This window comes from Pseudomonas sp. MDV22-iso1 (assembly GCF_058145095.1).
Map to the genome: position 1 here is coordinate 1 of NZ_JBYVMF010000037.1, position 43,159 is coordinate 43,159.

Here is a 43,159-nt window from a genome sequence, read left to right on the forward strand (position 1 = left end):
CTTCGGCCGTGGAGCGTGGGAATTCGGCAATGGGTTGGCCATTCACTGGCGAAGTATTGGTGAAGTACTGACCTTTGACAGGCGCGACGAACTCGCCGCCGATGTAGTTACCGTAACGGGACTTGAAGGAAGCGATGGCACCGGGAGTGCCTGGGTGGGCGTATTTCATGGTGGTGTTCTCTTGTTGTTTTGGGTTGTGGCCGCCTGCGGGGCGGCCACTGTCAGTTGTACAAGCCTTGCAGGATCAGGCTCCCTGAGGAGTTTCCCCACGGGCCAGACGGGCATTGATGTCTTCAATGACGTCAGGCAAATCGACGATGGTGTCAATCAGGTAGTGCGGGCGAGAGTTTTCAAACATCTTGATGATGCGCGCCCGCTCTTCGGCCAACCTGTCCGAAGGCAGGTCCCGGAACTCTGCATAGGTCAGGCCCAGTGCGTTACCGGAGCAGGTCAATGCCACCGTCCACATGCCGGCGCTGCGGCCTTCAAGAATGCCCGGCCAGGTGTCGTCGACCTTGACGCAAGCGGCGACATCGCTGATGCCCAAGGCGATCACGTTGGCCAGGGCCTGCGCCGGGTGCGGACGTCCATTAGGTACTTCGTCAGTTGCTACAACGTGGTCGGCGACGTAGCCGTTTTTCCGCGCCAGCTCGATGACTTTCTCCATGACCACCGCCGGATAGCCGGAGCACGAACCGATTTTCAGACCCTTGTCGCGCAAGGCATTGATCGTATTCAGTGCACCCGGAATCAGCGCTGAGTGCAGGGCAATCTTTTCGATCTGCAAGGGCATGAAACGCTCATAAAGGGCGGTGACATCGTCATCAGTCGGCAGGCGCCCAAAGGCGGCCTGATAACGCGTGGCGATTTGTGGCTCATTGCACAGCGTGCGGATGTGGTCCCACTTGCCCATGCCCATCGGACCGCGGGCTTCTGCCAGGGAGACCGCAACGCCGAACTCGGCGAAGGCTTCGACAAAGATCTGCGTCGGGGCGAAGGAACCGAAATCAACAACGGTGCCCGCCCAGTCCAGAACCACGGCTTGCAGTTGATCGGGTTGTTTGTAATTCATGATGATCGCTCCAGCAAAGTGTATGAGGTGACGACAGGTTCAGGGGTTTGTGCCGACGATGACCGGCTGTACGGGCGTAGAGACTGACTGTTGCTTTTCCACAGTTTTCGGACGGCTGTTCCAAAACGGAACCAACATCAGGCTGGCCAAAAGTGCGGCGCCGGTGAAGACCAGAAACACGGTGATGGTGTCGAAGTAACCTGGCAGCAGGCCTCCGAGGATTGCGCCTATCGAACCGCAGCCGTTGACGAATCCTGCGGATGAGGCCGCTCCGTCCTTGCTACCGAAATCAATGGCTGCCGAGCCGCTGATCATTGAGTCCGGCCCATAGAGTGTCAGACCCATCATGAACAGCAGGCCGACCACCATGTAGAGACTGCCGCTCTGCATCGCCGGTACAAACAACCCCAAGCAGAGGGTGAGCACCACCAGGCTAAGGACACAGGCCGGCATACGACGAGCGCCGAAGTACTTGTCTGAAGCGATACCGATAAGGATGGGGCCTAACAGGCCCGCCAGTTCGAACGCGGTAGGTACGATCGCGGAAGCCACTTTGCCGATTGCAGGCATGCGTTCGTAGATGATGACCGGGCCCCACAAGAGAATTGCGTAGCGCGCGGGCTTAAGCATGAAATAGGCAAGGCCCAGAACCAGCACGGTTCGATTTTTCATGACGTTACGCAGGCCCGCCCACATGCTTTCGCGTGGAACAATGACGTCGTTTGCAGGCTCGAGCTCGATTTCGACGGGAGGCAGACCGACGTCCTCCGGCCGGTTGCGTTGCAGGAAGAAGAACAACACCGCTACTACCAGCACCACGACAGCGCTGCTGATAAACGCCAGGCGCCAGTCGTGGTACGAGTCATAGGCCCACCAACCGGCAAATGGCGTTGCTATCAGACCGCCGAAGGCGTAGCAGGTGCACCAGTAACCCATTACGCGACCACGTTCGCCCGTGCTGAAGAAACTGCCAAGGTTCTTACACAGGCCCGACCAACCGGTGGACTGAGCAAGGCCTTGCACCAGCATGCAGGAAACGAAAATCGGTAAGGTGGCGTAAGTGCCCATCAGCAGGGCCGCCACAGCCGATACGACCAGGCCACTAAGGACCACGATCCGCGGTCCAAAGCGGTCAGCGAAATTGCCCCACATAAACTGGCCTACGGCATAGGCAGCCAGGTATAGGGCGTCGAGGTTGGCCATCATGGCCTTTTCGAGCATAAAGTTTGGGTCCTCGCCAATACCGAGTTTGGCGACGGAGAACGCTTTACGGGTGAAGTAGAAGGCGGCATAGGCCAACCAGGTAATGAGGAAAACCTGCACGCGCCAACGGTGGAGTGATTTCCAGCCACTTGCGAGCGGGCCTGTGGTGTTTTTGTTCATGGTGTTCTGATCCCGTATGAGGTGCCAGACAGCGCAATTAATTGGTTTTTGTTTTTGTTTTTGTTTTTGGTGCCCAAGCCCGCGCACGCGCACACCATCGATGAGATGGCCATGAGGATGGCGTCAGGCTTCAAGTCCTAAATTGCAGCGATCGCTGACTCGGGCCCGGCGTTGCCGAGCGATGAGTCACCGAATCCATGGTTGAAAAAGACCCCTGCCCAAAGGTGCTACCCATTGCACCGATGCTCGAATCGACAGGGATCTTGAAAGGGGTCGATCAGCTTGCAGGTTTTGGCATGTCGACGCCCATTGCCAGGAGGCTGTCGGCAATGGCGCGTAGCAGTTGGTTGACGATGTATTCGTCGATCTGACCGATGCAACCGATGCGGAAGCTTTCAGCCTGAGTCAACTTGCCCGGATAGATGATGAATTGACGGGTCTTGAGCTCTTCATAGAAGCGCATGAACTGGAAGTTCGGGTGCTCGGGACAGAAGAATGTCGTGATGATCGGCGACAGCCAGCAGTCCTCCAGCAGGGTGCGGAATCCGAGTTCGCGCATGCCGCTCACGAGTACATCACGGTTGCGTGTATAGCGCGCCAGACGTCCATGCACACCGCCTTCGAGCGCATGCTGTTCAAGGGCTTTATGGAAGGCCACCACACTATGAGTTGGCGGAGTGAAGCGCCACTGACCGGTGCGCTCCATGTAGACCCACTGCTCGTAGAGGTCCAGGGACAGCGAGTTGGCTCGACCCTTGGCAGACTCCAATACCGAGCGACGGATAATGACGAAGCCAAAACCAGGAATACCTTCGATGCACTTGTTGGCGGAGGACACCAGCACATCAAAGGCAATGTCTTTGGCGGTAACCGGCACAGCGCCGAAGGTGCTCATGGCGTCGATAATCAGGCTTTTGCCGTGCTTCTTTACTACATCGGCAATTTCACGCAGCGGATTGAGGATGCCGGAACTGGTTTCGCAGTGGACCAGAAAAACGTGGGTCACATCCGGGTTTTCGTTGAGCAGAGCGTCCACTTCATCGGGCTGCGGCGGCAGGTAGTCACCCTTATCTAAAGTGATGTATGCCCTGCCAAGGTAGTCCAGCGTTTTGGTAGCGCGCTGGCCATAAGCACCATTCATCAGCACCAACGCTTTGCCATCACGCGGGATGGCGGTGGCCAGTGACGCCTCTACCGAGTAGCTGCCGCTGCCCTGCAGCGGCACGCAAGCAAAACTGTCGCCCTGCACCCCTGCCATATCAAGCAGGTTCTGGCGAACTTCTGCGGTGACCTGGTTAAAAGCACCGTCCCATGAACCCCAATCGCGAAGCATGGCTTCTTTGGTTGCTTTGGAGGTGGTCAGCGGGCCTGGTGTCAGCAAGTAAGGCTCACCCAGGGCAGGTGTTGCGAGTGGCTGGGCAACTGGAAATTCGGCTTTGGTCATGATCTTCTCCGGCGGTTTTGTTGTTGTTAGGAGTGATGCATGGGGCTATCAAAGCAGTGCCCGATAAATAATAAAAATCGATTTATCGTATTTCACTAACAAGCTGAACTTATATACAAACGTTATTGGTTTTACCGATGCTGACAGAAGATTTACCGATTTGTACGGCTCGCCCGAAGATGTCATCGTCGACGTCGAACCACGCATGGCCCCAGAGATTTGTCATAGGCACAATTCGAATTCAGGCCTTAAGATACCCGCCGACTTCCTGGCTTGAATGACCGGGTCGACTTAAGGCCAGAGCGCGAATAATGCTTGAATCGGAACTGAAAGCTTTCTACATGGTGGCCCAATTGGGCAGCGTCACGCTCGCCGCAAAGAAGCTGGGCCTGAGCCAACCCACGGTGACCAACCAGATTCGTCAACTGGAAAATCAGTTTGCGGTGGAGCTGTTTTATCGGGGCGGCAGGCGTCTGACGCTAAGCGAAACCGGTATCCGGTTATTGCCACTGGTCAAGCCGATGATCTCCCACGGCTTGAACATCGAATTCTTTTTGAACAACGCCAGCAGCAAAGCCGGAAAACTTCGCATTGGTGCCACCGCGCCCTACTACATCCTGGATTTGGTAAAAGCGTTTCGCGAAGAGCATGAAGTGCAAGTCAGTCTGGAGTTGGGTAACTCGCAGCAGATGATTAATGCGCTGGATGAATACCGGGTCGATCTGGTGACGTCCTCTCAGCAATTGACTGACCCTCGACTGTTTTGTCTGCCATTGGGACAAGATCCGCTGGTACTGGTCGCTCATCGAAGCCACCCGTTGGCGAACCACAGCCGCATCGCCTTGAGCGCGATCGAACACCATTGTGTGCTTGTGCGGGAACAGGGCTCGCACACCAGGCAACTCACTGAAGACATGCTTGCACAAGCACAGCTCAAGCTTGAGAACGTCATTGAGATTGGCAGTCGGGAGGCTATCCGGGAGGCGGTGTTGCGTAACATCGGGGTGAGTATTATTGCTCGCCACGAGGTGCCTGACAGTCAGGAATTACGGATCGTGACGATTCATCAAGCCGCCCTGCTCGACGAGTTCCTCTACTGCCTGAAAGAGCGACGCGCTGCTCGGCTGATTGACGATTTCCTGAAAGTGGCGCAAAAACGCTTCGGTTAAGCGGCGAACTTGATCAGCACAATGCCCAATGTCACGGCGACGGCAGCAATCAAACGACGGCGACCGAATGGCTCTTTGAACAGGAGCGTGGCAATCACCGCGCCGATGATGACACTGCTCTCACGCAGCGCGGCGATTTTCGCCACGTTTTCCAGCGTCATTGCCCACAGCACCAGCGCATACGCTGCACAGTAAGTCAGCCCACCAAACACCGATATTCGCCAATGTTGCTGCAGATGCTCGAACAGCACTCGGCGCCGACGCCGCACCGCAAAAAACGGGATCGGCACGCTCAGCACCAAGGTGAAATACACCAGGTACGAGAGCACTCCCTGGCCACTTCGCACACCTTGCGCATCGATTACGGTATACAACGCCACGCACACGCCGGCCGCCAAGGCATTGCGCGGCGCCTGCCATTGTTCGGTTACGCGTAGCAGGCTAAGGACGCCAAGGGACAAAATGACCACGCCCAGCAGGCCCATCGGTGACAGCGTCTCCCCTAGCCAGACAGTCGCGAACACCACAACCAGCAAAGGTGGCAGGCCACGAACCAACGGGTACACCTGGCCGAAATCCCCAAAATGGTAGGCCCTGATCAGGAAGTATCGATAGAACAGATTAACGGCAACCGACATCCCGATCAGCCCCCATACCGGCAGCTCAGGCACCTCGACAAAAGGCACGGCGATCAACGCGACTACAAAAGCGACACCGTCGACCATTGCCATCGATGAGAGTCGATCGCTACTGGACTTTACGACGGCGTTCCAACTGGCGTGCATGAAGGCAGAAATCAGTACCAGCAGTGTGGCCAGATTAGCGTCGGACATGGGGTCGCTCACTCTGAGGAAGCCGCCAGCATGCCAACCACAAACCCATCAATCCAATCGGTTATAGGGTGTCATGGTATCAGTGGAACTTATGCATCCAGTTCAACGCGCTCCATTTTAAATCGAGCTGCCCGGTCCGGTTCCGGGTCATTTGGGCGCAAAAGCCCTATGGACTCATAGGCTTTTTTGCGCAGTGAAATTCAACGTTTCCAACCCTCATAAATGCTTCTTATCTCATTGTTTTTAAACGCCATTAAAGAAAATCTCGTTCTAACGGGTGAGCGCTGAATTCACTATATGGCTGTATTTTTCAGTTTTATATTTGCGGGTCATTTTTGGGCGTGTTACATCAAATCCAAGCGAGCTATCACCCGTACGGCAACACCAGATTGCCGGCATTCGCCAACTTCCTATCTGCCAGTCATTCGCTCATTACCGTTGTTTTTCATCGGTACCACCATTGGTTTTGGTGGCTGGCATTGCATAGGGATTCACCATGGCTTCTACCATCGCCCAACTGTCTACCGTGCCGCTTTCGGTTCAAGGCATCGGTAAATCATTCGGCAAACTCAGCGTGCTCGATGATGTCTCGCTCGAGGTCAAGGCAGGCGAGCTTGTGTGCTTGCTCGGGCCTTCAGGATGTGGAAAAACCACGCTGCTACGGATCATTGCCGGCCTGGAAAAACAAGACATCGGCCGTTTGATGATTGGCCCAAAAGACATCTCTCGCGCTCATCCTCAGGAGCGTGACTACGGGATTTTATTCCAGTCTTACGCGCTGTTTCCCAACCTCACCATTGCGCAGAACATTGGCTACGGCCTTAGCACTCGAAGGCTCCTGCACTCCCAAGTACGCGAACGCGTTCAGGAAATGCTTGAGCTGGTCGGCCTGAGCGCAATGGCCAGCAAGTACCCAGGACAATTGTCAGGGGGACAACAGCAACGCGTCGGCCTGGCACGTGCTTTGGCGCCCTCTCCATCGCTGTTGCTACTTGATGAACCGATGTCCGCACTGGATGCAAAAGTTCGCGAACATCTGCGTTATGAACTGCGCTCCCTACAACGCAAGCTCGGCATCACGACCATTATGGTCACACATGACCAGGACGAAGCGATGGTCATGGCGGACCGTATCGCGGTGATGAATCAGGGCCGCATCGAGCAATTCGATACCCCGGAAAACATATACCGATCGCCCACCACACCCTTTGTCGCCAACTTCATTGGCCATGCCAACTGGCTCGACTATCAGAGCCTGAGTAATGGCCAGGCCCACCTGGGTGCTGTCTCTCTGAACCTTGATAAAGTCACTATGGGTGGACCGGGCCGGCTTTTTTGCAGACCGGAAGCGTTGCGCATCGACAACCACCCACAAGGCTCCAACAGCATGGCCGCACAGGTCGTCGAAAAACTGTTTCTGGGCAATCGCTACCGACTAACGGTTGAGCTGGATCAGCTCCGCGGGCAGCCACTTGTTGCGGAGATCAGTGCTGACCTGAACGTCGCACCTATCGATGCCGAACGGGTATGGCTGACGTTTCCGTCCCATTGCTTGCGGGCCTTTCCAGGAGTGGTGCGATGACCAGTTTGCATTTCCCTCAACCAGCGCCTTCGCCGCCAGAACCTTTGACGCGGTCGCCTGAGGCGGCCCTGAGCGACCTTGTATTTACCCGCGGCGCAAAGCTGTTGATGGTGTTGTTTCTAATCGTGGGGCTCGCCCTGCCGTTGATGACGATGCTGGGTAAAGTCGTCGATGTGCAAAACGGTCTTGCCGGTGTCTGGCAACTGCTCTCGAGCTCACGCTTTTTGTGGTTGCTGGGCAACAGCGTCAAGGTCTCCCTCAGCACCGTTGCGTTGGTAGTGCCCGCTGCGTACGTATTCGCCTATGCCCTGCAACGCAGTCGTATACCCGGCAAAGCGTTGCTTCGAAGCCTGTCGCTGCTGCCGCTGATGGCGCCGTCAATGCTGTCGGCAATCGCACTGATCTACTTGTTCGGCAACCAGGGGCTACTGAAATCCTGGTTCCCGGACGGCATTTACGGTTATTCCGGCATCGTGCTGGGGCAAGCGTTCTACAACTTCCCGATGGCCTTGATGATCCTCATCTCTGCTTTGGGCCTGGCCGATGCACGCCTGTACGACGCGTCGATCAGCATGGGCGCGAACCATTGGAAAACCTTCCTCAATGTTACGTGGCCCGGCACCCGCTACGCAGTGTTTACCGCCAGTTGCCTGGTGTTCACGCAAACTATCACCAACTTTGGCATTCCGGTTGTAATCGGCGGCGACTACCAAGTGCTGGCAATGGAGGCGTACAAGTCGGTGGTGGGCCAGCAAAAATTTTCTGAAGGCGCGCTGATTGGAAGCATCTTGTTGGTTCCCGCCCTTATCAGCTTTGCCGTTGATGCATGGATGCGCAGATTGCGCGGCAGCCAGGTAAGCAGCCAGGCCGCCGCTTATGTAACGCCGACCAATCGGTCCCGTGACACCGTTCTGTTGTTGGTCGCTGGCGTGATAGGCCTGGCGCTCTTGAGTCTGGTGGTAGTTGCGGTCGGGGCCTCCCTGATCAACTTCTGGCCGTACGACTTGACGGTCTCACTGCGTCATTACGACTTCGAATCCAACGGAGATGTCGGCTGGCTGGCCTACCGTAACAGCCTGTTGTTGGCGAGCCTGACCGCCGCGATTGGCACCCCGATAATTTTCACCTGTGCTTACCTGATGGAAAAAACCCGCAGCGGCTGGCTTGATAACCTTCTGCGATTGCTGTGCATGTTGCCAATGGCGGTGCCTGGTCTGGTCATGGGCCTGGGGTATGTATTTTTCTTCAACCATCCTGCCAACCCGCTAAACGGCCTGTACGGTGGCATCGCGTTGATGGTTGTGTGCTGCGTGATGCGATTCCTGACGCCGGCGCAAATGACCGCCACGACCGCCTTGCGACAGCTGAACGAAGAAATTGAATCCGCTTCGCTGTCTCTGAAAGTGCCACTGCTCACCACCTATTGGCGAGTGACGCTGCCCATCTGTTTGCCCGCATTGCTTGAGGTGTTTCGCTACCTTTTCGTCTCTTCGATGACATCGGTATCGGCGCTGATTTTCCTCTACAGCCCCGACACTATTCTGGCGGCAGTTGCCGTACTCAATCTGGACGACGCGGGCAACATCGGCGGCGCTGCTGCCTTGTCAACGCTGATCCTCCTGACCTCGGCCCTTGCGTCACTGGTGCTTTACATGCTCTCGCGCGGTCTGCTCAGGCACACCCAGCACTGGCGAACCGGGCACGCTTGAACCCGAATTCCTGCAGTCACCTTCCCCCTGAAAGAGACCTACCATGATCAAATCCTGGAATACCCTCGCAGCCGTCATTCTTGGTGTCGGCATTGCCAACACGGCTTTCTCTACCACGGAGCTGACCGTGTACACGGCCATGGAAAACGAACAGCTCGCTGGATACAAAAAAGCCTTTGAAGCCGAGAATCCTGATATCCAGATCAAATGGGTAAGGGATTCGACGGGGATCATCACTGCCAAGTTGCTCGCTGAAAAAGCCAACCCACGAGCAGATGCCATTTGGGGGTTGTACGCATCAAGTGTGGCGTTGCTGGGCAAGGAAGGCATGCTCCAAGCGTATGCACCCAAGGATGTGGAGAAAGTAGATCCACGCTTTCGTGACAAGCAAAACCCACCGCAGTGGGTCGGCAATGGCGTGGAGGCGACCGCCGTCTGCGTGAACTCGGTCGAGGCCAAAAAACAGAACCTGCCGATTCCCACCCGTTGGGAAGACCTGACCAAGCCGATCTACAAAGGCAAAATCGTCATGCCCAACCCTGCCTCATCAGGCACGGGCTATTCAGCCGTCAACGCCTGGGTACAAATCATGGGCGAAGACCAGGCCTGGGCCTTCATGGACAAGCTCCACGCCAATATCGGGCAATACACCCACTCCGGCTCCAAGCCCTGCACTCAGGCAGCGATGGGCGAATACCCGATTGGCATTTCCCTTGACTACCGGGCTGTCACGCTCAAACGCCAGGGCGCGCCTCTGGACATCGTGCTACCGACCGAAGGCCTGGGGCTGGACATCAACGCGGTGGCGCTGATGAAGGGCAGTAAAAAACTTGAAGCGGCAAAAAAACTGGAGGATTTTGCGGTCAGCGAACAAGCGTTCCTGCTGTACCAACCCAATGCAGCCGCATTGGCCCGTCCGGAATTCAATAGCAAATTAGCGGAAATGCCGGACGCCTATTACGACCGATTGATCACCGTCGACTTTGACCAGGCTGGTAGCCAGCGGGCCGCCGTGCTGGAGAAATGGCGAGCACGTTACGACGGTAAAACCGAAGTAAAAAACTGACATCAAACAGGCACTGCACGGGCTGCTGCGAGCTGCGCCGATCTCCTGGAAGCTGGCAGCTCGAGCCCGCTTCCAGAAGAGAACCGTGGCAAGCCTATGCGCACTGCTGGAGTTAGCTTCGGATTGACGGAGAGGCTCAGGGCAATGATGGGGCAGGAAGATCGAGAGCAGATCAAAAGATCGCGGCCTCGTTTCACTCGACAGCTCCTACGGGTTCTATCCAGCGGCTACAACAGCGACAGCGTGTAATTCACGATAAAGCGATTCTGTTCCACGTCACGGCCGGCGTCGGTGTTCGATTTGCCGTTTCGCACCGAGAATCCAACCCCTTTCAGCGCACCGGATTGAAGTACGTAATCCAGCGTCATATCCCGCTCCCACTCAGACTGATCACTCGCGTTGCGGGCTTTGATGTCGGTGCCCTTCAAGTACGCGATCGATGCTTTCAAACCCGGTACGCCCAACGGCGCGAAGTCATAGGTGTACTGGCCGAAATCGGTCTTCTCACCCGCACGGGCAAAGTTCTGGATCATCCGGTCAGTGGGCAGGTAGACGCTGCCGCCGCCCGCCCCTTTGTCCGTCAGGCTTCCCTGGTTGAGCTGGACAAAATTACTGCCGTCACTCACTTGTTGATGCCCCACCGTCACCGCGTGGCCGCCGTTCGTGTAGGTGACCATTGCAGCCCAGGTGCTGTTATCGATTTCGCCGTTGTCATTGTCGGTGTAACCCGATGCGCGATAGCCCTGCGCGCGGCCCGTCGCCGAACTGTTCGCACCGCTTGAGGTGGTGCGGAAATAGCGCAGGTCGGTGGTCAGTGCGCTTTGGCTGTCGATGGGCAGAACGTGAGTCAGGCCCAGGAAATGCTGGTCATAGAAGTCCTCCAGCTGCGCAAAGTAATACTGCGCCTTGAGGTCTCGGGTGACGTTGTAGTCGCCTCCGGCGTAGTAGAACGTGTTGCTGTCCCGCGTGCTGCCGGCAACCGACAGGCCCGTGCGATCTGTCGAGGCGCGGCCGACTGCGTGTTCAAGCACTCCGCTGGTCAGGGTCAACCCGTCGATGTCGTTGGAGGTGATCTGCGCACCGGTGAACGACTGCGGCAACACCCTGGCATCGTTGGACAGCAGGATCGGCAATTTGGGTAGCAACGTGCCGTAGCGAAATTCTGTTTTCGCCACACGCATTTTCGCCGTCGGCCCGAAACTGCTCCACGAGGCGGCCGCACCCTCGCCGTCGCTCGGAATCATTCCGCTACCGACGTGGCGTCCGCCGCCACTGTCCAGCGTAATCCCGAGCAACGCCTGTGCATCGAGCCCGAACCCTACTGCCCCTTGGGTAAACCCTGACTCATAGCGCAGTACAAAACCCTGTGCCGCTTCTTCGGTTTTCGACGGGTCTGCGCTGCCATCGCGATTGTCGCTGTTGAAGTACAGGGTACGCATCGACAGTGTGGCTTTGCTGTCTTCCAGAAAACCGTGCGTGGCGGTGTCGGCTGCCTGAGCGCACATCGAACTGGTTGCCAGTAAGAGAACGGCGGGGACGGCTCGGTTGAACATACGGTGCTCCTGAGTATTGTTTTTATTGAGGCCCACGGCACAGCAGCCCGCACTTTCACGCGCCCGATGAATGAGGATGAATATCGGGATACCGAGAGGGCTGATGGGTCATGCCGAGCAGGTTGCGAAACTCATAAAACATTTCGAGGAGCGATATTCAAATGAGGTGAAACTAATTTTCGTAGAGGGATAAGGCTTGTCGCACAGAGGCATGGAGCGGGAGTGTTTTTGAAAAACTGCCGGGCAGATTTTCATCATAAACAGAGGTGCGTGGCCGGGAGGCGCGGGTTTCGTGTAGCAGCTGCCGAAGGCTGCGTCCGACTGCGAAGTGGTCGCTGTCCGGACGTTATGGTGTCCGCTTGAAAATCGAGGGCCGCTTCGCGCCCCAACGCAGGCTGCGCCAGCTGCTACAGGGAGCGTAAGGCGCGGGCTCTGTGTAGCAGCTGCCGAAGGCTGCGTTCGAACGCGAAGCGGTCGTTGTTCAGACGATGTGGGCTTTTATCGATCAACAGCACCTTGGCGCCCGCCTTGCTCAGGTAGTACGCGCAGGCACACCCCATCAGGCCGCCGCCGATGATCGCCACGTCGACTTCACGAGGCAGGCGGTCGTCCTGGGTCGCTGACACGGTATTGAAGGCCGCTGCTGGAGTGTTCATAAGGGCAACCGTCCGGTGGAGAATGACGCGTAGCGCCGCGTCGTGGTTTCGGCTAAGAATGTGCGCCGTCCCGCCGAAATAACAGTGATGTATCTGCATTAATCCCATGCGAGGAGCGCATAGAAACATGAGCCGCCAACTGCCATCCATCGAGCTTTTGCAGGCCTTCCTGACCGTCGCGAAAACCGGCAATTTCGGCAAGGCAGGCGAGTAGCTCAACCTGAGCCAGAGCGCGGTGAGCCGGCAGGTTGCGCAGTTGGAGGCGCGTCTGGACAGTCGTCTGTTCGAGCGGCACACACGCAAAATCGTGCTCACCCCTGAAGGTCAATCACTGGTTCCGGTGGCGGAACAAGTCATCGGCCTGCTGTCGGATGCGTCGCAGATGCTCGCCACGGTGGGACGAAGCGTCAGCCTGCGCGCGCACTCGACCATGGCGGCACGCTGGCTGATTCCACGGCTGACCGCGTTTTATCGCGAGCATCCGCAGGTGACCGTCAGTGTCGACACGGTGTATCACCGCTTCCCCGACTTTGCGTTTGAATCCATCGACGCAATGATCGCGTACGGCACCGCCACCTGGCCCGACTTCGAAGCGCTGGAGTTGTGGGAGGAAGCCTTGATCCCGGTGTGCTCGCCGGCACTGCTCGCCGGTTCGACACCGGAAGAGGTGCTCAAGACCGCGCGTCTCGTGGACGCGAGCATGGATCGCCTGGACTGGCGTCGCTGGGACGAGTACTACCCCGATTCAACCGGCCCCGATAACGCTCACCTGACCTTCGATACGCTGGAATCGGCGATCGTTGCGGTGAAATGTGGCCAGGGCATCGCGCTGGTCGACGCGGTGCTGACACGCGATGAGTTGCTCACCGGGCAACTGATACGCGTGCATGCCGGCAGCATCGTGACGGGCGGACGCTACACGCTGGTCTATCCAAAGCGGGTGAAGCGTTCGAGCGGGTTTTGCGAATTTCTTGAATGGCTCGAACAGGAAGTGGGCGATAGCGGATCCGCGTGTCAAATGGCTGTTTCCGGGGAGGTTTGAGCGGGCCGTTGAACAAGCATCCGATAGCTTATCGATCAGGCTGCCATTGACGGTGTTTAGGCAGACCTTCCCCCTCCAGCCACGCGACGTCCTGCTCCGTCCAGATGTGATACTCGGGCCTGGCGCCCGGCTCATCGTCTAACGTCGCTACGCGCACAATCATTGCGGCAGCGCCGTTGCGTTCAGCCGCAAGGTGCGATCCGCAGTGGCCGCAGAAGTGCCGAATCTTTCCGGGAGATGACTCGAAAGCCCTCAACGCGTCCAGCCCTCGCGTCCATCTGAAATGCTCTCTCAGCACGCCGGCCGTGGTGACATACGCAGCCGCATGGGTCTTGCGGCAGGTGTGGCAGTGACAATGGCTGATGGGCATATCAATGCTGTCGACTTCATAGCCAACAGCCCCACACGCGCAGCTTCCTTTCATTTCATCCTCCGATGTCCATACAGTGGGACGATTATGGTCATAGGTGGAATCGCGAGGCCAGTTCGACTGGACATTGATTACTGACGCTGGACACACCTGGCGTGAAATCCAGCTTCTGCCTGATGTCTCAGCGGTGCGCCTGAGTACGCGGCCGGTGATCCCTTTCTCCTCAAATACCTATCAGATCTGCTAGCTAGGCAGTACTGAACAATAGGCAGATGCTGACCTGTGATTTCTATTCCCGGAGCCGTTACATGACTGCATTACCTGAGACCTTTCTAAACCGCTACCAATACGACCCGTTGGATCGTTTGGTGAGAGCTCACTCAATTCAACGCTTTTACATTGGCAACCGCATCGCGACCGAGATTCAGGGCAACAGAAAAATTTGTTTTTTAGAACACGGGGTCATGCCGCTGGCCGAATTAGAACCCGGAGACGAAGCCACTTTGCTGGCCATTGATGGGAATAACACGGTAATACACAGCATCAAACTTGGTCTTATCCGTCACCAACTCTACTGTCCTTTTGGTCATCGCCTAGCGAACAGCGGACTCTTCAGCTTGCTGGGATTTAACGGCGAACGCCCTGACTCCGTGACCGGCCATTATTTACTGGGACAGGGGTATCGGGCATACAACCCTGTGCTGATGCGATTCAATAGTCCGGATAATCTAAGTCCTTTCGAAAAAGGAGGTCTTAATGCCTATGCCTATTGCGAGAACGATCCAATCAATTACGCAGATCCGACAGGCAAGGCAAAGCTTTTCCTATTTTTGCGCAGAATCTTTAATCAATCAGACGTTTCAGGCGCTTTGTCTCGGGTTAAAACAAGCCTGGGCGGAGTAAAAAAAATCAAAACAGCGCCCAACAGAACCTCGGCGCCTAGATCTTCAACAGCGCCGCAAACAAACGCCCCGGCGCCCCCCCCTCCTCTTAGGCAGGCAAGCTCTCGTAAAAAAACGAGCACGCTTGCACCTAAAACTTTGGGCCCGACTAAGGCCGCTATCTCCCAGCGCAGGACTGCCTTAGCCCCTATTCATAACTACGCGTCTGCTGGTGAGTGGCAGGTGAAACTTATGCCAAGCCAATCGCAGCCTGCCGCGAGCAGGTCCGCTTTACACCCTATTTTTAACTACGCGGCTGTGGACGAATGGAAAATAATTCTAGCTCCGGGCGCTATACAAAATGATGCTCGCTTGATCCGCACTGAGGTCTGACTTCCCAATTGCGGGAGTGCCAGTAACGGTATCAGCCCGCTGGAGAGCCGAACAATCACTGGCAGCCACGATGACGCTTGGCATAAAAAAAGCAGAGTCCTCACTCAACGTCTTTTCCTGCCTATCGAAGGGTCAACGGTTTCCCGACTATTTAATTTTGCACACCTTTAATTTTCTCCAACCGCATAGCGTTGCCCTGCCCGACTTGCGTAACGCTCTCAGTCTCGATGGTCTGCACAATGCGACCAGTCTCGTCCTTGGTAACCTGAATAGACTTGGTGTAAGTCCCTTGTACACAGCCGCTCATTGGCAGTACCAGTGCACATAAAACCAATCCAAAAATACGATTCATCAAAATTCCTTGTTTAATCCAATTGTTTTGTCACGCGAAAACTGACTGTCGCCTAGTGCGACGGGCCTAACGATACGCTATCCAGATGGACACCTCGCCCATTATTCCCCAAGCGGCCGAACAGAACCGAACCGTTCCTGATTGGCGTTCGTGCACCTGCTACTGTCAGCACACACTCACAGGGATGAACGTCGATGGATACGCAAAACACAATGCTGCTCAATAACCTGCTGGCCGCCAGGCGAAGTGTCAGGTCCTTCAGTACAGAGCCTTTGAGCCTGACCGTTCTGAAAACACTTCTCCACGCTGGACAGGGATGCACTTCCAAAGACGGAGGGCGCACTGCTCCCTCGGCACACGCCCTGCACCCACTGGTGTTGAAAGTGGTGGTGCGCAACGTGGCAGGGATTGCACCCGGGGTCTACACCTACGACTCCCACGCGGGAACGCTTTCGCGCATTGCGGAGCTGATCGAAAATGGCGTGCTGAACTCAGCGGCCTTAGGCGATGAAAAATGGTTGGAAGTGGCTCCCGTCGTCATTGCTATCGTCGCTGAACGAGCGCTCGCGATCGATCATTTCGCTGATCAACAAGCCGATGGCCTGAGGGGTGAGCGGTACGTTGATTTCGAGGCTGGAGCCGTTGCCCAGAATATGTATTTGGCGGTGACCGCAGCGGGTCTGGGCGGTGTCGTGGTGATGGGTTTTGATGATGTCAGAATGAAGGAAGCCCTGGGTCTTGAACCGGCCTTTTTTCCGGTCGCTCTTTTTTGCGCTGGGCATGCACTGAAGTAGAACGGTTAAGTTCGACATTGAACGCGTGGGGATGAGATCACCGTCGGAGGGAATTGCGCGAACCCTTGGTATGATTTCCGAGGGTCTCGTCTCAGGGACAATTCAGGAGTTGTTGTTTATGAGTTTTTTGAATCGCGTTTTGCTGGTCGGCGTGGGCGTATCGGCGTTGCTGGTCGCATCACTTGCTACGGCTCAGGAAGGGCCATCGTTCAAGTGCAGCGAGAAAATGGCCAGTTCGGTGGAAGACCTGATCTGCAAAAACCCCGACCTTGCAGCGCAGGACCGAAACCTGGCAGCCGCGTATGACGCCGCGCTGAAAAAGGCTGGCAATGGCGCCAAGACACTCAAGGCCGAGCAGCGCGGGTGGATCAAGGGGCGTGATGAATGCTGGAAGTCCGATGATAAGCAGGCCTGCGTTCGCGACAGCTACAGTCAGCGCATCGTCGAGATACAAGCCGGTTACGGACTGGTTGCCGGCAAAGGCCCGATCACTTTCGACTGCAGCGGTGACGGCACAATCAGCGCCACCTTCTATCAGACCGAGCCCTCTTCGCTTATTGCCACCTACAAAGGCCAGCGCTCACTGATGGTCGCGGTGCAATCGGGCAGCGGCGTGCACTACACCGGTCAGAACGAAAGTTTCTGGGAGCATCAGGGGGAAGCTCGGGTGACTTGGGGGTATGGCGCCAAAGAGATGACTTGCAAGAAGAACGTTTGAGGCGCCTGGCAGGGTTTGTTCAGAGGCAACTGACTTACTCGCAACATGGAATACCTTATTGAAGACCTTCAACACATAAGGGTGGAACAGGTACAGGGAGCAACTGGCGTCGCCGATCAATCCCGGCAACCCGGGTAAGCGCACACCCGACAATCCATGCACCATTGCCGAGGCCGGCAGCGCGCCACGCCGCCGTGCGTGCGTAAATGGCGTAGCAGCCATGCCCAGAACGAACTCGGCGAGAATCTGCTGGGTGTAAAAATCTGGCCAGCAGCGCGTCGAACATGAGGTAACTCTGTCAAAAACGCAGACAGCAACCGGTCAGCCCGACATTCAGTCGGCATCAGGTCTCAACAAAGGACTTGTTTGTGCAGGTTTGTTGGCAAGTGCTCGACCAAGGGCTTGCCCGGTCATTTCGACGTACCGGTAAGTAAACATCGACACCAACACTACTGATCCCACTGCCAACAGAGCGATGAGGTTGTTGAACAGCACATCACCCGTGTCCAGGTGGCGAGTCCCGTCAATCATCGGTGTCATGTTAACGCCGAGGACTTTGTTCGCTACCATGAACAACGACACGATGCAAAACAGGATGGCCGCGTGGGTCAAGTAGATGGAATACGACAACTTGCCTAGAAACGCGAAGGCCCGTCCCGCCAACACCCTTGACACCGCCCCGCCATCAAAGGCGAATATCACAACGACGACGCCGAACAACGGGCTGGCCACCAACGCCTTGCCCTCAAAATCGTTGGTCACGAACAACAGCACTACAGCTACCACCACGACTTCAAGCACTGTCAGCAACCAGACCTTGGCCCGGCCGGGATGGGGTAGTTTCAGGTACACGGTATACGCCAGGCTGCCAGTGAAAAAGTAGGCGAGGCCTCTAAGCGACTCAATCGTGAAGAAGTTATGGTCGGCATAGATCAGCGCCAGGGCCACGACGACTATCGTCGCCCACACCCATGTCCTGATGCCGAAGGCGATACTCAGGATCATGGCGAAGATCATATAGGTGTAGTACTCGATACTGATGCTCCACGACGGATAGTTGTACGACAGTGGATTAGTCCAGTGCGTCCAGGATTGCAGCAGCAGCGCATTAGGCAGAATTTCAGCCGGGTCAAACTTTCCAGAAAATGGCGTGTTGTTAAACTCCATACCTTGTTGGACAGCCATATATCGTCCGCACTCCAACAGTATGAAGACGCCCAACATGAAGAGGTGCAAGGGCAACAAGCGGAAGGTGCGCGTTATGAAGAATCTGCGAAAATTAAATTGCACGGAGTTTGCGTAGGCGTGCGCCAATACAAAGCCACTCAATACAAAAAAGAACGATACGAATACTTCGGCATGGCGAAACAACGACCACTCGGTAAAACTGTCGTTAACGCGTAAGTGATAGATCATCACTGAAACAGCCATCAACCCTCTGAAACTGTCCAGCGAATAGAATCGCTTCTCTGCGCGCATATCCAGGCTCCCTTACTTGCATAGGCGGCACGTCTTGGATTACCTGCGATGACTACTTCGCGGGGTCGGCGAGGGATTCGCCCGGCTTCACCCTGGTAACGTGCCACCCGTCCCCTGAATGACTGCAGCCCCCTCCACTATTGCACCGAAGGGTCTAACGCAATTTCTAAAAGATAAGACGACGTCTATCAAACCGCTGAGCTGATATCACGTTAGCATCAGTCCTTGAAAGAGCAAGGCCGTTTTTCAGCGCGAAGATGAATGCACTATTGACGCAATTACGGCGTCAAAAAACCGCTAATAATATTGACCTCAATAGTCCTTTCACGACTACAGCTTTGCGCAACAAACGCACATAACTTTTCATTACCGTCCATCGTCGACCCGCGCTTTATTTTTCTCACGTTTGTTACATCGGGACTAATGTGTAGGGCGAATGCCGACGCTTTCGGAAATTGGGACAGACGCAATGGAAAGCACCGAATGAAATGCACCCTTATCGTATTGACGCTTGCGCTCAGCAGCTTGGCCCACGCCGCGCCCATGCGCTGGGGCGATATTCGCGACGGCAGCCTCTATCTGCAGCCAGGTGGCGACGACACGTTGCGCGTCAGTTGGGTACCTGCCTGGCAAACCGATGCCAATGAAGAACGAATCTACCTGCTGGATGCCGAGGGAGAGTTGCGCGGCGAGCGTTTTATCCCTGCCAGCGAAAGGCGCGGCGAGCAGACCTGGGCATTGCCCGCGAGCGCTGCCAGTTACCGCGTGGAAGTCCCGGGCTACAGCTTCAGGCGTTATCGCTTTGAGCACGACGACAAGACTGTCGCCCTGTTCGCACCGGCAAAGGTGCATTTCAGCGCCGAGACTGCCTCCAATGTCGAAGTCTATTTCAAGGTCCGCGCCGGTGAACAGGCGATACTCGCAGGCAAGTATTTCGGTGGTGTCAGTGGGTTGCGTGCCGTGCGTTTGGGCGATGGCAACAACGTCGAGCTGAAACTCAAACCCTACCAGGACTACCCGAAGTTCGACCAGATTGCCTTGCCTGTCAGCGATAGGGATCAAGACTGGCGCCTGCGTCTGCAAGGGAGTGGCAAGGCGGCGTTCTGGCTGGACGGCACCGCCAACCTGTTTGCCCAGCGGCCCCAACACCTGCAGCCGCTGCGCCAAAACAGCGGCCGTACCGAGCTCAATTTGCATCCCGAGGTGCTTGGCCCCACGCCGCGACTAGGTGTCGCCTTGCCTTACTTGCTTCCACCACCGGCAAGCCATGCCGCCCTCGACGCGCTCAAACCCCGCGCGGGTGGCTTTTACAGCGCCGTCGATATCATGGCCGCCAAGCCTCATTACGAAGAGGCCTTCAGACGTTTTTATCTGGAACGCGGTGGCATCGATATGGATATCACCTTGCTGGCGGGCAGTCGTCGCAAGGCCGACTTGAAGGCCAACAGCCAGAGCGCCGCCGGCCTTGACGCCTGGCTGGCGACAACCGTGGCCTTGGGTCGAGGCACTCACTACCTGTCGTTTGCCGACGAGCCCAACTACAACTACCCCGACTATGAGACCTACAAGCACTTCTTCGACGCCATGTATCGCCAGGTACGCGACTACCCGGGCGCGCGCGAAGCGGGTGTGCGCATCGCCATGCCCGCCAGCTCGCGATTCGTCAATGGGCCGTTTACACCAGAAGGTGCGCAGCGCCGTGGCATCGATTGGGCCCGGCGCATGCTCAGTGAATCGGCACCGCAGATCGACGCCTTGGCCTGGCATGAGTGGATGATTCGCGACCTGCTGGCCACTCGGGTGTACCGAGACTCTGTGCGCCAGGCTGCGGAAGTCGTCGGCCTGCAATCCGATGGTCGGCCACGTAAGGCGCTGTTGCTGGACCAGACCAATATATCCAGTGGGTCAAGCGTGAGCCCCTACGAACAGGAAACGCACTTCGCATCATTGTGGTGGGCCTCGGTGGCTATCAATTCAGCCCAGGATGGGCTGCTCGATATGCTCAACTGGTTTCAGGCCGCCGACGACCCGAACCACCTCAAAGGCATGATCCGCATGCCTGGGCCTGATCGCTTCGAGCTGAAGCCGGTAGGTCTGGCGCAACAATTCATCCAATCGCATTGGCTCGATCAGGTCCGGCGGATGGACAACAGCGCGTTCGAGGTCGATGCCCTGGCGATGGCCCGCGGCAACGAACGCACCGTGCTAGGCGTAAACAAGGGCGAGCGCTTGCAACGGATCAGCTTGCAGGGCGCAGGCACCGCCTGCCCTTCCCTCAGCCTTTTCGGCCCTGACAGCCGTAGTCGCGAAGCCGCTGTCGATTGCCGGGATGGACGCATTCGTTTTGATGTTCCGGGTGAAAGTATTTTCGCCTTGACGTGGCGTGCGTCGTAAACTGCGCAGCAGTCGTCAAACTGGACAGCCGGGTAGCGCTGAAGCGGGACGGTGCACAGTCTCATCGCAGGTGCGTGCAATCCCCCGCCACAGTTACGGTGTTCCACGATCCGTCAGTTACCGCAAGCAAGCTATGAGGTCCATCTCTTGAGCAAAGCGCCCTACGTTCCTCCCAAGGTCTGGAAAAACGATGCCCCTTCCGGAGGCCAATTCGCCAGCATCAACCGGCCGACCGCAGGGCCGACCCATGACAAAACGCTGCCGATCGGCAAGCACCCGTTGCAGTTGTATTCACTGGCCACCCCCAATGGCGTGAAGGTCACCATCCTGCTTGAGGAGTTGCTGGCGCTCGGGCACACCGGTGCCGAGTACGATGCCTGGCTGATCCGCATCAACGAAGGCGACCAGTTCTCCAGCGGCTTTGTCGAGATCAACCCGAATTCGAAGATCCCGGCGCTGCTGGACCGCAGCGTGGAGCCGCCCATTCGCGTCTTCGAATCAGGGTCGGTCCTGCTTTACCTCGCGGAAAAATTCGACGCGTTCCTGCCCAAGGATCCCGCAGGTCGCACCGAAACCCTGAACTGGCTGTTCTGGCAGATGGGCGCGGCGCCTTACCTGGGCGGTGGGTTCGGGCATTTCTATGCTTATGCGCCGGAAAAGCTTGAGTACCCGATCAACCGCTTCACGATGGAGGCGAAGCGTCAGCTGGATGTCCTCGACCGTCGTCTAGGCGAAAGCGCCTACCTGGCCGGGGACAGCTATACCATTGCCGACATCGCAGTGTGGCCCTGGTACGGGCAGTTGGTGCGAGACAACGTGTACTCGGCGGCGGAGTTTCTATCCGCGCATCAATACACCCATGTGCAGCGCTGGGCAGAGGAAATCGCCAATCGGCCGGCGGTCATCCGTGGCCAGCGGGTCAACCGGACGTGGGGCGATGAGGCGAGCCAGGTGCCCGAGCGGCATCAGGCCGCTGATCTGGACCAGAGAACCTGATTCGTGTCTGCTCGGCAGCCCCACGAAGGTCAAACAGACACAGGGGCCGCCGGCAACATGACCAGCAATTCCTCCAACCCCATCGGCTTGGCGAAGTAATAACCCTGGGCTTGCGTGGCGCCCATTTCCCGTAGCAGGTCCAGGGTCGCTTGATCCTCGACGCCTTCGGCCACCACGCTGAGGTCCAGCGATTCGGCCATGCGCACAATCGCCCGGACGATCGCGCGACTGCGGGCGCTGGTGGTCAGTTCGAGGATGAACGACTTGTCGATTTTCAAGCCGCTGAAGCGGTATTGATGCACATAGCTCAGGGATGAAAACCCTGCACCGAAGTCATCGAGCACTACCGACATGCCGTTGTCGGCCAATTGCTGCATGGTCAGTCGGGCGATGGTCGGTTCCGCCACCAGTGCGCCTTCGGTCAACTCCAGACAGATGCGCGAAGGTTCAACTTGATGCCTGGCCAACAGTGCCAGGACATCACTGGCAAAATCCGGGCGGGTCATGCTGTAGCTGGAGCAATTGACGTGCACCGCAGGCCAGTTGGCGTGCTCGGGCTGGGCGAGTATCGCTGCAATGCTGTTGAGCATGTACAGGTCCAGTCGACCAATCAGACGCAGGCCCTCGACATCCGGAAGGAAGTCGCCCGGGGCGATCACCCTGCCCCCCGGTTGATGCCAGCGAATCAGCGCTTCAAGGGCCAGCAGCTCGCCGGTTTCAACGCTGACTATTGGCTGGAAATACGGCAGCAATTCGTCCGTGCGTTTGAGCGCGTTGCGCAAGGCCCCTTCCCGCTCGACCTGGTCCGAGACTTCACGGCGCACTTCCTGATTGAACACGGCATAGCTGTCGCGCCCGGCACTCTTGACCCGGTACATCGCCGCATCGGCATCGCGCAGCAAATCGGCCGGCTCGTGATGAAACTGACTGTCGGCGCTGACAATACCGATGCTGCACGACGAAAAAACTTCGTGGCCATTGATGAAGAACGGCAGGTCAAACGCCACCAGAATGCGTTCGGCAATTTCGATCACCACGTCCAGCGGAGCCTCCGGCGCGAGCACCGAGAATTCATCGCCGCCCAGACGCGCCAGCAGGTCGGTCTCGCGCAAGCAACCGCGCAAACGGTGGGCTGCCTGCATCAACAGCAGGTCGCCAAAATGATGGCCGAGGCTGTCGTTGACCAACTTGAAACGGTCGAGGTCGATGAACATCACCGCCAGGTGCCCACCTTCGCTGCCAAACCGTGACCAGGCAAGGCTCAGTCGCTGTTGCAGGCAGGTACGATTCGGCAGCCCGGTCAACGCGTCGTGAGAGTTTTCATGCTGCAGCTTGGCATTGGCGTGGTCGAGCTCGCGGGTTCGGTTCTGCACCCGGGCTTCGAGCTTGAGGTTGGCGGCGTGGATCGCTTCGGCGGCCGTACGACGCGACAACGCGGTATCAATGTGCCGCGACACGAACGTCAGCAGTTCCTGATCACGCAGGGTATAGCGCACCTGCGAGGTATAGCTTTGCACCGCGAGCACGCCCCGCACCACGTCGCCGTCGAACAAGGGAATGCCCAGCCAGGAATAGGAGCGGACATACTCATCGGCCAGGTCCGCTTCACCGCTGATCGACAGGCGCTCAGCCTCGGTGGAGTCAATCAGGCAAGGTCGGCGCTGACGAATAACGTATTCGGTCAGGCCTCGACGCCCTCGGCGTGCAGCCGGGCAGGTGGTTTGCCGCTCATCGACGTAGTACGGGAAGGTCACTTCAGTGGTCGCGTCGTCGAACAGCGCAATGTAGAAGTTCTGGGCGAACAGCAGATCACCGACGATGCCATGCAAGGCCTGGAACAATTCGGTCATGTCGCCGGGCCGGCTCGACAGTTCGGCAATCTGGAACAGTGCGCTCTGCAGATGCTCGGCGCGCTCGCGCTCGGCCACTTCCTGCCTCAGTTCGTCGTTCAGTGCCGACAGCTCCAGGGTGCGACGCATGACCGTCGCTTCCAGGTCCTCCCGGTGCAGAATCCGGTCCAGCGCCATGGCCACGTGCCGGGCCACCACCAGGAACAGTGCGCGGTCTTCGGCGCTGTAGGTACGGGACACGTCGTACACCTGCATGGCAAGCATGCCGAACACTTCATCGGAGGCATTTTTCAGCGGCGCGCCCATCCAGAACTCGGGACGATCACCGACGCAGTAGAAGCGGCCTTCGGTCTGCGCCGCGAGAATGCCCGCAGCATCGATCAGCAACGGCTGGCCAGTAGTCAGCACCTGGCCCGTCAACGACAAGTGCGAAACGTCCAGGTATTCGTAGTGTTCGGCCTCCACGGCATCCACGTCGATGATGTCGACGTAATACGGGTAGTCGATCTTTCCGGAGTGCGGGTCATACAGCGCGAGATAGAAGTTCTCGGCATCGATCAGGCTGGCCAGCAGGCGGTGGACGCCCACCAGGAACACCGATCGATCACGGGTCGAACTGGCCAGGTAAGTGATTTCATAGAGGACACGCTGAGTGATCTGCGCGCGGGCAAGGGTGTTGGTCTGGACTTCGATGCCCAGCCGCTGAGCGAATTCGGCGAGCGCGGGGTCTGCCGCATCGTCGAGGGGTGCAAGCAACCAGCCGAGCACCGTTTCGCCTTTACCGGTCGGCCAGCGGTGCAAGCGCCGGGTCTGGCAGAAAACCTCAAACTCGTCATTCGCAACGATGGCCGGCCACGGCACCTGCGGATCGCCCTGCCCGATCAAATGCAGTTGCTCACCGGCGCGGTACACCACCCAGGCGCGGGTGTGGAGGCCGTTACGCGCCGAGTCGAGCAACCGCTGGACCGTGTCATGTCCACTCGCCAGGGCCATGCCGACCGTATCCGAATTCCGTTTCAACTGAGAAGCGTCAACGTCGTACGCGCTCGATTGCCGAGGAGCGTCTTGCAATGGACTAAAACTCATCAACGCTCCCTGAGCCAGAAAATGGCGATACCGCTTATGGATAGCAAGCAATGTGCCGGCACGCATTCCGTTTAAGGCTTATAACGGTTTTTTTCAATAGTTTTGTTTGCTTTAGTGGCAAGCCTCATTGATTAACGCGTCGGGCTGGCTACTATCTGTGTCGCCTAATGGTACAGATTGCCGACGATCAGTAATCCAAGCGCGCTGTGTCCAGCGGCATCAATTTCTGTCCGCAGGATTTGCCGATACACTTCGCCGGCTTTCGAACCCTGCGTTCGAGATAGCCATTCGCCTGACGGTGGTCTCGGGCATTGATGAGTCAGTTCAATCAAGGAAGATAAAAATAATCAAGAAAGCTCTCGGCGCCCTGTTGCTCGTCTGCCTCAGTTCTAGCGTGCTTGCCGACGAAAACCTCGTCGGCTTCCGCGCTTCTACGCTGGCAGATGCACACACTGTCAGGCCACTTGAAATGGTCGTCTGGTACCCCACTCCAACGACCTCGCCACCGCAGTTGATTTCCGACAATCCCGTATTTTTTGGCGCCCTCGCCGTTCAAGACGCACCTCCGGCCACCGGCGAGCATCCGCTGGTGGTGCTCTCTCACGGGGTCTGGGGCAATTGGGGTAATCAGGTGTGGTTGGCCAGCGCACTCGCTCATAAAGGTTACATTGTGGCGGCAGTCAACCACCCCGGCACCACCAGCAAGGACCGCAGTCCTGAAGCCGCGGCGCAGTTATGGTTGCGACCCGCTGACCTGAGCCGTGCCATCGATGCGGTCACCGCACAGCCGGAAAAATTTGGCGTGGTCGCGCAGCGCCGAATTGCCGTAGTGGGCCATTCACTCGGTGGCTGGACTGCCCTGGAAATCGCGGGTGCACGTTTCGACCCGGACCTTTTCACTCAGGATTGCGGCGCTCATCCGACATTGGCCCCTTGCGCGGTCTACGAAAAAATAAACCCTGCCAGCTCCCCGGCATCGAAGACCCGACTGGCCGCGGACTTGAGCGATAAACGCGTCAGCGCCATCGTTTCACTGGACATTGGCCTGTCACGCGGGATGACGGACGAAAGCCTGGCAGCGCTACCGGTACCGACCCTGGTGATTGCAGCGGGCGTGCCGTCTGAAGACCTTCCCGCTCATCTGGAGTCCGCCAACCTGGCCAAACGCTTGCCCCAAGCGTCGACGCGCTACGTCGAAATCAGCGACGCCACCCACTTCAGTTTTATGTCGATCTGCAAACCTGGCGCGGTGACGTTGATCGAAGAATCGTCGCCGGGCGATGGCATGATTTGCCGGGATGGCGACGGCGCTCGTCCACGAGACGTGATCCAGCAGCAGACGATTACGCTGATCACCTAATTCCTGGCTCAGCCCCTCGCAGCGAAGTAACCGGACGATCTGATCACAAGCTCCCCATCAAGGATTGCCCACCGGCCGAGGTTGGCGCGGCAATCCATTGATCACGATGTAGAGCAACGGGCCGATTGACACGAAGATCGCCGTGAGCAGGAGGTAAGGCAGCACCGAGGCGAGCGATCTTCCTTTCGAACGGGCGTCCCGGTACATCCAGATGCAGGCCATGCAGGCGAGCACATACAGATCAATGACGACCTGCGCGGTGTCCGGGCTCGACATGAGTGCAAGGCCGAATTCAATGAGCGATTGCTCGGCGTGCCAGAGCGTCCATGCCGTGTAGAGGGAAAACACCAGCAAGATGATGAGCGCGAGGGAAGGTCTTTTCATGGCGTCCTTTGCAAACAAGCGGGGTGATGGGTACGGGCAAGTTAGTGCTATCGTCGCCCCGACCTCAATGACCTGACAGGTCATGGACGCCTACAACCCGCACTGCCAGAGTCAACCCATGAGCACTCGCCCCTTTCCCCGCACGACACCCCCGACAACCGCCGGCGCGCAACTGCGCCAGCTACGCCAACAGGCCCGGTTGAGCCAGCTCGACCTCGCCCTGATCACCGGGATTTCCCAACGCCATTTGAGTTGCATAGAAACGGGCCGCGCCAAACCGAGCCCCGGCACGCTGCACAATTTGCTGACGGGTCTGGACGCCCCCCTGGATCAGTGCAACAACGTGTTCCTGGCATCGGGTTACGCCCCTCGCTACGAAGCGACGGCACTCACCTCTCCCTTGATGGACGCGGTCAGAGGGGCGATCACTCACGTGCTTCACGCGAATAATCCCGCGCCGGCGATTGTGCTGGGCAGCCACTGGCAAGTCCTGGCCGCCAACGCCAGTACCGCTGTGCTGTTCGGGTTGGTGGGACTGCCGGTCGACGCGACAGAGGGACTTAACCTTCTCGTCACCCTGCTGCAGCCTGGAGGCTTGGGAGATCATCTGATCAACGCCGAAGAAATCAGAACCGTCGCCTGGCAGCGCGCTTCCCGTGAGGCGTTGGTCAACCCTGGGCTGGCCAGCATCCTGGAAAGTCTGCCCGCCCCAGCCAGCCCACCCCTCATGACCAGCGAACTCCCCCCGCTGATGCTGACCCGAATCACCTCCACTCAGGGCGAGCTGAACTTCCTGTCCACCTTCACGACGTTCGGCATGCCGCAGGACATCACCGTGACCTCATTGCGCATCGAGCACCTGATTCCCGCTGATCCCAGGACTTGGGAAGTCATGACCCGCGCCTACGAGCAATCACTGGGCAACGAGAGGTGAAATTCGGGTGATGAACGGGTCCTGCCGTCCAGCGACGATGGACCCAAAGCAGCCATGAATTGAACGACGGAAAATGACAGCTAAGCTTCCTTCTATTGCCAGGCTTGTTCAGCAGATCGCGCCTCGCTTTGTCAGCTTTTCACGCCCGTCTCGGAGGGGAGTCAATGAAACGCCTTGTATTGCTCATCGCGATCTCTTTGCTGACCTCTGCCTGTCAGAGCGACAACGACGGCATCACCCGGCTTGATAACTGTGCCTGCTATAAATCGCCGGAGAACCAACAGCTGCAAGCTTCGCAAATAGCCTGGAAAGACCCCGACACCTTGCAAAAACAATTCTCGCATTGTGTCTGCCGCGCCTTGATTGACCTGAAGGAGGCCGATGATCCCGGTAAATTTTTCGTGCCGGGTACCCAGATCAAATAACGTCTATTGCTTGTAACGCAACGCATCCACCAGCAACGCAAACGCAGGTGACGACTGACGTCGACTCGGATAATAGAGGTGGAAACCGGAAAACCATGGCGACCAGTCTTCCAGCACCTGTATCAGGCGCCCGGAACCGAGGTGAGGCGCGACCACGTCATGGGGGACATAGCTCAACCCGAAACCATCCAGCGCTGCTGCCAACAGCTGATAAACGCCGTTGTAGGTCACCTGGCCTGACACACGGACCTTGAGACGCTCGCCATCCTTGGCGAATTCCCAGGCATACAGACCGCCGTTGGTAGGCAAGCGCAGGTTATTGCACAAGTGATCGGTCAGCGCCCGAGGCGTCTTGGGTAATTCGCGGTCGGCGAAGTAGTCAGGGGATCCAACCACCGACATGCGCATATCCGGCCCTATACGCGTGGCAATCATGCCGTCCGCCACGTCCTCGCCCAACCTGACCCCGGCATCAAAGCCCTGTGCGGCGATGTCGACGAAGCTGTAATCGCAGCAGACTTCCACCGAGATGTCGGGGTATTTGGGAAGGAAGTCTTTGAGCACGGGCCGAATGAGCAGAAGGAGAAAAATCCATGCTCATCGTTCATCCCAATGGATCGCAGCCCTCTGCCGTTGGGCCCGCTGATTACTTTACCGGCACTGTGCGTGTCGACGCGCCGTTCAAGGGAACGGAAGAGGCGCGGGTCAGTGGCGCCACCGTGACCTTTGAACCTGGCGCCCGCACGGCCTGGCACACGCACCCGTTAGGGCAAACCTTGATCGTCACGGCGGGATCCGGGCTGGTGCAAGCACTGGGGCAACCGGTTCGCTCCATCAAACCGGGCGACACGGTGTGGATTCCACCGAATGTCAAACACTGGCATGGCGCAACCGCCACCACTGCCATGACGCATATCGCCATCGCCGAAGTACTGGACGGTAAGGTGGTCGACTGGATGGAACAGGTCAGCGACGAACAATACGCCGAAGGGTTTTGATTGAAGTTCACACGCCTCAATAAGACGCCTGGTTTATGCAGTCAAACGTTGGCGAGACGGGCTTGAACTAGCGATGGTCGCGGTAGCGTTCGGTCAAGGACTGCACCCGGGTGACGTAGGATCGCGTCTCGTCATAGGGAGGCACCCCGTTGTACTCGATTACCGTGGCTTCGCCAGCGTTGTACCCTGCCAATGCCAGCATCTGGTTACCGTTGAAGCGCTTGAGCAGCCAGGCCAGGTAACGCACGCCGCCACGAATATTCTGTCGTGCGTCGAACGGATCATTCACCGCGAAACGCTCGGCGGTGGCGGGCATCAACTGCATCAGCCCCTGGGCGCCAGCGACGGAAATGGCGTTGGGGCGAAACGCCGATTCGGCATGTATCACCGCGCGGACGAGCGCCTTGTCGACACCATAATCACCCGAAGCGGCTTCGATCTCGCGCCGATAGGACTGGGTGTCCAGGCTCAGTGAGGCGACCTTGAAATCCTTCGGCGCCATGCACAGATAGCAGTCCTTGATGTAATACAGCTCAAGAACGTCGACCCGTGCGGAGATCCCGACAGGGCGCCGGCTCGCGTATTGGCGAACCCCCTTGTGCATGAAGGTGAACACCCGAATCCGCACCGCACCGGGGTCGTCGTTCCGCACAACCCGTGGCAGTGCCTTTGCTTTGGCACCTGCACCGACGCCCGGCATGCCGTTCACTCGCGTGCAGCGGGCGCTGGCGATGGCCTGGCTGGTGTAGCTGATGACTCCGTCTTTGCCCTGGCACTTGAACATGGCGCTGGCGCACAGTGGAGCGACCAGCAAGGTCAGTCCGATGCAACCAAGAAGGCGCTTGCGAGCGCATCGCCATGCTCTGGAACTCATCACATCACTCCGCGCCGCGGGTGCCTATCAGGCCGGGGGCGTCTGCTCGGGCGCTGCCTCTGGAGGGCCGATTGCGGGTGACCCGGCGTTTGTTCTGATAGTTATAGCCCTTGTAACCGGCGTTGGAACTTGCGATGACGTACGGGCTACCGGCGCTCCCAGGCTTCGTCGAAGCTTGATAACTCCAGACGAACGTAGCACCGAATAACTGGCAAAAATCACAGCTTTGCTACCATTACCAAGCGGCATCGGGACCGAGGGCTTTGGCTAGCCAGTCAGTCTCCTCCTGCCGGGCATTGATCTGCTCATTTCGAGCCTGCCTGACCTCATAGGGGGTGCAATGCGCATTCCAGTACTGTACGCGTTGTCAGCTGTATTGTTGTTGAGCGGATCTGCCTCCCTGGCCCAGTCGGCGCAAGAGCCCTCCCCGGCCCCGGCCGCCTCTGCCAATCCAGCGCCCGTCGCCGCAGTGGCCAAAGATCCAGTATTTACCCAGGAGCAGCTGGATCAGATGCTGGCGCCCATTGCGCTTTACCCCGACCCGTTGCTGGCACAGGTGCTGATGGCCAGCACCTACCCCGGTGAAATCACCGACGCGGTGAGCTGGTCCAAAGCTCACCCTGACGCCAAGGGCGACGATGCGGTCAAACAAGTGGCGAGCCAGCCTTGGGACCCGAGCGTGCAAGCGCTGGTCGCCTTCCCGCAGGTCCTGGCAACGCTGGGACAGGATCCCGTCTGGGTACAACGCCTGGGTGATGCTTTCCTGGCGCAACCTGACGACCTCATGGACGGCGTTCAGCGTTTACGTCGCCAGGCGCAAGCCGCTGGCAACCTGCAGAGCAACCAATATCAGAACGTGACGGTTCAGAACATTGCACCACCGGCACCTGCAACTGCCCCCGCACCGGCTCCGAAGGCCGCAGCACCCGAAGCTGCCCCAGCGCCCGCGCCTGCCACGATCATCATTCAGCCCGCCGACCCGCAAGTGGTGTACGTACCCACCTATAATCCGACCACCACTTACGGTACGTGGGCCTACCCGGCCTCACCTCCCGCGTACTATCCCCCTCCTCCCGCTTATTACCCGGGTCAGGCATTGATGGCCGGGCTGGCATTCGGGACCGGCGTGGCAATCGTCGGCGCCTTGTGGGGCGAATGCGACTGGGGCAACAACGACGTCGACATAGACGTTAATCGCTACAACAACATCAATCGCAACAACCAGATCACCAACAACCAGAACAAATGGCAGCACAACCCGGTTCATCGCAATGGCGTGCCCTATCGTGACGGCAAAAGTCGCGAACAGTACGGCCGGCAACTGAACGGGGCGAATCAGCGTGAGGCCTACCGAGGGGACAATGCCCAACGTGCCCAGGCGCGTGAAAATGCCCGCAACTCCATGGACAAGCACGGTATCGAGCGCCCGGCCACCAGCAACCGCGAAGCCCGGGATCAAACGCGTAAAGCCCAGGCCCAGACCAACGATCGCAATCGGGCGCAAACCGGTGCCGATAGGCCCAGGACAACGGACCGAGGCCAGGGTACCCCTGCCAGAAATACTCGTGAGAATCAGCAGCCCCGCACCGCTCAGGCGAATCAGCGTTCAGAAAGAACACCGCAGACGCGCCAGGCGAACAACAATCGCCCGGCCGCCAGCACGGGCAGTGCCCGCAACAATGCATTTGCCGGCGCACGGACACCGTCACAGGCCAACGCCCAAGTTAATCGTGGTAGGGCCAGTCAGGCCTCAGCCCAACGCCAAACGGCCTCTCGACCATCGGGTCACCAGATCAGTCGGCCTTCAAGTCCGCCAGCGCGTTCGCGGGGGGGCCGTCGGTGAACAATTATCCTGGAGTGAAAATAGGCATGGGCGTGCTCCCTACGGTCATCGCGATAGCGGCCGGTTTGCTGTGGTCGTGCGTTGCAGCGGCGCAGCAGGCATTTCCAACGCCGGAAGCGGCTGCGCAAGCGTTCGTCGAAGCCCTGGGGACAGAGCACGCGGACAAGGCGCGCCTGACCGAGTTGCTGGGGGAGGAATGGCACAATTTCGTCCCGCGCGAAGGTGTGCAGCGAGAAGATGTGGATGCGTTCATCAAGCAATACAAGGCGCAACACCAGATCGAAAAAACCGGTGACAACAAAGCCCATCTGGCGGTCGGCAATGACCACTGGACGCTGCCCATACCGTTGGTAAAAGAAGCCGCCGGTTGGCGTTTCGACATGAAGGCCGGCAATGCCGAAATCCGCGTACGTCGCATTGGTCGCAACGAAATTGCTGCGGTGCAATCGGTGCTGGCCTACCACGACGCCCAGATGGAATATGCCGCGGTCGATCGTGACGCAGACGGCGCGCTCGAATACGCGCAGAAAATCGTCAGCACCCCCGGCAAGCACGACGGACTGTATTGGGCGGATGACGACACGGACCAGATCAGCCCGTTAGGCCCCTCGTTCGGCAAAATCATTGAAGGCGAAGACTGGCATGGCTACCGCTTTCGTATCCTGGATGGCCAAGGCCCTTCGGCACCGGGTGGCGCCTACAGTTACCTGATCGGCGACAAGATGAGCCGGGGTTTTGCGCTGATTGCCTGGCCGGCGAAATACGATGACACCGGCGTCATGAGCTTCATGATCAGCCATGAAGGCGAGGTGTTCGAGAAAGACCTGGGGCCCGATAGCGAAAAACTCGCGCAGGCGATGAAACGCTTTGATCCGGATGACAGCTGGAAGGTGGTTCCGGACGACCCGCAATAATCCAGCCTGATCTTCATCGCAATGCCGGTGCCACGTAAAACGGCGCCGGCATGCCCCCGCCGCTCTCTTTAGCTTCGGGTCAAAAACAGCGTCGCGATTTGCCCTCCTCTGACCAGCAAAATCCTCAAAGCAACCGTTCAATGGCAGAATCCCCTTAACTTGATCGTTTTGGAGACCACCATGCTTCGGGCATTTGAACGAAGACTCGACCCTTTTCCGCCTGACGAGGTACCCCCGCCACCCGACGGCCTGGCGCGATTCCTGTGGGCCTGCACCCGAGGCGCACGCGGCTATATCCTTGCGTTTGCGCTGCTCAGTGCCGGCGTGTCGATCTACGAAGCCTGGTTGTTTTCCTTCCTCGGTCAGGTCGTGGACCTGCTCTCGACCTGGCAGGCAGGCGGCGATGCGGCGGCGCAGGAAAGCCGCGTGTTGTGGGGCATGGGCATCGTCATGGTGGCCAGCGTCGGGCTGGTGGCGTTGCGCACCATGGTGCAACACCAGATATTGGCGATCAATTTGCCGTTGCGGCTGCGCTGGGACTTCCATCGCCTGATGCTGCGGCAAAGCCTTTCGTTTTTTTCCGATGAGTTTTCCGGCCGGGTCACGACCAAGGTAATGCAGACGGCGCTGGCGGTGCGCGACGTGCTCTTCACCCTGATCGAAATCGCCCCCGGGATCGGCGTGTACTTCATCGCCATCATCGCCCTGGCCGGCGGCTTCGCCCTGAAACTGATGCTGCCCTTCGTGGCGTGGGTCGCGTTGTTCGGGCTGGCCATGGTGTATTTCGTGCCCCGCCTGGGGAAAGTCGGGCAGGAACAGGCCAATGCCCGATCGATGATGACCGGGCGTATCTCGGACGCCTACACCAACATCACGACGGTGAAGCTGTTCTCCCATTCCAATCGTGAAGCGCACTTTGCGCGTGCAGCGATGGAGGACTTCAAGCAAACCGGTTTTCGCCAGATGCGCCTGGTCAGCCAGTTCGAGATCGTCAACCAGGCCTTGGTGGTGGCACTGATCATGGCCGCCGGCGGTTATGCCCTGTGGCTCTGGCACCAGGGCGACGTCGGCGCCGGTGCCGTGGCGGCCATCACTGCCATGGCGTTGCGTATCAACGGCATGTCGCACTGGATCATGTGGCAAATGACCTCGCTGTTCGAGAGCATTGGCACCGTCCAGGACGGCATGGCCACCCTGACCCAGGGTGCCAAGGTGCAGGACGCGCCAAACGCCGGTGTGCTGGTGCCCGCTGGCGGCGCGGTGACCTTCGACAACGTCGGTTTCAACTACAACGGTGAACGCCAGGTGCTCGATGGCCTGACCCTGAACATCCGCCCTGGCGAAAAAATCGGCCTGGTGGGCCGTTCCGGCGCCGGCAAATCCACACTCATCAACCTGCTGCTGCGCTTCTACGACGTGGACAGCGGCGAGATTCGTATCGATGGTCAAAACATCGCTCACGTGACACAAGACAGCCTGCGCAGCGCCATCGGCATGGTCACTCAGGACACCTCCCTCCTGCACCGCTCCATCCGTGACAACATCGCCTACGGCCGCCCGGATGCGACCGACGCGCAGATCCACATGGCCGCGAAAAATGCCCAGGCCGATGGGTTCATCAGCCAACTGAGCGACCGCCAGGGTCATACCGGTTATGACACCCTGGTGGGTGAGCGCGGCATCAAGCTCTCGGGCGGCCAGCGCCAACGCGTCGCCATCGCCCGGGTGATGCTCAAGAACGCCCCGATCCTCTTGCTGGACGAGGCCACCAGCGCGCTGGATTCGGAAGTCGAAGTGGCCATTCAGGAAAGCCTCGATGAAATGATGCAGGGCAAGACCGTCATCGCCATCGCCCATCGGTTGTCAACGATCGCGGCCATGGACCGGCTGATTGTCATGGATGACGGACGCATCATCGAACAAGGTACCCACGCCGAACTGCTGCGCAAAAACGGCACCTACGCGCGGCTGTGGCACCATCAGAGCGGTGGGTTTCTGGGCGAGGATCAGGGTGTGGCTGAAGCAATGGAGTAGCCATGAGTGGCCGTTGCTGGAGTGACGCTCACCCAGCATGGCCTATCGAAAACGCCAGGATGAGCGAGTCAGAAAACCTTACCCCAACACAAGGACGCGAGACCGGATATGAAGCTGATTGCTGCGCAAATACGTTCTACACCCGGCGACATCGAAAAAAACATCGCCAGACACCTTGATGTCATTCACCTGGCTGCTCGCCAAGGTGCCCATCTGCTGCTCTTTCCCGAGCTCTCTGTCACCGGTTACGAGCCACGTCTGGCGGAGGCTCTGGCAGTCCACCCGAGCGATGGCCGTTTTGATGAGTTCCAGGTGTTGAGCGATCGATACGGCATGCTCATCGCCGTGGGCGCGCCAACGAAGGGACCCCAGGGCACCGAGATCAGCATGATTGCCTTCCAGCCAGGGCTGGAGCGCACGGCCTACTCGAAACAGCAGCTGCACGCCGACGAGCTTCCGTTCTTCACCCCGGGCACTAAAGGGCGTGTGTTTGAGCATGCCAACGTAATCCTGGCACCCGCCATCTGCTATGAGTCGTTGCAATTGAGCCATGCCGAACATGCCGCCAAGTCCGGCGCTCAGGTCTATCTGGCCAGTGTGGCCAAGTCTGAGAGAGGCGTTAAGTCGGCCTATAGCCACTATCCGATAACTGCTAAAAAACATTCCATGACGGTGCTGATGGCCAACTTTATTGGCGCCGCCGACGACTATATTGCAGCCGGTCAGTCTGCTGTCTGGAACAGTGACGGTGAGCTCGTTTGCCGCGTTGATGCCACCCAAGAAGCATTGGTTGCATACGACCTGCAGACTGGAGAAACCGGCGTTTTCAGCTTGGCTTGAACGCCAGGAATGACTCAACGCCCTGCATTCCGCACAGGAATGCAGGGCATGAAATTATTGAATTTTTGTTATCTCGCTGGGTGGCGTAGCTTGATTTGAGGACATGGAGAACCGCCTTGAAATCAACCACGCTCAACTCCGCTGAAAAATTTGATACCTCTCGCGCCAACGAGTACGGACGGCAAAGCCGTATTGCACTCGCCGGTTACGACGCCTGCCAGGACTTGGCGGCGTGCATACTGGCAGCAAGCCTGGGCACGACAACTGGGGCCAAGATACTTGTCGTCGGCGCTGGCGGTACGGCGCAGGAAATCATTGCAATGGCCAAGCTCGAACCCGGTTGGCGCTTCACTGCCGTTGACCCTTCGGAGCCCATGCTGGAGGCAGCGAAGCAGCAGCTAGCCGCCAACAACCTGCTGGATAAAACCGACCTGCATCTTGGGCATGTTGAAGACCTGCCCGCCGACGAGTCATACGACGCAGCCACCCTGATCGGTGTCCTTCATCATCTCGACGGGGATGAAGCGAAACGACAGATTCTGCGATCCATTCGGGCTCATCTAAAGCCGGGTGCGCCATTGATTGTCGCGGGGAATCAATACGCTTATGCCAGCCAGCCGCTACTGTTGGCTGCCTGGGGCCAGCGGTGGCGCCAGCACGGTGCGAGCGCCGATGAGGTAAAGGCCAAGCTGGGGAAAATCCTGCAAGGCGCTGACCCTCCGCATTCCGAGGCGGCCGTTCAGAAGCTGCTGCATGAGTGTGGATTCGGGGACGCTACCCGGTTTTTCAGCAGCTTGTTTTGGGGGGCTTGGTTGGTGTGTAAGACGGGTTGAAAAAAGAAATTGAAGTGTGCATTTGGTGAATTTTTTCTGGTGCCCAGGTAGCTGCCAATCGTCGAACGTACGGCCTGGGTCGTTTTCTGCCTCTCGCGACGGGTAGATAACGGCCAAAAGCAGGCGCTCGTGAGCATCTCTTACGACACCAAGAGTGCGATGTCGCTCCAGCTTTTCACTCAACCTGAATGGCTCCGCAGCAGAATTGGCGTTAGCATTCCATTAACTTAGTATAAATAGATTGTTTTTCGGATCAGGGTCGCATTGTGGAAAAGCTAAAACGCCTTCAAAGCGGAATAGAAGGGCTCGATGCTCTGCTCAAGGGCGGGCTGGTCGAGGGGGCTTCATACATAATCCAGGGGCGTCCGGGGTCTGGAAAAACCATCCTCGCGAACCAGCTTGGGTTTCATCATGCGAATAACGGGGGGCGGGTTCTGGTCGCCACCCTGTTGGCTGAATCGCATGACCGTCTTTTTCAGTTTCTTTCTACCCTTAGCTTTTTCGACTCATCTAAGGTCGGCGTCGAAATTCAGTTTGTCAGTGCTTTTGACACCTTGGAAAACGAAGGCCTGGATGAGGTTGTGAAGCTGCTTCGGCGCGAAATAAGCCGCCAGAAGGCCACGGTGATGGTCGTAGATGGTTTGCTCAATGCGCGGTCGAAAGCTGATTCGCCCATCGATACCAAGAAATTCATTTCAGAGCTGCAAGGTCATGCTGCTTTCGCTGGTTGCACAGTGCTGTTTCTTACCAGCTCCCGCCTCGACGATGGCAGTCCTGAGCACACCATGGTTGACGGCGTGATTGAGATGGGTGAGGAGCTATATGGCACTCGTTCAGTGCGTCGAATTCAGCTTCGTAAAACTCGCGGCAGCCCCGCAATGACGGGTCTTCACGAGTGTGAAATAACCGAAAATGGCTTGGTGGTTTACCCACGACTTGAAAGTCTCTACAGCCACCCGTCGTCCCCCGACAGCGCCGACATGACCCGTATCGCCAGTGGAATTAAATCACTGGACGACATCTTGGGCGGAGGCTTGCACAGTTCCAGTGTGACTCTGGTAATAGGCCCGTCCGGGATTGGTAAAACAACACTGGGCCTCAAATTTCTGGCTGAGTCGACTGTAGAGGCGCCGGGCCTACATTTTGGTTTCTACGAAAGCCCACAACGGTTGCGACTCAAAGGCCTGTCACTGGGTATCGATATCAAGGGTATGGAAGACAGTGGAGCGCTGAGCATTGCCTGGCAGCCTACTACTGAAGGATTGCTGGATGGGTTGGGTGCACGACTGCTGAGTCTTGTTGAAGAAAAGGGCATCAAGCGCCTGTTCATCGATAGCCTTAGTGGTATGACGCGAGTCTCGACAAATCCGGCGCGGATTAATGACTTCTTCAGCGCTTTGATGAACGAACTGCGATCCAGGGGCGTTACGGTATTTGCCTCTTGGGAAATGCGCGATCTTTTTGGCTCCGAAGTCAGCGCACCGAACTCTGATCTGTCCAGTATCGTCGACAACCTTATGCTCATGCGGTTCTCTGAGAATCAGTCTGAACTAAGCAGGACGCTTTCCATTCTTAAGGTACGAGACAGCTCTTACGACGCTTCGCGCTTCGAGGTCGTCATTCGTGATCAAGACGTTTTCCTGAAAAAGGCTTCACGATATGAACCATCAGTCCCTGCTGAGTCATCGCCCGGTTCAACATCTTAAGCCTTTGTGCGGATTGAATTAACATGACAACCATCCTGGTCGTCGACGACGAGTATTTGATCGCTGACATTCTCAGCTTCGCGCTGGAGGATGAAGGGTTCATGGTGGTAACGGCGAGTAATGGTCGAAAAGGACTTGAGGTGCTGGATAGAGAACGGCCTGCCTTGGTCATTACCGACTTTATGATGCCGGTCATGGACGGCCTGGAATTCGCCACAGCTGTCCGAGCCCTTCCTTCCAACCATCATTTGCCGATCATCTTGATGAGCGGTGCTCAGGCGCACATCGGTATGCAGAGATCGGACCTGTTTGATGCGGTGTTGCCAAAGCCATTCGACATTGACTTGATGATTGCTGAAGTTAGAGAGCTACTATCTTCGAAGTAGTCAACAATACTTCGATGCAGACGATGAGCCGAGAGCGTTCCCTTTCAAGCGGCTGTTTTTGGCCGATATCAGCCGGTCAACAAGCCTGCGATCCGGCCAGAAGCCGACATTCAGTCCGGCCTCTTTTCGGTCAGCAGTGGACGACCAACGATTCTGATAGATTGCTACCGATTCACTCTCTGTCGAGAAACACCACCCATGAAGGTTATTCGCAGCAAGGATTTCACCGCCACTCGCGCCTGGGGGGCTCACGACATAGCGAACATGGACGGAACCACCGTCCGCCTCCACTGGACCGACCAGCCCTACAAGTGGCACGTCAATGATGGTGAGGAGGTTTTCGCAGTCCTCGACGGCACGGTAGATATGCACTATCGCGAGTCAGGCATTGAACGGGTCGTGACATTGGAGGTAGGCGACGTGTTTTGCGCAGGGGTTGGATGTGAACATGTTGCGCATCCTCGTGGAGAAGCGCGGATTCTGGTTATTGAACGAGAGGGCAGCGTTTAAGTTGCCCAGGCTTTACCGGCGCTCTGACAGATCAATCAGTAGCGATAGCAGGGGTTGGCGACTGGCCAATGACTGCCATTGGCGAATGCCAGGAAACGGCGATTCTCTGTCTGTGACGGCACGCTGAAAACAACCTGCCGGCCTTCGACTCAATCTCCCAGCCAGCGCATTGTCTGAACCGAAATATGCGGATGACTTTCCAGCGGTTCCCATTCATCCAGGAAGACAAATCCCTGCTTCAGGTAGAAGCCGCAAGCTCTCGCATTGTCTGGAGAGACATCGAGAAAAACGCGATCAAACCCCTGGTCCCTTGCGCGAGCCTTTACGGCATCAACCAGTTGAACGGCCACACCGGAGCCCCGTGCGGCGGGCTCAATCCACATTCCGATCAAGTTGAAGCGGTTCGCGTTACTGACTGCGGCACCGATCATTCCGACAGGTCTGTCGCCGTCGAACGCTAGCCAGAATGCAGTTCCGTCGGTTGATGCTCGTTCTTTCCACTGTTCGTCATCGTAGGTGACGGCGGTCTGGTAACTCACGCCAAACGCTGTGGGTGTGTTTAAAAGCGCGGCGAGTCGGACCTGCTTCAAAAGCATCCAGTCCTTAGTTTCCGTCGGTCGAATATCCATGATCGTCCTTAAAAGTCAGCGTCTCAACGTCTCACAATCATGTCGAGGCGGCAACCCTGGCGTTGCCCGCTTGAATCTGCTCTAAACCTGCGGCTAGCGCCTCCAGCAAAGCACCGACTTTCGCAAGCCGCTCACGGCCCTTTGGCCACACCAGATTGATCGCCTGTCCATCCGTTGCCCGATCCGGGAGGACTTCAACCAGCGTGCCCTCTTCAAGCTGGCGCTTGATCAACCACGTAGGCAACTGCGCGATACCGCACCCCGCCGACACCGCGATCACCAGACCTTCTCCATCGCCCACGACGAGGTTTGCAGGTACGACCCGGCGTTCAATCTCGCCTGGGTTGCTCCCGGAAAAACTCCAGGGGTGGACGCTGCCATCTGCCCAGCCGTAGGCGATGCACTGGTGATGGTCCAGATCGCGATCCGTCATGGGCGTGCCGTATTTGCTCAGGTACTTAGGCGACGCACAGAAGACATGCCATTCGTTGCCCAGGAAGCGATGCCCCAACGTGGCAGGCCACAGGGGCGAGCCACCGATGCGTACGACGATATCGAGGCCTTCTTCGGCGGGGTCGATGAGACGGTCTGAAAACGAAATGTGCGGGAGCAGCAGTCCGTGTTCTTGGGCAAACTGCAAAATGACGGGAAGTGCCTGCAAACGGCCAAAAGCCCCTGGCAGGCCGATGCGAACCCTGCCACGAAGCTCGGTGTTTTCGGCGTGCAGCGACAGCTCGGCTTCTTCCAGATCGGCCAGCACACCCGTGCAGGTTCGATAGAAGGCAACGCCCGCATCCGTCAGTGACAAGCTTCTCGTTGTGCGGTGAAACAACCGACTGCCAAGTCTGCTCTCCAATCGAGCGATGCCTTTGCTGACGGCCGACGCGGTCAGGTTCATCCGCTCGGCAGCCGCCTTGAAGCTGCCGAAATCGGCTACGCAGACGAATACATCAATGCCCTTTAATCGCTCAGAGGAAAACATAAACGTTCCATACTCATGAATTCAGTTCCGATCATTTGATAAAAAACGTCACTAATCAGAACAGCATTCCCCAGTAAGCTTGATTCCTGCGGATCTATCAACGCTACGCTGCCCGCAACTGCCCTGAAACCACCTGCTCAATAACGAGGCAAGGATGCTCACCACGCTAAAAAACTACCCGGCAGCGATCAAATTGCTGCTGTCGGCGTCTTTTGTATTGACCCTGGCGCGAGCGATCACCCTGCCCTATCTGGTCATCTACCTTTCCAGCAGTTTTGGCTTGAGCGTCGCCGATATCGGCCTGGTCATTGGCAGCACGTTGATCATTGGATCGTTGCTGAGTCTGTACGGTGGTTTTCTGGTCGACAAGATGTCCAGTTACCGGCTCATCCTGGGCTTCAGCGTTGCATTCACACTGGGTTTTCTCGGGACGTTTTTTGCGCGCGATCTTTGGCTGTTCTACGGCTGCCTGGTGTTGATCAACCTGGCTTACGCGGTCATTGAAATCGCGGTCAAATCCGGCTTTGGCAGCCTGCTCGCGGTGAGTGATCGCAGTGAAGTGTTCTCGATCAAATACACCCTGACCAACGTCGGCTATGCCGTCGGCCCGTTTCTTGGCGCCGGGTTGGCGAAACTGGATATCGGTTTGCCGTTCCTGTTGTCTGTGGCGCTGGGTGCAGGGTTCTGTGGGGTTTATTTTTTTCGGGGCAATAAAGGCGTAACTGCAATCAATGCAGCACAAAACCCCGCCCCCTTCCTGGCCGTAGGAAAGCTGCTGCTCAAGGATTATCGGCTGGTGTGTTTCACCCTTGGCGGGCTGCTCACCGCCGTGGTGTTTGGCCAGTTCACGGCGTATCTCTCGCAGTACCTGGTGGTCACCACGACGCCTGAAACCACTTACCAGATCATCAGTGCCGTGGTGGCGACCAATGCGCTGATGGTGATTGCCCTGCAGTACGCCATCGGCAGACGGATCTCCCAACGACACCTGAATCTGTGGCTGGCGGCAGGGCTTAGCCTGTTCATGGCCGGCGTGGCGGGCTTTGCCCTGTCGACCACGCTTTTGCTCTGGGTCCTGTCCATGGCGATTTTCACTGTCGGCGAGATCATCGTGTTTCCGGCCGAATACATGTTCATCGACCGAATCGCACCCAACCATCTGCGCGGCATGTACTACGGCGCACAAAACCTCTCCAACCTTGGAGCAGCCCTCGGCCCGGTGCTGTGCGGCATCGTCCTGGCCAGCTACCCGCCCCACTGCATCTTCTACATGCTCGCCCTCTTTATCGTGGCGGGTGGTGTGTTTTACTTTTTGGGGGCATCCCATTCGAAGAAGGCAACGGGGTGATATTGCCCTCCTCAGGTCGACGCCTGGTCTGTGCATAGGCGTATCACCCTTAGCTGAGTAAACTAGCCCGCATGCTTGTCGGAGCAATTCTTTTTCACATCAGGAACTAACGTGGCCAAATCTATTGAGGAAACTGCATCCCTCGAGTCCTTCTCTCTCGAGAGCCCCTCGCCTCTGTATGCGCGGGTCAAGCAAATCATCATGCAGAAGATTCGCTCTGGTGCCTGGTTGCCCAATTCCAAGCTCCCGTCTGAAAGCGAACTGCTGAACCTGCTGGGCGTTAGTCGCATGACCATCAACCGGGCCCTGCGTGAGTTGACCATCGAGGGCTCGCTGGTGCGGATGCAAGGCGTCGGCACTTTTGTGGCGGAGCCCAAGGGGCATGCGGCGCTTTTCGAGATTCACAATATCGCGGAAGAGATTGAAGCTCGCGGTCATGAGCATCGCTGCGAAGTGATCGTGCTCGAGGAAATGCCCGAGCGTGCACGTGCTTCGATGCCCTTTCCGCTCGAGGGGGTCAAGCGGCTGTTCCACTCGGTGGTGGTGCACCACGAGAACGGTGTGCCTGTGCAGATCGAAGAACGCTTCGTCAATGCCGAGGTGGCACCAGCCTATCTGCAGCAGGACTTCACCCAGGTCACGCCCTACGCCTACCTGATCCAGTTGGCGCCACTGACCGAAGGCGAGCATGTGGTCGAATCGATCCACGCCAAAGCCGCGGAGTGCAAACTGCTGCAGATCAAACGCTATGAGCCGTGCCTGTTGATTCGCCGTCGGACGTGGGCGGCGAAGGGTCAGGTGGGTTGTGCCCGTCTGGTTTATCCCGGCTCGCGTTATCGCCTGGAAGGCAAGTTCGGTAACTGATTCACTGATCGAGCGGCCCCCGCCTGCCGCTCGGCATGCCCTTTGTTGCACCTCTTCTCCTGACACTGTTACTGCCACCGGCCCGAGTGGTAGAAAAGTGACATTTTGCGGCTGATCGCGCACATAAGTGTTACCTAAAACTCATCCTTCCCATAAAAAATCATAAAAGTTGCAACAGGATTTTCAAGCTTCGTCTTATCAGCCTTATCTTTTCCTGTTTTTTATCTATTTGATTTAAATCACATTTCATATTTTTTCAGGATCCGATGACCAACATCAATCCAGGTTCTGGCCCTTCACTTGCATTCACTTGTACATACAGGTTGGTATAAGCGCACATGTACATGCATGTAGCACAGCTACCGACCCTCTAATCACTGCCTGAGAAGATGACCATGACCACCAAGACCACCCGCTTCCGTGACGTTGAAATCCGTGCCGCCCGCGGTAACACGCTGACCGCCAAAAGCTGG

At 57.6% G+C, this 43,159-nt stretch carries 38 protein-coding genes and 2 pseudogenes; 24 read left to right on the plus strand and 16 right to left on the minus strand.

What is annotated here, in order from left to right:
* The 4 genes and pseudogenes from AC3ZVB_RS27080 to AC3ZVB_RS27095 all read right to left on the minus strand — a co-directional run.
* A pseudogene (locus AC3ZVB_RS27080) lies at positions 1-169 on the minus strand (aldehyde dehydrogenase family protein); the annotation flags it as partial.
* A gap of 75 nt (positions 170-244) precedes the next feature.
* Positions 245-1,072, minus strand: a complete 828-nt coding sequence (gene phnX, locus AC3ZVB_RS27085) for a phosphonoacetaldehyde hydrolase (protein ID WP_490148253.1) — start codon at positions 1,070-1,072, stop codon at positions 245-247.
* A gap of 39 nt (positions 1,073-1,111) precedes the next feature.
* Complete coding sequence (locus tag AC3ZVB_RS27090; protein ID WP_490148254.1) at positions 1,112-2,455, minus strand: MFS transporter; 1,344 nt, start codon at positions 2,453-2,455, stop codon at positions 1,112-1,114.
* 277 nt (positions 2,456-2,732) lie between these two features.
* Entirely contained in the window at positions 2,733-3,899 is a 1,167-nt protein-coding gene (locus tag AC3ZVB_RS27095; RefSeq protein WP_490148255.1) for a 2-aminoethylphosphonate--pyruvate transaminase, read from the minus strand.
* A gap of 311 nt (positions 3,900-4,210) precedes the next feature.
* Here AC3ZVB_RS27095 and AC3ZVB_RS27100 point away from each other — a divergent pair, with 311 nt between their 5' ends.
* Complete coding sequence (locus tag AC3ZVB_RS27100) at positions 4,211-5,068, plus strand: LysR substrate-binding domain-containing protein (protein WP_490148256.1); 858 nt, start codon at positions 4,211-4,213, stop codon at positions 5,066-5,068.
* Here the strand turns inward: AC3ZVB_RS27100 and AC3ZVB_RS27105 are convergent.
* Positions 5,065-5,901, minus strand: a complete 837-nt coding sequence (locus AC3ZVB_RS27105) for an EamA family transporter (protein ID WP_490148257.1) — start codon at positions 5,899-5,901, stop codon at positions 5,065-5,067. The two genes, AC3ZVB_RS27100 and AC3ZVB_RS27105, sit on opposite strands and share 4 nt — an antisense overlap.
* A 496-nt stretch (positions 5,902-6,397) precedes the next feature.
* Between AC3ZVB_RS27105 and AC3ZVB_RS27110 the strand changes: the two genes are divergently transcribed.
* From AC3ZVB_RS27110 to AC3ZVB_RS27120, 3 genes are read left to right on the plus strand one after another with little or no spacing between them, the layout of a single operon-like run.
* Positions 6,398-7,483, plus strand: coding sequence for a putative 2-aminoethylphosphonate ABC transporter ATP-binding protein (locus tag AC3ZVB_RS27110; RefSeq protein WP_490148258.1), 1,086 nt, complete (start codon positions 6,398-6,400; stop codon positions 7,481-7,483).
* Complete coding sequence (locus AC3ZVB_RS27115) at positions 7,480-9,192, plus strand: putative 2-aminoethylphosphonate ABC transporter permease subunit (RefSeq protein WP_490148259.1); 1,713 nt, start codon at positions 7,480-7,482, stop codon at positions 9,190-9,192. The genes AC3ZVB_RS27110 and AC3ZVB_RS27115 overlap by 4 nt, the downstream gene beginning before the upstream one ends.
* 43 nt (positions 9,193-9,235) lie before the next feature.
* A complete protein-coding gene (locus tag AC3ZVB_RS27120) occupies positions 9,236-10,258 on the plus strand; it encodes a putative 2-aminoethylphosphonate ABC transporter substrate-binding protein (protein ID WP_490148260.1) in 1,023 nt (340 codons plus the stop codon).
* A 227-nt stretch (positions 10,259-10,485) separates the two neighbouring features.
* On the opposite strand, the gene AC3ZVB_RS27125 is transcribed toward AC3ZVB_RS27120, so the two are convergent.
* Together AC3ZVB_RS27125 and AC3ZVB_RS27130 are read right to left on the minus strand one after the other, a co-directional pair.
* Positions 10,486-11,811, minus strand: a complete 1,326-nt coding sequence (locus AC3ZVB_RS27125; RefSeq protein ID WP_490148261.1) for an OprD family porin — start codon at positions 11,809-11,811, stop codon at positions 10,486-10,488.
* A gap of 407 nt (positions 11,812-12,218) precedes the next feature.
* On the minus strand, positions 12,219-12,467 hold the full coding sequence (locus AC3ZVB_RS27130; protein WP_490148262.1) for an FAD-dependent oxidoreductase: 249 nt from the start codon (positions 12,465-12,467) through the stop codon (positions 12,219-12,221).
* Positions 12,468-12,687: 220 nt separating this feature from the next.
* On the opposite strand from AC3ZVB_RS27130, the gene AC3ZVB_RS27135 reads away from it, so the two are divergent.
* Complete coding sequence (locus tag AC3ZVB_RS27135) at positions 12,688-13,509, plus strand: LysR substrate-binding domain-containing protein (RefSeq protein WP_490148284.1); 822 nt, start codon at positions 12,688-12,690, stop codon at positions 13,507-13,509.
* 28 nt (positions 13,510-13,537) lie between these two features.
* On the opposite strand, the gene AC3ZVB_RS27140 is transcribed toward AC3ZVB_RS27135, so the two are convergent.
* Complete coding sequence (locus AC3ZVB_RS27140; protein ID WP_490148263.1) at positions 13,538-13,933, minus strand: GFA family protein; 396 nt, start codon at positions 13,931-13,933, stop codon at positions 13,538-13,540.
* 254 nt (positions 13,934-14,187) lie between these two features.
* On the opposite strand from AC3ZVB_RS27140, the gene AC3ZVB_RS27145 reads away from it, so the two are divergent.
* Complete coding sequence (locus AC3ZVB_RS27145; protein ID WP_490148264.1) at positions 14,188-15,153, plus strand: RHS repeat-associated core domain-containing protein; 966 nt, start codon at positions 14,188-14,190, stop codon at positions 15,151-15,153.
* Between the two features lie 151 nt (positions 15,154-15,304).
* Here AC3ZVB_RS27145 and AC3ZVB_RS27150 read toward each other — a convergent pair whose 3' ends face one another.
* Entirely contained in the window at positions 15,305-15,505 is a 201-nt protein-coding gene (locus tag AC3ZVB_RS27150; protein WP_490148265.1) for a hypothetical protein, read from the minus strand.
* Between the two features lie 194 nt (positions 15,506-15,699).
* Between AC3ZVB_RS27150 and AC3ZVB_RS27155 the strand changes: the two genes are divergently transcribed.
* Positions 15,700-16,299 (plus strand): SagB/ThcOx family dehydrogenase, encoded by a 600-nt coding sequence (locus tag AC3ZVB_RS27155; protein WP_490148266.1) that lies wholly within the window; start codon positions 15,700-15,702, stop codon positions 16,297-16,299.
* 118 nt (positions 16,300-16,417) lie between these two features.
* Positions 16,418-17,017 carry an MliC family protein gene (locus AC3ZVB_RS27160; protein ID WP_490148267.1) on the plus strand — a complete coding sequence of 200 codons (600 nt, stop codon included), beginning with the start codon at positions 16,418-16,420 and terminating at the stop codon, positions 17,015-17,017.
* A gap of 333 nt (positions 17,018-17,350) precedes the next feature.
* Here AC3ZVB_RS27160 and AC3ZVB_RS27165 read toward each other — a convergent pair whose 3' ends face one another.
* Complete coding sequence (locus AC3ZVB_RS27165; RefSeq protein WP_490148268.1) at positions 17,351-18,496, minus strand: acyltransferase family protein; 1,146 nt, start codon at positions 18,494-18,496, stop codon at positions 17,351-17,353.
* A gap of 483 nt (positions 18,497-18,979) precedes the next feature.
* Here AC3ZVB_RS27165 and AC3ZVB_RS27170 point away from each other — a divergent pair, with 483 nt between their 5' ends.
* Both AC3ZVB_RS27170 and yghU read left to right on the plus strand, forming a co-directional pair.
* On the plus strand, positions 18,980-20,890 hold the full coding sequence (locus AC3ZVB_RS27170; RefSeq protein ID WP_194691908.1) for a hypothetical protein: 1,911 nt from the start codon (positions 18,980-18,982) through the stop codon (positions 20,888-20,890).
* A 147-nt stretch (positions 20,891-21,037) separates the two neighbouring features.
* Positions 21,038-21,886 (plus strand): glutathione-dependent disulfide-bond oxidoreductase, encoded by an 849-nt coding sequence (gene yghU / locus AC3ZVB_RS27175; RefSeq protein WP_490148269.1) that lies wholly within the window; start codon positions 21,038-21,040, stop codon positions 21,884-21,886.
* Positions 21,887-21,915: 29 nt separating this feature from the next.
* Here yghU and AC3ZVB_RS27180 read toward each other — a convergent pair whose 3' ends face one another.
* Positions 21,916-24,822, minus strand: a complete 2,907-nt coding sequence (locus AC3ZVB_RS27180) for an EAL domain-containing protein (protein WP_490148270.1) — start codon at positions 24,820-24,822, stop codon at positions 21,916-21,918.
* 346 nt (positions 24,823-25,168) lie between these two features.
* On the opposite strand from AC3ZVB_RS27180, the gene AC3ZVB_RS27185 reads away from it, so the two are divergent.
* A complete protein-coding gene (locus tag AC3ZVB_RS27185) occupies positions 25,169-26,182 on the plus strand; it encodes an alpha/beta hydrolase family protein (RefSeq protein ID WP_490148285.1) in 1,014 nt (337 codons plus the stop codon).
* Between the two features lie 57 nt (positions 26,183-26,239).
* Here AC3ZVB_RS27185 and AC3ZVB_RS27190 read toward each other — a convergent pair whose 3' ends face one another.
* Positions 26,240-26,566: a DUF2834 domain-containing protein gene (locus AC3ZVB_RS27190; protein ID WP_490148271.1), complete on the minus strand. Its 327-nt coding sequence runs from the start codon at positions 26,564-26,566 to the stop codon at positions 26,240-26,242.
* Positions 26,567-26,684: 118 nt separating this feature from the next.
* Here AC3ZVB_RS27190 and AC3ZVB_RS27195 point away from each other — a divergent pair, with 118 nt between their 5' ends.
* Both AC3ZVB_RS27195 and AC3ZVB_RS27200 read left to right on the plus strand, forming a co-directional pair.
* Positions 26,685-27,500 (plus strand): helix-turn-helix domain-containing protein, encoded by an 816-nt coding sequence (locus tag AC3ZVB_RS27195; RefSeq protein ID WP_490148272.1) that lies wholly within the window; start codon positions 26,685-26,687, stop codon positions 27,498-27,500.
* A gap of 164 nt (positions 27,501-27,664) precedes the next feature.
* Entirely contained in the window at positions 27,665-27,925 is a 261-nt protein-coding gene (locus AC3ZVB_RS27200; protein ID WP_490148273.1) for a hypothetical protein, read from the plus strand.
* A 3-nt stretch (positions 27,926-27,928) separates the two neighbouring features.
* On the opposite strand, the pseudogene AC3ZVB_RS27205 reads toward AC3ZVB_RS27200, so the two are convergent.
* Positions 27,929-28,501, minus strand: a pseudogene (locus tag AC3ZVB_RS27205) (LysR substrate-binding domain-containing protein); the annotation flags it as partial.
* A 17-nt stretch (positions 28,502-28,518) separates the two neighbouring features.
* On the opposite strand from AC3ZVB_RS27205, the gene AC3ZVB_RS27210 reads away from it, so the two are divergent.
* Positions 28,519-28,923 (plus strand): (R)-mandelonitrile lyase, encoded by a 405-nt coding sequence (locus tag AC3ZVB_RS27210; RefSeq protein ID WP_162439044.1) that lies wholly within the window; start codon positions 28,519-28,521, stop codon positions 28,921-28,923.
* A 67-nt stretch (positions 28,924-28,990) separates the two neighbouring features.
* On the opposite strand, the gene AC3ZVB_RS27215 is transcribed toward AC3ZVB_RS27210, so the two are convergent.
* Positions 28,991-29,797 (minus strand): lytic transglycosylase domain-containing protein, encoded by an 807-nt coding sequence (locus AC3ZVB_RS27215; protein WP_490148274.1) that lies wholly within the window; start codon positions 29,795-29,797, stop codon positions 28,991-28,993.
* A 340-nt stretch (positions 29,798-30,137) separates the two neighbouring features.
* Between AC3ZVB_RS27215 and AC3ZVB_RS27220 the strand changes: the two genes are divergently transcribed.
* The 8 genes from AC3ZVB_RS27220 (at position 30,138) to AC3ZVB_RS27255 (ending at position 38,863) form a co-directional block, all read left to right on the plus strand.
* On the plus strand, positions 30,138-31,640 hold the full coding sequence (locus tag AC3ZVB_RS27220) for a DUF3300 domain-containing protein (protein WP_490148275.1): 1,503 nt from the start codon (positions 30,138-30,140) through the stop codon (positions 31,638-31,640).
* 26 nt (positions 31,641-31,666) lie between these two features.
* Positions 31,667-32,554, plus strand: a complete 888-nt coding sequence (locus AC3ZVB_RS27225; protein ID WP_490148276.1) for a DUF2950 domain-containing protein — start codon at positions 31,667-31,669, stop codon at positions 32,552-32,554.
* A 180-nt stretch (positions 32,555-32,734) separates the two neighbouring features.
* Entirely contained in the window at positions 32,735-34,588 is a 1,854-nt protein-coding gene (locus AC3ZVB_RS27230) for an ABC transporter ATP-binding protein (protein ID WP_162439048.1), read from the plus strand.
* 108 nt (positions 34,589-34,696) lie between these two features.
* The gene (locus tag AC3ZVB_RS27235; protein ID WP_490148277.1) at positions 34,697-35,428 is read left to right on the plus strand and encodes a carbon-nitrogen hydrolase family protein; all 732 of its coding nucleotides are present in this window, start codon (positions 34,697-34,699) and stop codon (positions 35,426-35,428) included.
* Between the two features lie 116 nt (positions 35,429-35,544).
* On the plus strand, positions 35,545-36,261 hold the full coding sequence (locus AC3ZVB_RS27240; RefSeq protein ID WP_490148278.1) for a class I SAM-dependent methyltransferase: 717 nt from the start codon (positions 35,545-35,547) through the stop codon (positions 36,259-36,261).
* Between the two features lie 263 nt (positions 36,262-36,524).
* Entirely contained in the window at positions 36,525-37,967 is a 1,443-nt protein-coding gene (locus AC3ZVB_RS27245; RefSeq protein WP_490148286.1) for an ATPase domain-containing protein, read from the plus strand.
* A gap of 23 nt (positions 37,968-37,990) precedes the next feature.
* Positions 37,991-38,353, plus strand: a complete 363-nt coding sequence (locus AC3ZVB_RS27250; RefSeq protein ID WP_490148279.1) for a response regulator — start codon at positions 37,991-37,993, stop codon at positions 38,351-38,353.
* Between the two features lie 198 nt (positions 38,354-38,551).
* Positions 38,552-38,863 carry a cupin domain-containing protein gene (locus AC3ZVB_RS27255; protein ID WP_490148280.1) on the plus strand — a complete coding sequence of 104 codons (312 nt, stop codon included), beginning with the start codon at positions 38,552-38,554 and terminating at the stop codon, positions 38,861-38,863.
* Positions 38,864-39,012: 149 nt separating this feature from the next.
* Here AC3ZVB_RS27255 and AC3ZVB_RS27260 read toward each other — a convergent pair whose 3' ends face one another.
* Positions 39,013-39,492: a GNAT family N-acetyltransferase gene (locus AC3ZVB_RS27260; RefSeq protein ID WP_490148281.1), complete on the minus strand. Its 480-nt coding sequence runs from the start codon at positions 39,490-39,492 to the stop codon at positions 39,013-39,015.
* A gap of 37 nt (positions 39,493-39,529) precedes the next feature.
* Positions 39,530-40,474, minus strand: coding sequence for a LysR family transcriptional regulator (locus AC3ZVB_RS27265; RefSeq protein ID WP_490148282.1), 945 nt, complete (start codon positions 40,472-40,474; stop codon positions 39,530-39,532).
* A 154-nt stretch (positions 40,475-40,628) separates the two neighbouring features.
* Here AC3ZVB_RS27265 and AC3ZVB_RS27270 point away from each other — a divergent pair, with 154 nt between their 5' ends.
* Positions 40,629-41,822: an MFS transporter gene (locus AC3ZVB_RS27270; RefSeq protein WP_490148283.1), complete on the plus strand. Its 1,194-nt coding sequence runs from the start codon at positions 40,629-40,631 to the stop codon at positions 41,820-41,822.
* A 111-nt stretch (positions 41,823-41,933) separates the two neighbouring features.
* The gene (gene hutC, locus AC3ZVB_RS27275; protein ID WP_162439056.1) at positions 41,934-42,686 is read left to right on the plus strand and encodes a histidine utilization transcriptional repressor HutC; all 753 of its coding nucleotides are present in this window, start codon (positions 41,934-41,936) and stop codon (positions 42,684-42,686) included.
* The last annotated feature ends 473 nt before the right edge of the window (positions 42,687-43,159 follow it).

Bases quoted from the DNA above. Each gene is read 5' to 3' on its own strand.
- AC3ZVB_RS27125 (WP_490148261.1), bottom strand. From the start codon at position 11,811: ATGTTCAACCGAGCCGTCCCCGCCGTTCTCTTACTGGCAACCAGTTCG.
- AC3ZVB_RS27225 (WP_490148276.1), top strand. From the start codon at position 31,667: ATGGGCGTGCTCCCTACGGTCATCGCGATAGCGGCCGGTTTGCTGTGG.
- AC3ZVB_RS27110 (WP_490148258.1), top strand. From the start codon at position 6,398: ATGGCTTCTACCATCGCCCAACTGTCTACCGTGCCGCTTTCGGTTCAA.
- AC3ZVB_RS27090 (WP_490148254.1), bottom strand. From the start codon at position 2,455: ATGAACAAAAACACCACAGGCCCGCTCGCAAGTGGCTGGAAATCACTC.
- AC3ZVB_RS27260 (WP_490148281.1), bottom strand. From the start codon at position 39,492: ATGGATATTCGACCGACGGAAACTAAGGACTGGATGCTTTTGAAGCAG.
- AC3ZVB_RS27250 (WP_490148279.1), top strand. From the start codon at position 37,991: ATGACAACCATCCTGGTCGTCGACGACGAGTATTTGATCGCTGACATT.
- AC3ZVB_RS27145 (WP_490148264.1), top strand. From the start codon at position 14,188: ATGACTGCATTACCTGAGACCTTTCTAAACCGCTACCAATACGACCCG.
- AC3ZVB_RS27100 (WP_490148256.1), top strand. From the start codon at position 4,211: ATGCTTGAATCGGAACTGAAAGCTTTCTACATGGTGGCCCAATTGGGC.
- AC3ZVB_RS27160 (WP_490148267.1), top strand. From the start codon at position 16,418: ATGAGTTTTTTGAATCGCGTTTTGCTGGTCGGCGTGGGCGTATCGGCG.
- AC3ZVB_RS27230 (WP_162439048.1), top strand. From the start codon at position 32,735: ATGCTTCGGGCATTTGAACGAAGACTCGACCCTTTTCCGCCTGACGAG.
- AC3ZVB_RS27270 (WP_490148283.1), top strand. From the start codon at position 40,629: ATGCTCACCACGCTAAAAAACTACCCGGCAGCGATCAAATTGCTGCTG.
- AC3ZVB_RS27200 (WP_490148273.1), top strand. From the start codon at position 27,665: ATGAAACGCCTTGTATTGCTCATCGCGATCTCTTTGCTGACCTCTGCC.
- AC3ZVB_RS27155 (WP_490148266.1), top strand. From the start codon at position 15,700: ATGGATACGCAAAACACAATGCTGCTCAATAACCTGCTGGCCGCCAGG.
- AC3ZVB_RS27130 (WP_490148262.1), bottom strand. From the start codon at position 12,467: ATGAACACTCCAGCAGCGGCCTTCAATACCGTGTCAGCGACCCAGGAC.
- AC3ZVB_RS27140 (WP_490148263.1), bottom strand. From the start codon at position 13,933: ATGAAAGGAAGCTGCGCGTGTGGGGCTGTTGGCTATGAAGTCGACAGC.
- AC3ZVB_RS27180 (WP_490148270.1), bottom strand. From the start codon at position 24,822: ATGAGTTTTAGTCCATTGCAAGACGCTCCTCGGCAATCGAGCGCGTAC.
- AC3ZVB_RS27165 (WP_490148268.1), bottom strand. From the start codon at position 18,496: ATGCGCGCAGAGAAGCGATTCTATTCGCTGGACAGTTTCAGAGGGTTG.
- AC3ZVB_RS27220 (WP_490148275.1), top strand. From the start codon at position 30,138: ATGCGCATTCCAGTACTGTACGCGTTGTCAGCTGTATTGTTGTTGAGC.
- AC3ZVB_RS27235 (WP_490148277.1), top strand. From the start codon at position 34,697: ATGAAGCTGATTGCTGCGCAAATACGTTCTACACCCGGCGACATCGAA.
- AC3ZVB_RS27115 (WP_490148259.1), top strand. From the start codon at position 7,480: ATGACCAGTTTGCATTTCCCTCAACCAGCGCCTTCGCCGCCAGAACCT.
- AC3ZVB_RS27120 (WP_490148260.1), top strand. From the start codon at position 9,236: ATGATCAAATCCTGGAATACCCTCGCAGCCGTCATTCTTGGTGTCGGC.
- AC3ZVB_RS27215 (WP_490148274.1), bottom strand. From the start codon at position 29,797: ATGAGTTCCAGAGCATGGCGATGCGCTCGCAAGCGCCTTCTTGGTTGC.
- AC3ZVB_RS27095 (WP_490148255.1), bottom strand. From the start codon at position 3,899: ATGACCAAAGCCGAATTTCCAGTTGCCCAGCCACTCGCAACACCTGCC.
- phnX (WP_490148253.1), bottom strand. From the start codon at position 1,072: ATGAATTACAAACAACCCGATCAACTGCAAGCCGTGGTTCTGGACTGG.
- AC3ZVB_RS27150 (WP_490148265.1), bottom strand. From the start codon at position 15,505: ATGAATCGTATTTTTGGATTGGTTTTATGTGCACTGGTACTGCCAATG.
- AC3ZVB_RS27105 (WP_490148257.1), bottom strand. From the start codon at position 5,901: ATGTCCGACGCTAATCTGGCCACACTGCTGGTACTGATTTCTGCCTTC.
- AC3ZVB_RS27170 (WP_194691908.1), top strand. From the start codon at position 18,980: ATGAAATGCACCCTTATCGTATTGACGCTTGCGCTCAGCAGCTTGGCC.
- AC3ZVB_RS27210 (WP_162439044.1), top strand. From the start codon at position 28,519: ATGCTCATCGTTCATCCCAATGGATCGCAGCCCTCTGCCGTTGGGCCC.
- AC3ZVB_RS27265 (WP_490148282.1), bottom strand. From the start codon at position 40,474: ATGTTTTCCTCTGAGCGATTAAAGGGCATTGATGTATTCGTCTGCGTA.
- AC3ZVB_RS27195 (WP_490148272.1), top strand. From the start codon at position 26,685: ATGAGCACTCGCCCCTTTCCCCGCACGACACCCCCGACAACCGCCGGC.
- AC3ZVB_RS27255 (WP_490148280.1), top strand. From the start codon at position 38,552: ATGAAGGTTATTCGCAGCAAGGATTTCACCGCCACTCGCGCCTGGGGG.
- AC3ZVB_RS27190 (WP_490148271.1), bottom strand. From the start codon at position 26,566: ATGAAAAGACCTTCCCTCGCGCTCATCATCTTGCTGGTGTTTTCCCTC.